Source organism: Rhodoferax sp. P1_F3 (assembly GCF_056405715.1).
Map to the genome: position 1 here is coordinate 1 of NZ_JBFUBO010000005.1, position 55,959 is coordinate 55,959.

Genomic DNA, 55,959 nt, shown 5'->3' on the forward strand with positions numbered 1-55,959 from the left:
GGGTTGTGCCGCCCACGGAAATACTGGCCAGGCCGGCAGGCGCGGAGACGGTGAACTCACCGGGGATGGCGCCATCGGTCTCGGCGACCGTCTTGTTGCCCGCAAAACCTGCGCCGTTCTCATCGGGGACGGAGACGCTGGGGGAGCCATCGGTGTGGCCATTGATGGAGATGGTCAGGGTGGCGGTGGAGGTGGAGCCATCGCCATCGGTGAGGGTGTAGGTATAGGAATCGGTCAGGGCAGGGCTGGCATCGTTGAGCGCATTGACCGTGGCATTGCTGTTGTCCAGCGTATAGATGTAAGAGCCGTTGGCGTTCAAGACCAGAGAGCCATAGGAGAGGGTCACGGTAGCGGGGGTGACCGGGGTGGCGTTGGTGTCAGCGCCCACGGTATCGGCGCCAGTGCCGGTGAGCACCGAGCCTGTGACGGTGTTGGTCGCGGCGTCCTCGGTGATGGAGGCGGAGTCATTGACAGCGACGGGCTTGCTGTCGGTGATGACGATATCGAGGTTGTTGGCTGTGCTGGTGGCGCCCAGGGAATCGGTGACCGTGATGGGAAAAGCTGCGGTGACGGAGGCATTGGAGCTATGCACCACGGGATCAAAGGTATAGGAGACCTTGCCGGTGGCAGGAGCGTAGCCATTGAGCACCAGGGTGCCATCGGTGGTGGTGATGGAGACAGGCGTCGTGCCCAGAGCGGCGAGCTGAGCTGCGCTCAGGGTTGTGCCGCCCACGGAAATACTGGCCAGGCCGGCAGGCGCGGAGACGGTGAACTCACCGGGGATGGCGCCATCGGTCTCGGCGACCGTCTTGTTGCCCGCAAAACCTGCGCCGTTCTCATCGGGGACGGAGACGCTGGGGGAGCCAAGTCACTGGCATCGCCACCGGACAGCCCCGCGGCAGTCGGATCCAGTTCGGCAGACAGATCACCAGTGCCGCTGGCCAAAACCTTGGCAATCGCCTCTGCGCCGCTATTCAGGTTTTTGAGTGCCGCTTCTGTGGGATCAATCTTGACGGTGCCCAGCAGGTTGGCATCAATCAAGAGTTCACGGCCGGATTCGACGGTGATCAACTGGTCATGGGGCATGGCCAGTTCGAGACGGGTGCCATCTTCCGTCGCAATGACTTGGCCTTCTTCCACTTCGTCGCCCAGGTGGAGCACCTTGCGGCTGCCATCTGCGTTCACGATCCAGGCGTTGCCTTGCAGGACAACGACAACACCACGTGCTTGGGCGGAAACTTGATTGGCGGCCATAAAAACTCCGAAATTCAGCTAATTCGATCAGCTGACTCTAGAGGATGGGGACGCGCCCGGCTATTGTCCTTGGGTACAGGTTGCGTGGGTTTTTACTGAATTCCGTGGACTTTCAGCGCTAGTTGCAGGCGGTCGGAGACACCCAGCTTGTCAAAAGCAGCACTCAGGTGCGCTTTTACTGTGCGTTCAGAGATCTCGCAGGCGGTTGCTATGTCCAGATTGGAAGCCCCTTTGGCGGCCATGACGGCGACCTCCGTCTCTCGGGGAGTCAAGTGGTCGCGCCAATCCAGTGCCGGCTTGGCAACCAAAGGTGCCGCCAGATTGGCACCGCGAATCAGCTTCTGCATCAATGCGGGCCCAATCCAGACATGCCCGGCTTGGACCACCAGCTGGATTTGGCGCAGCGTACCTGCATCCGTAAATGCATGGCAATAACCCACACACCCCGCGTCCAAGGCCGCCATGGCTTCATGATCCTTGGGGTTGGAACTGGATGCGATGATCTGGTGCTGCCCACTCTCCAACATGATTTTCCATGCAGGGTCATCCCATGCGGGCAGACCAGGCAGAGCCAAATCCAGCCAGATTTGCGTACTTTGGGGTAGAGCCGATCCAGCCAATTCCTGATAACTGCTGGGAGTCAGTGCCTTGGGGTGCCCCAATGCTTTTTGCCAGTGCAGACGCAAGCCCGCGTCGCGCGTCGCATAGACCCAAGCCTTGGCCCCGCTCATCGTTCGGTCATCGCCTTCGCGCGGGCTCGCAAGATGGGTTTCAACAAATACGATAGCACCGATTTTTTGCCCGTAAGGATGTCCACCTCCGCCACCATGCCGGGAATGATGGGGAACTTTTGGGGGCCAATGCTGTTGGACAGCGTGCGCACACGCACCACAAAGTAGGCATTGCCCTTATCGTCCACGACGCTGTCGGCGCTGATCTGCTCCAGTGTGGCCTCCAGCCCGCCGTACACCGCAAAGTCATAGGCCGTGAATTTGACCAGCGCTTTTTGACCGGGCCGAAGGAAGGCGATGTCGCGCGGCAATACCTTGGCTTCCAGCAGCAGCGCATCGTCCGACGGTACCAGTTCAATCACGTCCTTGCCGGGTTGCACAACACCGCCCACCGTGTTGACCTTGAGCTGTTTGACGGTGCCATTCACCGGAGAGCGAATTTCGGTTTGTTTCACCCGATCTTCCAGGGCTGCACTGCCTTCAGACAGTGCATTGAGCTTGGCATTCACTTCGCTCATTTCGGAGCGCGCAATGTTGCGGAAGGTCAGTTCGACTTCCTGAATCTTGCGGTTAGCCTCGGCCACGGCTGACTCCAGGCGCGGAATGTCGGAGCTTGCGCTGTCACGCTCACCGCGATAGCGCGCCACGTCACGCTCCAAGCGCAGCAGCTCTACGTCTGACACGGCACCGGTTTTCACCAATGGGCGTGTCATCTCCAGCTCCCGCGCCGTCAGGTTGTAGCTCTGCGACGCCTGCTCGCGCCGCGCACGCACAGAAATCAGCTCTTGCGACCGTTGGGTCGACTGCTGTCGGGCTACGCCAATCGTGGCATCCAGTTCGGCCCGGCGCGACTCGTACAAGGTACGCTCCTGCTCCACGATTTCTGGCGCCTGCTTGGTTACTTCGTCAGGAGGCACAAAGCGCGATCCCTCGGCCAGCGCGCGCAAACGGGCGGCCTTGGCCAGCAGCGACAGGTACTGCGACTGGTTTTCCCGCAACGAGGACACCATGCGCGTGGGGTCCACCTTGAGCAGCAGGTCCCCCGCTTTCACGGTTTGCCCTTCGCGCGCCAAGATCTCGGATACGATGCCGCCGTCCAGGCTCTGCAGAATCTGGATCTGCCGCGACGGAATCACCTTACCTTCGCCGCGTGTAACCTCGTCCAGCACGGCAAATGCTGACCACACCAGCAACACCACCGCCGCGATCAGGCTGAGCCAGATGAGGATGCGCGCGCCCTTGGGGGTTTGTTCGGCAATGGCCCAGTCGGCATTGGCGTCGAAGTCGCTGTCCTGGTCGTTGTGTTGGCCGCTGATGGCGAGCAGGCCGCGGTCTATCCAGCGCGAGCACCAGCTATAAAAACGCCCCCAGGCTGCCATGAGCTTGGGGAATTTCGGTGTGGCGGGAGCAGTTGCCATTACACAGCCCTCCCAATGCGGCCGCTTTGCAAGGCTTCCACCACCTGGGCCTTGGGGCCATCGGCCATGATCTGGCCGTTGTCAATCACGATCAGGCGGTCCACCAGCTCCAGTAGTGAAGTGCGATGCGTCACCAGCACTACGGTCTTACCGATGGTGAAGCGACGCAGGCGCGCCTTGAGCAGGTCTTCACTCTGATGGTCCATGGCGCTGCTGGGTTCGTCCAGTAGCAGGATGGGGGAGTCATTGAGCACGGCGCGTGCAATGCCGACTGCCTGGCGTTGCCCGCCCGACAGTGATTCACCGCGTTCGCCAATGGGCATGTCAAATCCGCGTGGGTGGCGGTTGGCGAACTCGGTGACTCCGGCAATTTCCGCCGCGGCGATCACGTCCTGGTCGTCGGCAAAGGGGGCGCCCAAGGCAATATTTTCTTTCAGCGTACCGTAGAACAGGCTGACGTCTTGCGACACAAAACCCGCGGCCCGACGCAGCTCGGCTGGGTCGATCTGACGCAGGTCAATGCCGTCGATCAGGATGGCACCATCCGTGGGCTGGTGCAAGCCGAGGATCAGGCGCTGGATGGTGGACTTGCCCGACCCTACGCGGCCAATGAAGGCCACCTTCTCACCCGCATGGATCTTGAACGACACGCGGCTCAGCACGGCCTGCTGCTGTCCAGGGTAGGAGAAACTGACGTTCTTGAATTCGATGGTGCCCTGGAAGCCGGTGCGGTGCAAAAACGCGGCGTCATCGGCGCGTTCGGGCTGTGTTTGCATGTGGTTGGCAATCGACGCCAACCCGCTTTTTGCATTGTGGTACTGCATCAGCAGTCCGGCCACCTGGCCAAACGGCGCCATGGCACGCCCGGCCAGCATGGAGGCCGCAATGATGGCTCCCATGCTGATCTGGTTGGCCATCAGCAGGTACACGCCTACGATCACGGTGGTGACTGACACCAGCTGCTGCATCATTTGCGCGAAGTTCAGCGTGGCATTGGACAGCAACTTGAGCTTGGTGCTGTTTTGCGCCAGGAACACCGTGGACTGCTCCCATTTGCGCTGAAAAGCACTTTCGGCCACCATGAATTTGATGGTCTCAATGCCCACCAGGCTTTCCACCAGTGTGGCGTTGCGCTGCGAAGACGCGCGCTGGGTGACGTCCACCAGCTCCTGCATCTTTTGTTGCACCACCAGCGAAGCCACCAGCAACATGCCGATGCACACCAGCGGCGGCAGCACCAGCCAGGGAGAAATCCAGATGATGACCACAAAGAACACCAGCACAAACGGCAAGTCCACCAGGGTGGTGATGGAGGCAGAGGCCACAAAGTCGCGTACCGACTCGAATGCCCGCAGGTTGGCGGCAAACGACCCCACCGATGCCGGGCGATCCGCCATTCGCAGGCCCAGCACCCGTTCCATGATGCGTGACGACAGGGTCACGTCAATGCGCTTGCCGGCGGTGTCCAGGATGTAGGCGCGCAGCACGCGCAGCGCCGCGTCAAAGCACATCATCACCAGCACACCAAGGGCCAGCACCCACAGGGTTTCTTCGGCCCGGTTCGGCACCACGCGGTCGTACACCGTCATGGAGAACATGGGCATGGCCAACGCGAAAAGGTTGATCAGCAGGGCCGCCAGCAGGCTGTCGCGGTACAGACGCCAATTCTGGAACACCACGCTCCAGAACCAGTGGCGTGCTTTGACATCGCCGGTCTGTGGCGTGCGTGGGTCGAACTTGAACACCGGCCGCACAAAAAAGACCACACCCGCAAACAGTGCTTCCAGCTCTTCCTTGGGCAGCACATCGCCCGATTCACCGCTTTCTGGAAAGCGCACACGGGCTTGTCCGTCATCCATCCACTCCAGCAGCAGGCAGGCCTGCTTGTCCTTGAGCATCAGGATCACCGGCAGCAGCCCGGGTCGCAGGTCTGTGAGGGATCGGCGTGCCAGCCGCGCGGTCAGTCCGGCGCGGGCCGCAGCACGCGGCAGCAAGGCGGGCGTGACCAGATTGCTTTCCAACGGCAGTCCCGCGGACAGTGCTTCCTGGCCGGTAGAGATGCCAAAGATGCGCGCAATCGCCACCACGCTGTCCAGCAGCGGGTCGAAATGGACGCTGTGCTCGCCCAAGCGCCAGGTGCTGGGCTTGGGTTGTGGGGTGGGAGTCGGAGGGGGTGTGGGCACCATGGGTTACAGCAGACGGTCGTCTCCACCCAGCAAGTTGAGCGCACCTTGCATGCGGTTGCGCAGGCCTTTGCGCAGCGTCAGTTTGCGTTGTGCCGCAGCCGGCAGATCGGTGTGGCGAATCACGTTCTTCATGATCAGGGTGTCAATCAAGTCTTCCAGCACGCGCACAAACTCGGCATCGGCTGCGTCGAACCCCGGCTCCGCGGAGCGGGCGCCCATGAAGCCTACGATGTCCGGGTGGGTGTCGTCCAGAAACTCACCCCCCGCGCGCTCTTGCCGAGACAGCGAAGCGATGGACCCATCGGCATTGCGAAGTACGTGGAACATGGCAGTGGATTGTGATGTGGTCCCTGGCAAACTGTATGCAATTCGCTTGTTGTGCCGGATGTTAGCACCAGCTTTGCTAGGTGCCGCACCCACGGTCACCCTACGGGGGGGACGCGGTGATGATGCCGCCGCCCAGACACACCTCGCCGTCGTACAGCACGGCGGATTGGCCGGGGGTCACAGCCCACTGCGCTTGGGGGAAGCGCAGATGGAAGGTGGTGCTGGAATCTGCGTGCACATGGCACGGTGCGTCCGCCTGCCGGTAGCGGGTCTTGGCGGCCATATCTGCGTCGGTTGGCGCCTTGCCCGCCACCCAGCTGGCATCCTGCGCCTGCAACACCAGCGACTGTAACCACGGATGGTCGTGCCCCTGCACCACCCACAGCGTATTGGTTTCCATGTCCTTGCGCGCCACAAACCACGGTGCATGGTCGCCACCGCCGCGCTGGGCGCTCTTGGCCTTGAGCCCCCCAATGCCCAGGCCCTGGCGCTGGCCCAGCGTGTAAAACGACAGGCCCACGTGCTCGGCAATGGTGTGGCCCTTGGCGTTCTTGATAGGGCCCGGTTCCTTGGAGATGTAGCGGTTCAGGAATTCGCGGAACGGACGCTCGCCAATGAAGCAGATACCGGTGGAGTCTTTCTTCTTGGCATTCGGCAGGCCGATCTCGTCGGCAATGCGGCGCACCTCGGTCTTGTGCAGCTCGCCCACCGGGAACAGGGTTTTGGACAACTGCGCCTGGTTCAGGCGGTGCAGAAAGTAGCTCTGGTCTTTGGCCGGGTCCAGGCCTTTGAGCAGTTCGTGCCGGCCGGTGGCCTCGTTCAGGCGGACTCGGGCGTAATGGCCGGTCGCGATCTTCTCGGCGCCCAGGCGCATGGCGTGGTCCAGAAAGGCCTTGAACTTGATCTCGGCGTTGCACAGGATGTCGGGGTTGGGCGTGCGCCCAGCCTGGTACTCGCGCAGGAATTCGGCAAACACGCGGTCGCGATAGTCGGCCGCAAAGTTGACGTGTTCGATCTCGATGCCCAACACATCCGCCACGGCGGCGGCGTCGACAAAGTCGATGTTGGAGGAGCAGTACTCGCTGTCGTCGTCATCTTCCCAGTTCTTCATGAAGATGCCGATGACCTCGTGGCCCTGTTGTTTCAAGAGGTGGGCCGTAACGGCGGAATCCACCCCTCCGCTCAGACCGACCACGATGCGTTGCTTGCTCATACACCCATTTTACCGGGGCGCCTTCAGGCAAGGTTTATGCATCAATAATGCCCTTAGCCCCCGTCAATATTGCGCGAGCAGCTCCTGTTTTTATAGCGGTGTGGCTGGGTTCCAAAGACTGGCATCGGCGTAGACCAGTTCCAGCGAGTAGCGCTGACCACGCAGATAGTCCTCCATGCACTGCAATACCAGCGGGCTGCGGTGGCGGTGCTGGCTGGCGCGCAGTTCGTCTGCGGTTAACCAAACCGTGCGCTCAATGCCGGTGTCCAGCGTGCGCGCTGCGTCGAAGGCGCCCAGGCTGCCTGCGTAGGCAAAGCGCAGGTAGGTCACGTCTTCCAGGCCGTCTGCACGCTGGCGCTGAAAGCGTGACAGGTACAAGCCGACCAGGTGGGTTGGCGTAAAGGCATAGGCCGTTTCCTCTAATACCTCTCGGGAACAACCCTGAGCGGGCGACTCGGCCGGGTCCAGGTGGCCGGCCGGGTTGTTCAGGCGCAGGCCTTCGGGGGTGTGTTCTTCCACCAGCAGGAAGCGGCCCTGCTGCTCAATGACAGCGGCCACGGTGACACTGGGTTTCCATCGTTGGGTCATGCGGGATTATGGGCATGCAGGGTTGGGCTGTTTTGAGCGCACCCGTCTCGCAGGCGGCGCCAGACGGGCATTCGCGCAGGGAAATTCAGTTAAAGTTGCCGCCCAGAACCCTTTCGCGAACCTTACCGTCGCGAACCACGCCCCACGGCCAAGCCCCCATCCACGTTGAGGAGTTGCTTTATGCAGACCAGTGTTCCCACTGAAACAGGACAGCGTATCGGTGTTCCCAGAGAAATCTTTCCTGGAGAAAAACGCGTCGCCACGGTTCCGGAGGTGGTTGAGAAGCTGATCAAGCTGGGCTTCCGGGTCAGCGTCGAATCGGGAGCAGGGGCCTCGGCTAACTGCGACGACGACAGCTACCGTGCCGCGGGCGCTGAAGTGGTTGCTACGGCCGCTGAACTTTGGGCTCAATCCGACATCGTCTTCAAAGTGCGTGGCCCATCCAGCGACGAAGTGGGCCTGCTGCGCGAAGGTGGCACCCTGGTCAGCTTTATCTGGCCCGCCCAAAACCCCGATCTGCTGCAACAGCTGGCGGCCCGCAAGGCCACCGTGCTGGCCATTGACGCGCTGCCACGGACCCTGAGCCGTGCCCAGAAGATGGATGCCCTGACCTCCATGGCCGGCGTCAGCGGTTACCGCGCGGTCATTGAAGCGGCCAACGCCTTTGGCCGCTTCTTCAACGGCCAGATCACTGCGGCGGGCAAGGTGCCTCCGGCCAAGGTGTTCATCGCCGGTGCCGGCGTGGCCGGTCTGGCCGCCATCGGCACGGCAGCCAGCCTGGGTGCCATCGTGCGCGCCAACGACACGCGTGCCGAAGTGGCCGACCAGGTCACCTCGCTGGGCGGCGAGTTCGTCAAGGTGGACTACGAGGAAGAAGGCGGCGGCGGCGGCGGTTACGCCAAGGTGATGAGCGAGGGCTTTCAGCAGGCGCAGCGCGACATGTACGCCAAGCAAGCCAAAGAAGTCGACATCATCATCACCACCGCGCTGATTCCGGGTAAGCCCGCACCCAAACTCATCACCGCCGAGATGGTGCGGTCCATGAAGCCGGGCAGCGTGATTGTGGACATGGCGGCCGAACAGGGCGGCAACTGCGAGTTGACCGAGCCAGGTCAGGCCGTGGTGAAGCACGGCGTGACCATCGTCGGCTACACCGATCTGGCCTCGCGCCTGTCCAAGCAATCGTCCACCTTGTACTCCACCAACCTGTTCCGCCTGAGCGAGGAGCTGTGCAAGGCCAAGGACGGCGTGGCCAACATCAACATGGACGACGACGCCATCCGTGGCCTGACCGTCATCAAAGATGGTAGCGTGACCTGGCCCGCCCCGGCGCCCAAGCTGCCAGCGGCCCCTGTCGCCGCGGCCAAGGCCGCGCCTGTGGCGGCGAAGAAGCCTGCGCACGGCCACGGTGGCGCCAGCGAGCCCATGTCTGCCAAGAGCCTGGCCATCCTGATGGCGGTGGCAGCCTTGCTGTTCTGGCTCATCGGCAGCTACGCGCCGGCCGCCTTCCTGGGGCACTTCACGGTGTTTGTGCTGGCCTGCTTTGTGGGCTACATGGTGGTGTGGAACGTCAAGCCCGCGCTGCACACCCCGCTCATGAGCGTGACCAATGCCATCAGCAGCATCATCGCCATTGGCGCGCTGGTACAGATTTCGCCAATTGCCGGTGCTGTGGGGCGGCCTGACAGTCTGATCACCTGGCTGGCGGCGGCGGGCATTGTGCTGACCGCTATCAATATGTTTGGCGGCTTTGCCGTCACCCAGCGCATGCTGGCCATGTTCCGCAAGTAAGGAGACCTGAAGATGTCTGCAAGTTTGGCTACGGTCTCCTACATTGGCGCGACCATTCTGTTTATCCTGAGCCTGGGCGGCCTGTCCAACCAGTCCACCGCGCTGCGCGGCAACCTGTATGGCATGGTGGGCATGGCGCTGGCCGTGTTGGCCACCATTTTTGGCCCCACCGTCACCGCTGCGGGGCTTCCCTGGATTGCTGGTGCCATGGTGCTGGGCGGTGGCGTGGGCCTGTACGCCGCGCGCACTGTGCAGATGACCCAGATGCCCGAGCTGGTGGCCCTGATGCACAGCATGGTGGGTCTGGCCGCCATGCTGGTCGGTTTTGCCACCTATGTGGATCCGGCCGCGACTGTGGGCTTTGAAGGGGCGGCCAAGACCATCCACGAGCTGGAAATCTACATCGGCATCTTCATTGGTGCCGTGACTTTTGCTGGCTCCGTGATCGCGTTTGGCAAGCTCTCCGGCCGCATTGGTGGCAGCCCGGTGCTGCTGCCAGGCCGCCACTGGATGAACCTGGCGGGCCTGCTGATCGTGCTGTACTTTGGCCGCGAATTTCTGCGCGCCGAAACGCTGGACGCCGGCATGACACCGCTGATCGTGATGACAGTGGCGGCCCTGCTGTTTGGCGTGCACATGGTGATGGCCATTGGCGGCGCCGACATGCCCGTGGTGGTGTCCATGCTCAACAGCTACTCCGGTTGGGCTGCGGCGGCCACCGGCTTCATGCTCTCCAACGACTTGTTGATCGTGACCGGTGCCTTGGTTGGCTCCAGTGGCGCGATCCTGTCCTACATCATGTGCAATGCCATGAACCGCAGCTTCATCAGCGTGATTGCGGGCGGTTTTGGCAGTGCCCCTGCCGCCCCCAAAGCGGAAGGTGGTGCCGCACAACCCGCTGGCGAAGTGGTGGCCGTCAATGCGGCCGAGACCGCCGAGCTCTTGCGTGAAGCCAAAAGCGTGATCATCGTGCCGGGCTACGGCATGGCGGTGGCGCAGGCGCAGCACACGGTGTTCGAGATCACGCGGACGTTGCGCGAGAAGGGTGTCAATGTGCGCTTTGGCATTCACCCCGTGGCGGGACGCATGCCTGGCCACATGAATGTCCTACTGGCCGAAGCCAAGGTGCCGTACGACATCGTGTTCGAGATGGAGGAGGTCAACGACGACTTCCCCGCCACCGATGTGGTGATGGTGATTGGTGCCAATGACATCGTGAACCCCTCGGCGCAGGACGACCCGACCAGCCCGATCGCCGGCATGCCGGTGCTCGAAGTCTGGAAGGCCAAGACCTCCATCGTGATGAAGCGCTCCATGGCCTCGGGCTATGCGGGTGTGGACAACCCCCTGTTCTACAAGGACAACAACCGCATGCTGTTTGGCGATGCCAAGAAAATGCTCGACGAGGTGCTGGGCGCGTTAAAAACCTGAGTGGTCCGGACGAAAACCTAGGGAAAGCACACGCCCGTGCTTGGCCCTAGGCGACGAAAATACCCAGCCAGATCTAAAAAGGCTGGATCTAAAAAATAGGATGGAGACAAGGACATGACAGATCGCATTTGGCTGAGCAGCTACCCCAAGGGGGTGCCAGCGGACATCAACACCGCGCTGTACCCCTCGCTGGTGGGTTTGATGGAGGAGAGCTTCCAGAAATACGCCAACCGCGTGGCATACAACTTCATGGGCAAGGAAATCACCTACGCCCAGACCGACAGCCTGAGTCAGGCCTTTGCGGCCTACCTGCAAAGCCTGGGCCTGGCCAAGGGTGACCGCGTCGCCATCATGATGCCCAATGTGCCGCAGTACCCCGTGGCCGTGGCCGGCATTCTGCGCGCCGGTTTTGTGGTCGTGAACGTCAACCCGCTGTACACCCCGCGTGAACTGGAGCACCAGCTCAAGGACTCCGGCGCCAAGGCCATCGTCATCATCGAAAACTTTGCCACGACGCTGGAGAAATGCATTGCCGCCACGCCCGTCAAACATGTGGTGCTGTGCGCCATGGGCGACCAGTTGGGCCTGCTCAAGGGTGCGCTGGTGAACTATGTGGTGCGCAACGTTAAAAAGATGGTGCCCGCGTTCAACCTGATCGGTGCGGTGCGCTTCAACGACGCGGTGGCCCGCGGTACCAAGGCCCCGTTCAAGAAGCCCGACACCAAGGCCGACGATGTGGCGGTGCTGCAGTACACCGGTGGCACCACCGGCGTCTCCAAGGGCGCCGTGCTTTTGCACCGCAATGTGATTGCCAACGTGCTGCAGTCCGAAGCCTGGAATGACCCGGTCATGAAGAAGGTGCCGGCCGGTGAGCAACCCACGGGTGTTTGCGCCTTGCCGCTGTACCACATCTTCGCGTTCACGGTCGGCATGATGCTGTCCATGCGCACGGGCGGCAAGCTGATCTTGATCCCTAACCCGCGCGATATTCCCGGTGTGCTCAAGGAGCTGACCAAGCACACCATCCACAGCTTCCCCGCCGTGAACACGCTGTTCAACGGCCTGGCCAACCACCCCGACTTCAATACTGTGGATTGGAGCCACCTGAAGGTGTCTGTGGGCGGAGGCACGGCGGTGCAGAGCGGTGTGGCGAAGATCTGGTTCGAGAAAACCGGATGCTCCATTTGCGAAGGCTATGGCCTGAGCGAGACTTCGCCCTCCGCCACGTGCAATCCTGTTACGTCCACCGAGTACACCGGCACCATTGGCGTGCCCTTGCCGAGCACCTATCTGAAGCTACTGGACGATGATGGCAACGAAGTGCCCATGGGGCAGAGCGGCGAGATCGCCATCAAGGGCCCACAGGTGATGGCCGGCTACTGGCAGCGCCCCGACGAAACCGCCAAAGTCATGACCGCCGACGGTTTCTTCAAGTCAGGCGACATTGGCGTGGTGGATGAAAAGGGCTTCTTCAAGATCGTGGACCGCAAGAAGGACATGATTTTGGTGAGCGGCTTCAACGTGTTCCCCACCGAACTCGAAGACGTGGTCGCACAACTGCCCGGCGTCATGGAATGCGCTTGCGTGGGCGTGGCCGATGCCAAGACCGGTGAAGCCGTGAAGCTGGTGATCGTGAAGAAAGACCCCAACCTCAGCGAAGAAGACGTGCGCAACTTCTGCAAGGAAAACCTGACCGGCTACAAGCAGCCCAAGGTGGTGGAGTTCCGTACCGAGCTGCCCAAGACGCCCGTGGGCAAGATCCTGCGCCGCGAGTTGCGTGACAAATAACGCAGCTGTGCGGTAAATAAAGAGCGGCCTTCGGGTCGCTTTTTTATGCCTGCTACGCTTCAGGTTTCCGTCCAACCACTACGCTTTTTCATGACTGCTGCTGCCCCCGCCCCCATTGCCATCCTGAGCGCCCTGGCCGAAGAACAGGCCGGGCTCATTGAGGTACTGGAATCTCCCCGGCGCGTGGAGCACGCCGGCCGCACGTTTTGGTGTGGCAGCCTGTGGGGTCAACCTGTGGTGCTGGCACTGTCGCGCATTGGCAAGGTGGCGGCTGCGACCACCGCCACGGCGCTGATCGCGCATTTCGGCGTGGAACGGGTGGTGTTCACGGGGGTGGCTGGTGGCGTGGGTGTCGGCGTGCAGGTGGGGGATGTGGTGGTGGGTACATCCTATGTGCAGCACGACATGGATGCCTCGCCGCTGTTTCCGCGTTATGAGGTTCCGCTGTACGGGCAGTCGGTGTTTGCGGGTGATGTGGCGCTGTGCGCGGCCTTGCAAAGCGCCACCGAACTGGCCTTGACCGGCACACGTCACCAGGGCCGCGCGCCCAACGTGCACTGCGGCCTCATTGCCAGTGGCGATCGCTTTGTGAATGGCGCAGCCGAAGCGGCGGCGTTGGTGGGTGCCTTGACGGTGGCGGGCCATACGCCACTGGCCGTGGAGATGGAAGGTGCTGCCGTGGCCCAGGTTTGTGCCGACTACGGCGTGCCGTTTGCCGCGGTGCGCACCATCTCGGACCGGGCCGATGACAGCGCGCACCTGGATTTCAGCCAGTTCGTGAACGAAGTCGCCAGCGTCTACGCCCGCAACATCATCCATGCGTTGCTCAGTTCACTATCAAAATAGGAGCTGCTTGCGCAATAAGTACGCGGGCTGGAGTGCTGTTTCTTATCGAAGCCAGCCGCGTTTGTAGAAGTACCACATGGGCACCAACGCAGTGGCCACCATGAGCGCCACGGTATATGGATAACTCCAGGTCCCCAGAAACTCCAGCTCCGGGAACTTCAGGTTCATGCCGTAGACGCTGGCCACCAAGGTGGGCGGCAGCAGCGCCACGCTGGCCACCGAGAAGATCTTGATGATCTTGTTCTGGTTGATGTTGATGAAACCGACCGTGGCGTCCATCAAGAAGTTGATCTTGTCGAACAGGAACGCAGTGTGCGAGTCCAGCGAGTCGATATCGCGCAGAATCTGCCGTGCCTCTTCGAACTGCTCGGCGTTCAGCATCTTGCTGCGCATCATGAAACTCACCGCGCGGCGGGTGTCCATCACATTGCGGCGGATGCGGCCACTCAAGTCCTCGTGGCGGGCAATAGCGCCCAGTGCTTCACCGGCAATGGCGTCTGTGACGTTACCAGACAAGACTTTCTTGCTGACCTTGTCCAGCTCGTCGTAAATGCCTTCCAGCGTGTCGGCCGAGTATTCCGCATCGGCGTCGAACAGCTTGAGCAGCACTTCTTTGGCGTCTTCAATCAGGCCCGGTGCGCGGCGTGCACGCATGCGCAGAAGCCGGAACACGGGCACATCTTCGTCGTGGATAGAGAAGAGGACGCCCTTGCTTTTCAAGTCGTCGTTCACCAGATTCAAGATAAAAGCCGCACGTACTGCGCGTGGCTCGTCCTCATCGGCGACCAAGAAATCGCTGCGGATATGAATTTCACCGTTGTCTTCAGCGTAGAAGCGGGCGGACTCTTCAATGTCCTCGTCCATCGCATCTTCCGGGATGGACAGGCCGTAGTACTGTTTGACCCAGCGCTTTTCTTCAATAGTGGGGGATTCCAGGTCGACCCAGATGGGCTGGAACTTGGAAAGTTCTTCCAGCGATTCGATCTCTTCCTGAAAGAGCCGACCGTTGGCGAGCGTAAAGATATTGAGCATGGCTCACTCCCGAGGTGGTGGTGTCTGCAAAAGGGCTAAGGTGCTTTCAACCCCGATGCAGTGGTGGGAGTTGAAAGCTACCGACTGGGGTAGGTTTCCAAGGAGCGCTCTCCAAATGTTGCGATGCCGAAATTATCGCACCGTAGTGGCAGTGATAGAGTGCTCGGCTGGCTTTGCAGCCGCCTACTTTGCTTTCACCCCATGCCCTTTGCCTTGACTCCCCGCCGTGAACTCTGGCTTCTGATCACCCTGGCCGGGATCCAGTTCACCAACATTCTGGACTTCATGATCATGATGCCGCTGGGGCCCGCTCTGACCCAGCTGTTTGGCATCAGTGATGCGAAATTTGGACTGCTGGTTTCGGCCTACACCTTGGCCGGTGGTGTCTCCGGCTTGGCCGCCTCCACTTACATCGACCGGTTTGGCCGCAAGCGCCTGATGCTGGTGCTGTATGGCCTGTTTGCTCTGTCTACACTGGCTTGCGGCCTGGCTTCCACCTATGGTGAGTTGATGGCTGCGCGCATCAGCGCCGGTATTTTTGGCGGCGTGTTGTCTGCCCTGAGCCAAACCATCATTGGCGACGTGATCCCTTTTGAACGGCGTGGTCGTGCGATGGGCATTGTGATGACCTCATTCTCTGTGTCCACCGTGGCCGGGGTGCCGCTGGGCCTGTTCCTGGCGGCGCACTTGGGCTGGCATGTGCCATTTTTCGGCATTGCGGCCATGTGCGTCTTGCTCATGGTGTTTGCGCAGCTATCCATGCCGGTGCTCAATGCCCACTTGGCCTTGCATGCGCCCGCTTCGTCGTGGACCCGTATCCGTGAGGCTCTGCAGGACAGCAACCACCAGCGTGCCTTCATGTTCTCAGCCCTCTTGATGTTTGCTGGTTTCACGGTGATCCCCTACATCACCATTTACATGCAGACCAATGTGGGGCTGCATGCCGACCAGATCCCGTATATCTACCTTTGCGGTGGTGTGGCCACCTTGGTCTCGGCGCGCTGGGTGGGTCGCCTGGCCGACAGCTGGGGAAAGTTCAAGACTTTCCGGGTGCTGGCCGTGGCTGTGGTCGTGCCCATGCTGGCGACCACCTTGCTCGGACCTGTGGGCTTGTTGTGGGCGCTGCCCGTATCCACGCTGTTTTTTGTCTGCATGAGCGGGCGCATGATCCCGGGCATGGCCATGCTCACCTCAGCCGCCAATCCGGCGCTGCGCGGTACCTTCATGACGTTGAACTCGGCCGTGCAGTCGGCCGCCATGGGCCTGGCCGCGCTGGTGGGTGGTGCGATCATCAGCCGCGATGCCGCAGGGTTGGTGCAGCACTACTGGATGGCCGCGGTGGTAGGTGGGGCGGCCAGTGTTTTTGCCATTGTGTTGGGCAGCCGCCTGAACCTGCAGCCCGCGATGTCGCCCACCCACAAATGACCTTTCGATGTTGCATCGCATTACAAAAATGCGTTGCATTCGGTCGGATTCGGGCGCATAGTCTTTCTCAAGACGACCGCATTTAGATTCCGCTTTTCGTGTGCCGACCATCCCAATGGAAGGCTTTGTCAACCCTGAGAGCAACTGGAGGCTATTTATGAATTTGACGATCAGCGGTCACCACCTTGAAGTTACCCCGGCCCTGCGTAGTTATGTCACGACCAAGCTTGATCGCATCATGCGGCACTTTGATCAAGTGGTAGATGTCAAGGTTCTACTCACCGTTGAGAAGCAAAAGGAAAAAGAGCGACGGCAACGCGCCGAATGCAACATCCACGTCAAGGGCAGCGACATGTTCGCCGAAAGTGCCCACGAGGATTTGTATGCCGCGGTTGACGAACTCGTCGACAAGCTGGATCGCCAGGTGGTCCGCCACAAGGACCGCTTGCAAAACCACCACCACGAGGCTCCCAAGCGTCTGATGTAGCCCCAAAGTGCTAGGGACTGCCACCCAAAAAACCGCCCTTTCATAGGCGGTTTTTTTGTGTGCATAATTCGCCTCACACCATGAACCGACTCGCGTCCATCCTTTCCGCTTCGCAAGTACTTGCGCAAGTCGACGTCACCAGCAAGAAACGGGCTTTCGAAGAAGCAGGCCTGCTTTTCGAGAACCTGCATGGCCTGAGCCGTGCGCTGGTCACCGACAGTCTGTTCTCCCGGGAGCGGTTGGGTTCTACCGGTTTGGGTCATGGTGTGGCCATCCCCCACGGACGTATCAAGGGGCTCAAGGCCCCCATGGCCGCAGTGTTCCAGCTCGCCAGCCCGATCGGGTTTGACGCTCCAGATGATATTCCGGTCAGTTTGCTGATTTTCCTGCTGGTGCCCGAAGCGGCCACCCAGAAGCACCTCGAAATCCTGTCTGAAATTGCTGAATTGCTCAGCGATGCCGTTTTGCGCGAGCAAATCACCAGTTGCGCTGACAGCGGCCTGCTGTATGACCTGATTTCCGGCTGGCAGTCGGCCAGCGCGGCCTGATTTTTCTTCCGAGGCCACGCCCTTGAAACCCACCGCGGTCAGTGCCGATGCTCTATTTGAGGAGTTTCGGGCGCACTTGCGCTGGGAATGGGTCGCTGGCCTGGGGGCTTCCGAGCGCCGGTTTGACGAAGTGGCCATCAGCGCGGCCCGCTCCGGTGCCGATCTGGTCGGCTACCTGAATTACATCCACCCTTATCGCGTACAGATTCTGGGCGAGCGAGAGATTCGCTACATCACCAACGCCACCCCCGAAGACTGTGCCCGCCGGATTGCACGCATCGTGACGCTGGAGCCGCCCGTGCTGGTGCTGGCCGACGGTCAGGCCGCGCCGCAGGCGCTGTTGTCCATGTGCGAACGCGCGCAGATTCCCATGTTTGCGACCAAGGAGTCGTCGGCGTTCGTGATTGATGTGCTGCGCGCCTACCTGTCCAAGCACTTTGCCGAACGCATGTCCATGCACGGCGTGTTCATGGATATTCTGGGTCTGGGCGTGCTGATCACGGGCGAGTCTGGCCTGGGCAAGAGCGAGTTGGGCCTGGAGCTGATTTCGCGTGGCAACGGCTTGGTGGCCGACGACGCGGTAGACCTGTACCGCATTAACCAGACCACGATCGAGGGGCGTTGCCCCGAACTGCTGCAAAACCTGTTGGAAGTGCGCGGCATTGGCCTGCTCGATATCCGCGGCATTTTTGGCGAAACCGCTGTGCGCCGCAAGATGCGGCTCAAGCTCATCGTGCACCTGGTGCGCCGCGAGACACTGGAGCGCGAATATGAGCGCATCCCCTATGAGCCACTGACTCAGGACGTGCTGGGCATTCCGGTGCGCAAGGTGGTGATTCAGGTGGTGGCGGGCCGCAACATCGCCGTGCTGGTGGAGGCGGCTGTGCGCAACACCATCCTGCAGCTGCGCGGCATTGACACTTATCAGGAGTTTGTGGAACGCCACCGCAAGGCCATGCTCCAAGGCTAGGCTGCGCTGCAAAGCCTCAGGATTTGCGGTTGGGGCACTGGTCTTTGGTGCAGGTGGCGTACAGGCTCAGCGCATGGTCGGCGATGGTGAAGCCCTTGGCCTTGGCGACAGCGTGCTGGCGCTTTTCAATCTCAGCGTCGTAAAACTCTTCCACTTTGCCACAGTCCAGGCACACCAAATGGTCGTGGTGCTGGCCTTCGTTGAGTTCGTACACCGCCTTGCCGCTCTCGAAGTGGCTGCGGCTCAGAATGCTGGCCTGTTCAAACTGGGTGAGCACGCGGTAGACGGTGGCCAGGCCCACGTCCGAGCGCTCTTGCAGCAGCACGCGGAACACATCTTCGGCCGTCATGTGGCGTTGCGTGCCACGCTGGAAGACTTCCAGAATTTTCAGGCGCGGTACGGTCGCTTTCAGTCCCGTATTTTTCAGTTCATCGATGTTGCTCATGGGCATCTTTCCAGCGCTGGGGCCAGTCCGGCTGGCAAGGGCCAACCGCTACAATCGCACGATCATATCGCCCCTTACTTTCCATGCTCCATAACCTGTGCCGCGGTGTTGCTTCTTCTTGGGTCGCCCTGATCCTGCTGGCCTTGACCGGGTGTGGCTCCTTCAATGGTGCGGGCAGCAAGGCTGTGCAGGCGATCTCGCCGTACAAGATTGATATCGTGCAAGGTAACGTGGTCACGCGTGAACAGGTGGCCGTACTGCGTCCCGGTATGCCGCGCGCCATGGTGCAGGATGTGTTGGGTACCTCGTTGCTGACCAGCGTGTTCCATGCTGAGCGCTGGGACTATGTGTTCACCCTCAAGCGCCAGGGGGCAGAGCCCCAGGCGCGCCGTGTCACGGTATTCTTCAAGGGCGATGCCATGGACCGCGTGGAGGCCGACGAGCTGCCCAGTGAATCCGAGTTTGTGGCCACGCTGAAGTCCAACCCCATCAAGGGCCCGCTGCCCCCGCTGACAGCGTCGGAAGAAAACCTCCGCAAATTCCCCGCGCCTGCCAAGACCGACGCTCCGGGGGCCGCAGCAGGTGGCGCACCTACCGTTTACCCCCCACTGGAGCCCGCTGCCGGGCCCTGATTTTTTTTCACCACAGGACAGGGACATGACCCACACCATCGCCATTGCTGGCGCATCTGGCCGCATGGGCCAGATGTTGATTGAGGCCGTGCGTGCAGCCGACGATTGCCGCCTGGGCGGCGCGCTGGACATGGCTGGCAGCCCTGCACTGGGCCAGGACGCTGGTGCGTTCGCTGGGCTGTCCACGGGCGTACTGATCACATCGGATTTGCAACAGGGCCTGAAGGGCTGCGACGTGCTGATCGATTTCACCCGCCCCGAAGGCACGCTGGCGCATTTGCGCGTATGCCGCGAATTGGGCGTGTCGGCCGTAATCGGCACCACCGGGTTCTCCGATGCGCAAAAGGCCGAGATTGCCGAGGTGTCCAAAGACATCGCCATCATGATCGCGCCCAACATGAGCGTGGGCGTGAACGTCACGCTCAAGCTGCTGGAGATGGCCGCCCAGGCGCTGTCTACGGGTTATGACATCGAAATCGTTGAGGCCCACCACCGCCACAAGGTGGATGCGCCTTCGGGCACGGCCCTGAAGATGGGCGAGGTGATTGCAGGCGCCCTGGGCCGCGACTTGAAAGAGTGCGCGGTGTATGAGCGCTACGGCGTGACGGGCGAGCGTGATCCTTCGAGCATCGGCTTTGCCACCATCCGCGGTGGCGATATCGTGGGTGACCACACCGTGCTGTTCGCTGGTACGGGCGAGCGCATCGAGATCAGCCACAAGTCATCCAGCCGCGCCACTTATGCCCAGGGCAGCCTGCGCGCCGCGCGCTTTCTGGCCGGGCGCAAGGCGGGCCTGTTCGACATGTTTGACGTGCTGAACCTAAAATGAGCCCGGTCGACCTGCTGTTCAAGGGTGATGTCGTCAGTAGTACGGTGTCAGTGCTATTGCTGGGCATGTCGGTGTGCAGCTGGGTGGTCATCCTCTGGAAGGGCTGGCTACTGCCGCGCGCACTGGCCGACGTGGCGCGCAGCACCGCTGCGTTCTGGCAGGCGCCAGACTGGGCACAAGCCCAGCAGGCGGTACGCAACTTTGACCGCGAGGCCCTGGTGGCCCCGCTGGTGGACGCCACACAGGTGCCCACCCAAGGGACACTGGCTGCCAGCGGTGACCGTTCGCAGCAACTCACGCGCGTGTTGCGCGATGCGCTGCATGGCGTGCTGCACCGCCTGCAGGCAGGTCAGGTGCTGCTGGCCACCGTGGGCTCCATTGCACCGTTTGTCGGTCTGCTAGGCACGGTGTGGGGCATCTACCATGCGCTGATCGGCATTGCGGGCGCCGGCCAGATCAGCATTGACAAGATCTCGGGCCCTGTGGGCGAGGCGCTGATCATGACGGCTGCGGGCCTGGCGGTGGCCATCCCTGCGGTGCTGGGCTACAACATCTTGGGCCGCATCATCGGGCGCATCGAAGCGGATTTGGAAGGCTTTGCGCGCGACCTGCGCGAGCTGTTGCTGACGTCGCAGGTATGAGCTTCGGCCGCTTGGAGCGCCCCCCCGGCGTGAAGCCCATGAGCGAGATCAACATGACGCCGTTGATCGACGTCATGCTGGTGCTGCTGGTGATCTTCATCATCACGGCCCCGTTGTTGGTGAGTGCGGTGAAGGTAGACCTGCCGCAGGCTGAAGGCGCACAGGCGGCGGACGCCCCCAAATACCTGTCCGTTGCCATTGACAAAACCGGCCAGATCTTCCTGGCCGACCAGCCAACGCCCCCCAGTGTTCTGGCCCAGGCCTTTCAAAGGGCCGCAACCCAAAATCCCCTGACCGAAGTGCAGCTGCGCGCCGACACCACTGTGCCCTATGGCCGGGTGGTGGAGGTCATGGGACTGGCCCAAAAAGCGGGCTTGAACCGCATAGGCTTTGTGGCCGAGCCCGAATCATCCAGTACCCTCACGCCCGCCAGCAACTGAGCCGCGCGGCGCAGCGCCTAAAATCCCTCCAGCTTCTCCTCTGGCAGCGCCTGTGCTGCCCACCCATTCCATGCAAGACAAGTACCAGCACCTCGACGTAGAAAAATCGGCCCAAGACCATTGGTCGCAGCCTCTGTGGAGCGGCCAGAACGCCTACCGCGTGACCGAGGACGAGGGCAAGAAGAAGTTCTACGCCTGCTCCATGCTGCCCTACCCCAGCGGCAAGCTGCATATGGGCCATGTGCGCAACTACACCATCAACGACATGCTCACGCGCTACCTGCGCATGAACGGTTACAACGTGCTCATGCCCATGGGCTGGGACGCGTTTGGCCTGCCCGCTGAAAACGCCGCGTTGAAGAACAAGGTGCCGCCCGCCCAATGGACCTACGAGAACATCGCCTACATGAAGGGCCAGATGCAGGCCATGGGCCTGGCTATTGACTGGAGCCGCGAGGTCGCCACCTGCGATCCTCAGTACTACAAATGGAACCAATGGTTGTTCCTGAAGATGCTGGAAAAGGGCATCGCCTACCGCAAGACCCAGGTGGTGAATTGGGACCCGGTAGACCAGACCGTGTTGGCCAACGAGCAGGTAATTGACGGGAAGGGCTGGCGTACCGGCGCCGTGGTCGAGAAGCGCGAGATCCCCGGCTACTACCTCAAGATTACCGACTACGCGCAGGAGCTGTTGGACCATGTGCAGATGGGCAATGAGAAAGCCACGCTGAACGGCTGGCCCGACCGCGTGCGCCTGATGCAAGAAAACTGGATTGGCAAGAGCGAAGGTGTGCGCTTCGCGTTCCCGCACGCCATCAAGGATGCGAGCGGCGCACTGATTGGCGATGGTCGCATGTACGTGTTCACCACGCGCGCCGACACCATCATGGGCGTGACCTTCTGCGCCGTAGCACCCGAGCACCCGCTGGCCGCGCACGCAGCCGTGGGCAACGCCGCACTGGCCGCTTTCATTGAAGAATGCAAGCACGGCGGCACCACCGAGGCCGAGCTGGCCACGCAGGAGAAAAAGGGCCAGCCTACGGGCTTGTTTGTGGCGCACCCACTGACCGGCGCACAAGTGCCGGTGTGGGTGGGTAACTACGTGCTCATGGGCTACGGCGATGGCGCCGTGATGGGCGTACCGGCGCACGACGAGCGTGACTTCGAATTCGCAAAAAAATACAAGCTTCCAATCAAAGCAGTAGTTGCTCCTGCCAGTTGGGACATAAGCAATATTTCCACTGATTTCCGCGCATCCTGGGCAACAGGACAGGAAAGTGAGAAATGGGAATTCCCTTCGTTGAATGACGGTGAAAAAAGTCTCAATTGGTTTGACTGGTTCCCTGTATTTTCTGCATATGGTCAATGCGTCAATTCCGGAAAATATGACGGATTGAACTTCAACGCAGCGGTCGATGCAGTGGCCGCCGACCTCGCGGCCAAGGGCCTCGGCGAGAAGAAAATCACTTGGCGTCTGCGTGACTGGGGTGTGAGCCGCCAGCGCTACTGGGGCACGCCCATCCCCATCATCCATTGCGACGAGCATGGCGCCGTACCGGTGCCCGAGAAAGACCTGCCCGTGGTACTGCCGCAGGACTGCGTGCCCGATGGCTCGGGTAACCCCCTGCACAAGCACGAAGGCTTCCACGCTGGCGTGGTCTGCCCCGTGTGCGGCAAGGCCGCGCGCCGCGAAACTGACACCATGGACACCTTTGTGGATTCCAGCTGGTACTTCATGCGCTACTGCGACCCCAAGAACGCAGAGGCCATGGTGGCCGGGGGCACGGACTACTGGATGCGCGACCAACAGCTGGCCACCGGTGGTAGCGGCATGGACCAGTACATCGGCGGCATCGAGCATGCCATCTTGCACCTGCTGTACGCCCGCTTCTGGACCAAGGTGATGCGCGACCTGGGCCTGGTGAAGGTGGATGAGCCGTTCACCAAGCTGCTGACCCAGGGCATGGTGCTCAACCACATCTACAGCCGCCGCACTGCCAAGGGCGGCAAGGACTACTTCTGGCCGCATGACGTGGAGCATGTGCTCGACGAGGCCGGCAAGGTGGTGGGCGCCAAGCTCAAGAACGAAGCCGACAGCGGCGATGGAAAATTGCCCGTGGGCACCGCCATCGACTACGAGGGCGTGGGTACCATGTCCAAGTCCAAGAACAACGGTGTGGACCCACAGGAGTTGATTGCCAAGTACGGCGCAGACACCGCCCGCATCTACACCATGTTCACCGCGCCGCCCGAAGCCACGCTGGAGTGGAACGACTCTGCCGTGGAAGGTAGCTACCGCTTCCTGCGCCGCGTCTGGAACTTTGGCTACAAACTGTCTGCTATGAATTCGGTAGCTGCCAGCGCAAGTGCGACGGGGGCTAGCAGCCTGAAAGATGTTGAATTTGGCAAGGAAGCGAAGGCTCTACGCCTGGAGATGCACACGGTGCTCAAGCAGGTGGACTTTGACTACCAGCGCATGCAGTACAACACCGTGGTGTCCGGCACCATGAAGATGATCAACGCGCTGGAAGGCTTCAAGTCCCTGGACAGCGCGGGTGCCCAGGTGGCGCTGATCGAAGGTTTCGGCATCCTGCTGCGCGTGCTCTACCCCGCCACGCCGCACCTGGCGCACACGCTGTGGTCCGAGCTGGGCTATGCCGGAACCTTGGGTGACTTGCTGGACGCGCCTTGGCCCCTGGTCGATGCCTCGGCCCTGGTGCAAGACGAAATTGAGTTGGTGCTGCAGGTCAACGGCAAGCTGCGCGGCGCGGTGCGCGTACCTGCCGACGCCAGCAAGGAAGCCATCGAAGCCGCGGCCCTGGCCAGCGAGGCCTTTTTGGCCCAAGCTGCTGGTGCCCCGGCCAAGAAGGTCATCGTGGTGCCCGGCCGCTTGGTCAACGTGGTGGTGTAAAGCTGTGATGCAACGCCGCCACCTGTTTGTCCTGCCCGCCGCGGTCCTGCTGGCCAGCTGCGGCTTCAAGCTGCGTGGCAAGCAGACCTTTGCCTTCGAGACTATCGCCGTCACGCCCGAGCGCGGCGGTGCGGTGGCGTCAGAGCTGATCCGTTACTTGGGCGACGCTGTGCGTCCGGTGGCGCCACCGACTGGCGGCCAGCCGCCGCAGGTGATTGTGGACATCCTGCAGGAGCTGCGCGAGAAGACGGTGGTGGGCGTCAACGCCTCGGGCCAGGTGCGCGAGTTCCAGCTGCGCATTCGCCTGAAATTTCGCATGCGCACGCCGCAGGGGCGCGACCTGATCGAGGACACCGAGATCATCCAGCAGCGCGACATCAGCTTCAACGAATCCGCGGTGCTGGCCAAAGAAGCTGAAGAAGGCCTGCTGTACCGCGACATGCAGTCCGACATCGTGCAGCAGCTGCTGCGCCGCATTGCCGCGGTCAAAACCCTGGACTGAACCCACATGGCCCTGGACCGCGTGGACCAAACCCTGCTGGAGCTGCTGCAAAGCGACGGCCGCATGAGCGCGCAGGCGCTGTCCGAGGTGGTCAACCTCTCGGCCCGCGCCACGCTGAACCGCATCCGCCGGCTCGAAGACGACGGCCTGATCGCGGGCTACCGCGCGTTATTGGCGCGCAAGGCGTTGGGCGAGCATGTGTCGGTGTTTGCCGAGATCGCGCTCAAGGACCAGCGCCAGGCCACGGTGCAGCGCTTTGAAGCGGCCATGGTGGCCTGCCCTGAGGTGATTGCCTGCCACTTGGTCAGCGGCCGATATGACTACCTGGTGCGCCTGGCCTGCCGCGACCTGGCGCACTACCGCGACCTCACCAACACCTGGATTGACGACATCGGTCTGGGCATCGACAAAGTGGTGACCAGCACTGAGCTGCAGACGGTCAAGGAATTCGCGGGCTTTCCGCTCATGGTGCGCGACGACAGCTAGGTGGCCCTGAGGCGCTTCCGAAACGGAAGTAACTTGCTGTCAATTCAGCACTTTTGCGTGCTTTACCTCTAACGCTTCGGCGCTTACAGCGCCCACTCCCAGCCTAAACTTCTTGTATGCCGGGTGGGCCATCAGGGCCTATGGAGGCCTGCGGATTCCGCACCTCTCCCGGCTACCTGAGGAGACACAACATGACCCGCTACATCGACGTCCACGACATGCAAGAGCTGGTGCGCCAGCACGGCCTGGCGCCCATGATGTCCGAGATGGCGCAGACCATCCGTGAAGACTTTCTGCGTTGGGAAGACTTTGACAAGTCCCCCCGCACGGCCAACCACAGCACCAATGGCGTGATCGAGCTGATGCCCGTGTCGGACAGCGCGCTCTATGCCTTCAAGTACGTCAACGGCCACCCCAAGAACCCGCTGCAAGGGCTGTCCACCGTGATGGCCTTTGGCGTGCTGGCCGATGTGGCCACCGGCTACCCCGAGCTGCTCAGCGAGCTGACCATCACCACCGCCCTGCGCACGGCGGCTACCTCCGCCATGGCGGCCAAGGTGCTGGCCCGGCCCGAGAGCAAGACCATGGCCCTGATCGGCAATGGCTCGCAAAGCGAATTTCAGGCGATTGCCTTCATGGCCCAGCTGGGCATCACCACGCTGCGCGTGTTTGACGTGGACCCCAAGGCCACCGACAAACTGGTGGCCAACCTGCGCCCTTACACCGACGCCGGCAGCCTCACCATAGCTCGCTGCGCCTCCACGCGCGAGGCCGTGCGCGGCGCCGACATCGTGACCACGGTGACGGCCGACAAGACGAACGCCACCATCCTGACCGCCGACATGATCGAACCCGGCATGCACCTGAACGCTGTAGGTGGCGACTGTCCCGGCAAGACCGAGCTGGAGGCAGAAATCCTGAACCACGCCAAGGTGTTCGTGGAGTTTGAACCGCAAACCCGCGTCGAGGGCGAGCTGCAGCAAATGCCGGCTGACTTTGTGACGCATCCATTGTGGAGAGTGCTGGCCGGCACTGGCGTAGGCCGTGAGAACGCCGCGCAGGTCACGCTGTTTGATTCCGTAGGCTTTGCGCTGGAAGACCTGTCGGCCTTGCGCTATGTGCACGCGCTGTCGCAAAAACTGGGCGTGGGCAGCACGGTGCAACTGGTGCCCGACCTACCGGACCCCAAAGACTTGTTTGCCTGCGCCACCGCCGCACGCCCGGCCTTGCGCAAAGCCGCATGAGTACTTCCGTTCTGCACCTGGTGGGTGCCGCGGTGGGCGAGGGCGCCAGCGATGGCGGCTGCAAGTGGGGTGCCGCGGCACTGCGCGAGCATGGTATCGCCAATGCGCTGGCTACGACCGGCCGCACCGTCACCTGGGGTGACACGGTGACCGCCCAGCCCATGCTGGCGACCAGCCGCCTGAACGCGATCGAAGGTTTCTCCGAACGCCTGGCCGGCACCGTGGCCCAAGTGCTGCGCCAGAACCAGCAGCCGCTGGTGCTGGGTGGTGACCATTCCTGCGCCGTTGGCACCTGGAGCGCGGTGGCTGACCATTTGCGCCCGCAGGGCACGCTGGGTCTGGTCTGGATCGACGCGCACCTGGACGCGCATACACCCGAGACTTCGGACAGCCAGGCGCCGCACGGCATGCCTGTGGCGGCCTTGCTGGGCCATGGCTCGGTGGGAATGACAGATCTCTTCGGCTGGCGCCACAAACTGCGCCCCGAGCATTTGGTCATCATCGGTGCGCGCAGCTATGAGCCGGCCGAGAAGGCGCTGCTCGATAGCCTGGGTGTGCGTGTGATGTTCATGCCAGAGGTGCAAGAGCGCGGCTTTGCCGCCTGCTTTGACGAGGCCCGCACTCGCGTGCAGACGGGTACGGCGGGTTGGGGCATCAGCTTTGACCTAGACGGCCTGGACCCGCGCGACGCGCCGGGCACCGGCACACCGGTAGAGCAAGGCATCCGCTTGGCAGATGCCTTGCAAGTGATGGCCGGCTGCAGCCAAGACCCGCAGTTTGTGGCGCTGGAACTGACGGAGTACAACCCGTTGCGCGACTTTGGCGGCCAAACCGCCCAGGCCGCCACAGAGCTGGTGTGTTCCATGCTCGCGCCTCAAGCCACAGCGCTAGGGTTGGCGGCTTAAGCTGAAGCCTGGGGGCCTTAAACTCAGCCCCCTATGCAACTCGCGGCTAACCAACTCAGCACCCATCTGCAGCGCGGGCTCAAGAGCCTGTACACCCTGCACGGGGATGAGCCGCTGTTGCAACAAGAGGCGTTGGACGCCATCCGCGCCAACGCCCGTGCCAATGGTTACACCGAGCGCACCTCTCACACGGTGGCAGGCGCTCACTTTGACTGGAGCGAAGTGCTGGCCGCGGGCGGTTCGCTAAGCCTGTTTGCCGACAAGCAAATCGTCGAAATCCGTATCCCCAGCGGCAAGCCCGGCAAGGACGGTAGCGTGGCACTGCAGCAGCTGGCCGAAGGCGCGCAGGGCAACGACTCCACCCTCACCATCGTCATGCTGCCGCGCCTGGACAAGATGACCAAGTCCACGGCCTGGTTTGCCGCCCTGGATGCCAATGGCGTCACGCTGGAAGTCAGCCCCGTGGAGCGCGGCGCCTTGCCGCAATGGATTGCCCAGCGTCTGGGCGCGCAGGGCCAGCGCGTGGAAGCCGGCGAAGAAGGCCAGCGCACGCTGCAGTTCTTTGCCGACCGCGTGGAGGGCAACCTGCTGGCCGCGCACCAGGAAATTCAGAAGCTCGGGCTGCTGTTTCCTGCCGATGCGAACGGCGGGGTCTTAACGCTGGAGCAAGTCGAGAGCGCCGTGCTCAACGTGGCCCGCTACGACGTTTTCAAACTCAGTGAAGCGGTGCTGGCCGGTCAGGCGGTGCGCGTGCAGCGCATGCTGGACGGCCTGCAGGCCGAAGGCGAAGCCGAGGTGCTGGTGCACTACACGCTGGCCGAAGACATCCGCGCCCTCAAACGCGTGAAAGACGCCATGGCCCAGGGACGCCCCCTGCCCATGGCGCTGCGCGAGAGCCGCATCTGGGGCGCGAAAGAGCGCCTGTTCGAGCGCGTGCTGCCCAAGCTTTCTGAATCCAAACTGGCCGAACTGCTGCAATCCGCCCACCTGGTGGACGGCATTGTCAAAGGCCTAAAACAACCCGATTGGCCCACCACGGGCTGGCAGGCGCTGCACCGGTTGGCGTTGCAGTTGTGCGGGTTGTGTGCTGTGGCGCCTGCAGGGGGCAATGCTCAGACGCGTGCGCGCTAAGCTTGGTGTGTAGCCCTCCAACTTAGAACGGTCCATGTCGTGTGCCTAAAAGCATCGCTAATACAGTCCCCGATTGACGTTTGCAGTGGGGGAGCTTCCCCTTGGGTTTCAGAAAAAAATGGCATCTGCCCTGATGGTGCGTGCGCCGGCAGCTACTAAAAACGTAGCGCTTTGACGCTACCGCGACTGCTGCGCCAAAACCGAGGGCTGTGGCCTAGCGTAGTCCCAGGCGTGTGAGCTTCTTGATGAGCCCCACCCGTGAAATGCCCAGACGCCGCGCGGCCTCGGACTGGTTGCCACCGACTGCGGTCATGGTGTCGCGGACCAAGCGCAATTCCAGCTCCAGCAGGGCGGCGTCCAGCGGACCAGCGCTTTCACCGTTGACGGGTGTCTCGGACCGGGGTGCGGTGGCGGCCTCCGACACATCGCCACTGGCCAGCCGTAGCAACTCTGCGTCCACCTCGCGCTGGTCGGGTAGTAGCAACGCGCCAGCCGACTCCACCACCGCTTTCAATTCGCGCACATTGCCCGGCCAGTCACGCGCCATCAACCAGGCCAGGGCACCGGCTGACAAACCTGCGCGCGGTGCCACGCGATGCAGAAAGCGCGTGGCCAGTAGCGGAATGTCGGCTGGGCGCTCAGCGATCGCTGGGGTGCGCAGCACCACGCCCTTGAGCCGGTAGTACAAATCCTCGCGGAAAGTGCCTTCGCGCACCATGGCTTCCAGATCGCGGTGCGTGGCGGCCACCACGCGGGTGTTGGCATGCTTCTGCGCCCGGCCACCCACGGGTACAAACGCGCCTTCCTGCAAAAAGCGTAGTAGTTTGACCTGCATAGGTGGTGGCATTTCACCCACTTCATCCAGGAACAAGGTGCCACCGTGCGCGGCCTCCACCAGACCGGGTTGGTCGCGGTAAGCACCGGTGAAGCTGCCCTTCATGTGGCCAAAGAGTTCGCTCTCCAGCAGTTCGGCCGACAGCGCACCGCAGTGGATGGCGACAAACGGTCCTGAGCGACGTGGGCTGCAGGCGTGCAGCGCGCGGGCGACTAGTTCTTTGCCGGTACCTGTGGGGCCCAATACCAGCACGCTGACGGTGGTTTGTGCGACGCGGCGCACCAGCGCGCGCAGTTGCACGGTGGCTGGCGCCAGGCCCACCATGCCCAGGTCATCCACTGCCTGCTCGACGCGCAGAGCGCTTAGTTCCGCGTCCAACCGCGCTTTGCGCAGGCCGCGGGCGACGACGAAACGCAGAATGTCGGGGTCTATGGGCTTGGTTAAAAAATCCCAAGCACCCAGCTCGGTGGCACGCAATGCCAGTGCGTGGTCGCCATGGCCGGTCAGCACGACCACCGGCACACGCGCAAAGCGGGGAATCAGGTCCAGGCCGATCTCGGGATCCATGTGCGGCGGCATGGCCAGGTCCAGCAGCACCAGCTCCGGCTGCTGTTTGGCAAACGCGGCTAGGGCTTGTTCAGTGTCGCCGGCCAATGTGACAGTGTGGCCCAGGTCGCGCAGGAAGTTGCCGCCCAGGCGCTGGAAGGCAACTTCGTCATCCACCAGCAGTACGTGCCCGGTTTCTGGAGCAACTTCGGAATGGTCTGTCATGGGGGGCATGCTGTTGTACTCGTCAGGGGGAACTGCAACGTGAAGCAGGTGCGCCAGGGTGCGCGTTCGGTCAGCGCCACAGAGCCGCCATGTGCGGCCATGGTGCGCGCCACAATGGCAAGGCCCAGGCCAGTGCCACCGGGGCTGCGTGAGGCAAAGGGTTCGAACAGGCGGCTGCGGATCTCCTCAGGCACACCGGGGCCGCTGTCGCAGACGTGCAGCAACACGGTGGTGTCGGTGGTCTCGACGTCGATGTGCATGGGGCTGTGGGTGGATTCGTTCCCTTCAGCGGCCGACGATGCGACGGCGATGCGTGCGTTCTCAAACAGATTGGTCAGTGCCTGCTCCACGCGTTGCGGGTCAGCGTCCAGCAGCACCGCTTGCGCCATGCCTGCGCCGAAGCTCACATTGGGCAGGCGCTTGGCGGCGGCGCGCACCTGTGCAACCAGGTCCATGCGCGTCGTGGAGAGTTTCCACGGTTTGGCGTAGTCCAGCAGGTCGCGTGTCAGATTGGAAATGCGGCCCACTTGGTCGGCCACCTCGCGTCGCGTATCGGTGGATGCCGTTGCCACAGCCATGGAGATGATGTTGAGCGGGTTGCGAATGTCATGCGCCACAGTGGCCGCCAGCGATCCAAGTTCGGCGAGGCGTGCCTGCAACTGGCGTTCGCGTTCGCGGGCAGCGAACTGCTGGGCCTGGTCCACGCGTGCCGCTGATTCGGCCACTATGGTTCCAAACAATTCCGCGACATGGCGGGGGCCGGGCGGTGCAGCGTCCCAACCTTGCAGTGTCGTACCCCAGCCTTTGCTGCCGTTGACGCAGACCAATTGCGGCGCGCTGGTGGCCATGTTGGAGGGGTCTCCGACGTGGACTTCGACTTGCGTGCCAATGCGCGTACTGAGGAGAACGGCCGCCTGTGAAGCTAACGCATCTGCGGTCTCGGCCGACTGCAACGCACTGCGCCAAGCCTCCAGATCGGTGACCGACACTTCGCCGCCCGGGTACACCAGCCGCTCGGCAAAGCGCCGCACCGGGCCGTTCAGCGCCAGCACGCTGGCAGCGACCGCCAGCCCACCCAGCCAGCGCGACTCAAATGGCAGCAGTAGCGGCGTCACCGCCACCACGACCGCACCCAAGGCCAGCAGCAGTGCCCAAACCAGCGCACGACGTGCCCAGGCGTTGGCCACAAAAACGCCGTAACGCAGGATGCCGTAGACGAGGATCAGCGAGTACAGCGGCAGCCCCAACAGCGGAAACGGGTAGATGGGGAGATCCAGTACGGCAATGCCGTAGCCCGCCAGGCAGAGCAAACCCCACAGGCACGAGGCGGTGACGGCGGCAATCTGTCGAAACTTCTGGTGATCGTGTGCGCGGCGCGCCCGCTCCAGTCCGAGCAACAACACTGCAACGCCGCCAATGCCGAGAATGACCCAGGCCATGCTGGCGATCCAACCCACCGCGCTGGCAATGGCGATCCATCCTATGTCCCGGTGCGGCGCAATATGGGCTGGTAACAAAATTTCGGACACGATGGTGGCCCCAGCGCCCAACGTATAGGCGGCTGTGACACCGGCTTGACCGATATTCACGGCGCAAAACACCGTGCAAAAGTGGAAGAACAGCGCGGAGGTGAAGGGCGCGGTAGCCAGCAACATCATCATGGCCCGCTCCGCATCGGGGCCGAACCAGTTGGGCAATTCGTTGCCGGTCATCCACAGCGAGATGCCCAGCAGAAAGGCGGCCAGCAGGCGGGCGCCAGCCACGCGGTCGGCCCATGCCAACAGCACGGCCGCCAACACCAGCGTTTCCAGCAATGCGAACCCGAGGACGACGTGTATCAGCATGGGAAAAGGGTAACGGGTGAATGGGCGCTATGCATGGCGGTAGACCTGTTCCTGGGGTTGACGATTGTGGCTCTGCACACTGTAAACCAAGTATGCAGATCGAGCGGTGATTTTCAATGAAATCAATGACTTGCGAGTGATGGCGAGGCTGGTCCAGTTTTCGCAATGAAGGATGCATCCGCCACTTCAGCGAGCTTCCCATGTCTGCCCTGACGCCCCTTGTTACCAGTCGCCCTCACAGCAACACACCTACGCCCGTCACTGCCGCACTTGACTTGGCAGCCCTGGTTGGTCCTGCTGGCTGGGCCCGCTTACCAGTTGCTGTGCAACACCGCTTCGGTGTCGCCCATGCCGATGTGATCTATGAAGGGCACATGGACCTGCGCTGTTCGCGCATCGGTCACGTCTACGCCGCATTCGCCCGCCTGCTTGGCGGCCCGCTAACCCACCTGAATAGCCGTGTCGTACCCACCACCGTGCGTGTCAGCGCCAACGGCCACGGTGGTGTCGTCTGGGAACGTTGTTTCCATACCGGCACCCAAGGCCAAGACCGTACTGTGCGCTCGACCAAAGAGATGGGCGCCGATGGCGATTTGCTGGAACGCACCGTTGGGGGGCTGAGCATGTCGCTCGATGTGTTCGAGGACGCCGGCACATTGGTCTTTCAAAGCTGCCGCTTCTGGCTGGTTTGGGGTCGCATGCGCCTGCCCGTGCCTGCCCTGCTGACCCCGGGCACCTGTCGCGTGGTGCACGCCGACTTGGGTGCAGGCCGGTTCCGCTTCACGCTGTCCATGGTGCACGCGCTGTGGGGCGAAACCTTTCACCAAACCGGTGTCTTTTGGGATCCGGTGGTTTGATTTTTAGAGTGAGGAATACACCATGAACACAATCTTCTTTCTGCTGTCTGTCCAGGCTGTCCTGGGCGCTTTTGACAACCTGTGGCACCACGAACTGGAGGCCAAGTTGCCACAGCGTATCTCGGCCCGCTATGAGCTGGCCCTGCACGCTGCACGTGAGGCCATCTACGGCGTCGTCTTCATCGGTTTGGGCTGGTTTGAGTGGCGCGGCGCCTTTGCCGTGGTGCTGGCCGTGATGCTGTTGACCGAGCTAGGCATCACGCTCGCCGATTTTCTGGAAGAAGACCGCACGCGCAAGCTGCCGCCGCTTGAGCGTGTGCTGCACACCGTGCTGACCATCAGCTACGGCCTGTTTCTGGGCGTCTTTGCGCCGGTGCTGTGGGGCTGGGCACAGTTGAACACTGCGATGGCCATGACGCCGCACGGCGGGGTCTCATGGTTGTGTACGGCCTATGGCCTGGGTGTGCTGGCCTGGAGCGTGCGCAATGGGTTGGCGGTGCGGCAGTTGAACCGCGCGGCGAAACAAACTCCTCTGTCGGTGCCCCTTGCCAGTGCTCACCGCATTGCTCCTGCGGTCCTGGTGACAGGCGCCACCGGCTTTGTCGGTAGCGCGCTGGTGGCCGACCTGCTACGCGACGGCCAGCGCGTGATCGTGCTGTCGCGCGACCTGCTACAGGCCCGCGCCAGCTTCGGACCGGGTGTATGGGTGGTTGACAGCCTGAATGCCATCCCCAGCGAAACCTGTATCGACGCCATCGTTAACCTGGCGGGCGCGCGCGTGTTGGGCATGCCCTGGACTGCAGCACGCCGATGCACCTTGCTCAATAGCCGTGTGGGTGCCACGGCAGCTGCGGTGAACTTGATGCGCCGCCTGCAACAGCCACCGCGGGTGTTGGTCAGCGCGTCGGCTGTGGGGTTTTACGGCGCTTCGCCCAACGCTTCGTTCGACCCCTTGGACGAGACGGCCGACCCGCGCCCGGGTGAGTTCCAGTCCGACCTGTGCGCCGCGACCGAGCATGAGGCCCGGCGTGCCGAAGGCATGGGCGTGCGGGTGGTGCGTATGCGGTTCGGCGTAGTGCTGGGACGCGGCGATGGCGCCTACCCCATGCTGGCCTTCAGTGCCCGTCTAGGGATGGGTGCTGTGCTGGGCAGCGGGCGTCAAGCTGCGCCATGGATACACCTGGACGATGCCGTAGGTATGGTTCGCTTTGCGCTGGCACAGGAAAGTCTGTGCGGTCCGGTCAATGCTGTCGCGCCTGACACCGTGCCGCAGGCGCTGTTTGCGCAAGCGCTTGCCGCGTCCTTCGGTCGGCATGTGTGGATGCGTGTGCCCAGCACACTGCTGCGCGCACTGATGGGCGAGATGTCCACGCTGTTGCTGGATGGGCAGAATGCCCGGCCACGTGCGGCGACGGCAGCGGGCTACCGGTTTGTTTACCCCAGGCTGGTTGGCGCACTGCAGGCATTGGCAGGCAAGGGGCTGACCCATTCCGCTAATTGGGAGACATCCACCCGGATATAGATATCTGCGAAAATCCCCCCATGAACGCGACCAACATCACCGAAATCACCCACGCCCTCGGTTCACAGGCCAAAGTGGCATCTGCCCTCATGGCCAAAGCGCCGGCTGCTATGAAAAACGCAGCGCTTCGGGCGCTGGCGCAGCTGCTGCGCGAGAACACGGCGGCGCTGCAGGTGGACAACGCCAAGGATATTGAGCGCGCCATCGCCAATGGTCTGGCGGCGCCCATGGTGGACCGGCTGAAATTGACGCCCAAGGTGCTGGAAACCTGCGCGGAAGGCTGCGAGCAGCTGGCGGCCATGGCCGATGTGATTGGCGAGATCATCGGCATGAAGCAGCAGCCCAGCGGTATCCGCGTGGGGCAGATGCGGGTGCCGATTGGCGTGTTCGGCATGATTTTCGAGAGCCGGCCCAATGTGACGATCGAGGCGGCCAGCCTGTCGATCAAGAGCGGCAACGCCTGCATTCTGCGCGGCGGCTCCGAGGCGATTGACTCCAACAAGGCGCTGGCCAAGCTGGTGCAGCAGGCGCTGGTGGAAAGTGGCCTGCCCGCTGATGCGGTGCAACTGGTGCAGACCACGGACCGCGAGGTGGTGGGCCATCTCATCGCCATGCCGCAGTATGTGGACGTGATCATCCCGCGCGGTGGCAAGGGCCTGATCGAGCGCATCAGCCGCGACGCCAAAGTACCGGTCATCAAGCACCTGGACGGCAACTGCCACGTGTATGTGGACGACCCCTGCGACATCGCCATGGCCGTCAAGGTGGCGGACAACGCCAAGACCAACAAGTACAGCCCCTGCAATGCCGCTGAAGGCTTGCTGGTGGCGCGCGGTGCGGCGGCCCAATTCCTGCCGCTGATTGGCGCGGTCTACGCTGCCAAGGGGGTAGAAATGCGCTGCGATCCCGAGGCTTTGGTCATTTTGCAGTCAAATCTGCCGCTAGCCCCCGTGAATACTGCGCAAGCAGCTAGCAATTCAGGAGCAAAACTGGTGCCCGCCACCGAGCAGGACTGGTACGAGGAGTACCTCGCGCCCATCGTCAGCGTCAAGGTGGTCGCGGGGGTGGACGAGGCCATTGCCCACATCAACCAGTACAGCAGCCACCACACCGACGCCATACTCACCACCAACCATGTGCACGCCCAGAGGTTTCTGCGAGAGGTGGACTCGGCCAGCGTGATGGTCAATACCAGCACGCGCTTTGCCGATGGCTTTGAATTTGGCTTGGGTGCCGAAATTGGCATCAGCACCGACAAGTTCCACGCCCGCGGGCCCGTGGGCATTGAGGGGCTGACCTCGCTGAAATACGTGGTGCTGGGCGAGGGCGAAGTGCGCACTTAAATGCCAATGGGCAGCGGCCCGAGTCTTGAAATCGGTGCAAGGTTCACCACCTAGGGGCGACCCCTAGAATGGGGATCCTTCTTGAAAGCGTCGTATGGTTCCGCACCTCGTTACCGCCCTGACGGGCCCCATCAATGAACTCGAGCAACGGGTTCTGGACTCCATGCCCGCCATCGAGCGCTGGTTTCGCCTGGAGTGGATGGAGCACACGCCACCCTTCTACACCGCGGTGGATGTGCGCAACGCCGGCTTCAAGCTGGCCCCGGTGGACACTAACTTTTTCCCCGGTGGCTGGACCAACCTGACCCCGGCCATGTTGCCGTTGGCCGTGCAGGCAGCCCAGGCGGCCATCGAGAAGATCTGCCCTGAGGCGCGCAACCTGCTCATCGTGCCCGATAACAACGCGCGCAGCACCTTCCAGATGAGCAATCTGGCCCAGCTGCGCCGCATCTTTCACATGGCGGGCCTGAACGTACGCATTGGCTCCATCAGCCCTGACATCAAGAAAAGCACCACCATCGAGCTGCCCAATGGCGAGAGCATCACGCTGGAGCCCGTGATCCGCACCAAGGGCCGCCTGGGCGTGAAAGACTTTGACCCCTGCACCATCCTGCTGAACAACGACCTGCGCAGCGGCGTGCCCGGCATTCTGGAAGACCTGCACGAGCAGTACCTGCTGCCCCCGCTGCATGCGAGCTGGACCACACGGCGCAAGAGCACCCACTTCAAGTGCTACGAAGAGGTGGCCAAGCGCTTTGGCAAGCTCATTGGCGTGGATTCCTGGCTCATCACCCCGATGTTCGACAAATACGGCGTGGTCGACCTGAGCACGTCCCAGGGTGTTGACGCCTTGCACCAGCGCGTGGACGCGATGCTGACCAAGGTGAAGAAGAAGTACAAGGAATACGGCATCAAGGAGAAGCCCTTCCTCGTCATCAAGGCGGACAACCGCACCAGCGGCAACGCCATCCTGACCGTGCGTGACACCAAGGACCTGGACGCCAAGCTGCGCAAGCTGGGCGCCGGGCAGGAGGCCTCGCCGGACCCGCTGGAACTGATCTTGCAAGAGGGCGTGCAGACCAATGAGCGTGTCAACGACGCCGTGGCCGAGCCCGTGGTCTACCTGATGGACCGCTATGTGGTGGGCGGTTTCTACCGCATGCATGCTGAGCGCGGCATTGACGAAAACCTCAGCGCGCCGGGTTCCAGCTACGTGCCATTGGCGTTTGCGGAGAGTACGCACTTACCCCAGCCGGGCGTCAAACCCGGGGCCAGTGCGCCCAACCGCTTCTACATGTACGGGGTGATTGGCCGCCTGGCCATGTTGGCCGCCAGCTACGAGTTGGAAGCCACCGATCCCGATGCAGAGCGCTACGACTGAGGCGCGTCAACCCATTTTGAGCGACCAGTTGCTGCGCTGCAACATGTGCTGAAAATCCGTTGAATTTGGCGATTACGTTCTTGCGGCCCCAAGCGCCGGGAGCAAAATAGCGATCCCCAACGGAATGGAACCCGGCGGCGCCTGCCGGCCGGGTCAATTTGTGTCAGCATCAAAATCGTCTCTTACGGCGCTCACTCTGGGCGCCATCGGCGTGGTCTACGGCGACATCGGCACCAGCGTGCTGTATGCCTTCAAAGAAGTCTTCATCAGTGGACACGTTCCGATCACCCATGACAACGTACTGGGTGTCTTATCCCTGTTTATTTGGGCACTCACCGTCATCGTTTCCGTGAAGTATGTGGGTCTGATCATGCGTGCGGACAATCACGGGGAGGGCGGTCTGATGGCATTGCTGGCCTTGGCATCCTTGTCCACCAAGTCGCGGCCTAAAGTGCGTGGTTTTTTGATGGTTCTGGGCGTCTTCGGCGTTGCATTGTTTTTTGGCGATGGTGTCATCACGCCAGCCATCTCGGTGTTGTCTGCTGTTGAGGGGTTGGAGGCCATTACCCCTAATGCAAAACCCTATGTGGTGCCGATTTCACTCGGTGTGCTGGTAGGTTTGTTTTTGGTGCAACGGCGCGGTACGGGCGACATTGGGCGCTTTTTTGGCCCTGTGACGGTGGTGTGGTTCTTGGCGATTGGCGTATTTGGTGCGGTTCAAATTGCCCAGAACCCCAGTGTCTTGATGGCCATCTCGCCTCTTTACGCCATCCGTTTTTCTGTTGAGCACTACGCCTTGGCTTTCATCACGTTAGGCGCTGTCTTTCTTTGCCTGACAGGGGCGGAAGCTCTGTACGCAGATATGGGGCATTTTGGAAAAACGCCCATCCGGATCGCCTGGTTCGGTCTGGTGATGCCATCGCTGATACTGAACTATTTGGGCCAAGGGGCATTGGTGCTGGGTGACCCGCAAGCTGCTTCCAATCCCTTCTTCAACATGATGCCGGACTGGGCGCTTATCCCCATGGTGGGGTTAGCCACTGCGGCCACAGTGATTGCCTCCCAAGCGTTGATCACGGGGGCTTTTTCGGCCACCAAACAAACCATCCAACTGGGCTTTCTGCCACGCTTGACCATCTTGCACACCTCGATCAAGGACACGGGGCAGATCTATATCCCCGCCGTCAATTGGGCATTGCTGGCTGGCGTGATTGCGGCGGTGGTCTTTTTTGGTTCGTCGACCGCGTTGGCCGCAGCCTATGGGATCTCGGTCAGCATGGTCATGGTCATCACCACGGTGATGACATTCTTTGTGATTCGCTATGGCTGGGGCTATCCACTCCCTCTTTGCATCGCTGCGACCGGAGTCTTTTTCGTGATTGATGCAGCCTTTTTTGCATCCAATTCACTGAAGATTGCGCAAGGCGGTTGGTTTCCGCTAGCCATGGCCGCCGGGCTGTATGTGGTGATGTCCACGTGGAAGGACGGCAGGCGGTTGATGAACTCCAAGTTGCGTTCAGATGCCTTGGATCTACCTAGTTTTCTGGAAGCCGTGTTTGTCAGTCCTCCTGTGCGGGTGGACGGAACGGCTGTATTTTTGACGGCCGAAGCTGGAACGGTGCCTAACGCGCTGCTGCACAACCTCAAACACAACAAGGTACTACACAGCAGCAACTTGTTCGTCACGGTCAAGAACCACGAGGTACCTTGGATCGGGTTGGACAAGCGTGTGCAAATGGACTCGCTGGGCCATGACTGTTGGCAGGTGGTGGTGCACTACGGCTTTAAGAATGACCCCGACCTGCCCAAGGCGCTGGCGCAGATCAAGGGCCGTGGCTGCGACATGAATGCCATGACCACCAGCTACTTTTTGTCACGTGACACCGTGGTACCCACGCTGGGTGAGGGGATGGCGCCGTGGCGCGAGAAGCTGTTTGCGCAAATGCACCACAATGCCAGCGCCGCGGCAGACTTTCTGAACCTGCCGAACAACTCCGTGGTGGAGTTGGGCTCCAAAATCGAAATCTAAAACGGTTGGAGACAGATCTGTGGCTCTGTCCCCAACGGATGAAGCCTGATGCAATTTTTCAAAGACCTGAGTCTCTCTGCCTTCACGGCTGGCTTTGTCGCGGTGCTGGTGGGCTTTACCAGTTCGGTGGCTATCGTCTTCCAGGCGGCCCAGGCCTTTGGCGCCACGCCCGAAATCACCGCCTCGTGGATGTGGGCGCTGAGCATCGGCATGGGCCTGTGCACCCTGGTGCCCTCGCTGTGGCTCAAAAAACCCGTCATGGTGGCCTGGAGCACGCCTGGCGCGGCAGTGCTGGCCTCGGCTGGTTTGGCTGGCGGCTTTAGCATGGCCGACGCCGTAGGCGCCTTCATCCTGTGTGCGCTGCTGATCACGTTGGTGGGCGCCACCGGATGGTTTGAGCGCGTGATGAACCGCATTCCGCTGGCACTGGCCTCGGCCCTGTTGGCCGGCGTGCTGGCGCGCTTTGGCCTGTCGGGCTTTGGCGCTGCGCAAACCGCCTTGCCGCTGGTGGCCACCATGGTGCTGGCCTACTTGCTGGGCAAGCGATTTCTGCCGCGTTATGCGGTGCCACTCACCCTGCTGGTTGCTATTGTTTTCGTAGCTGCTAGCGCAGGTTTTACCAGGGCTGACATCGCTTTTGGCTTGACATGGCCGGTTTTCATCAGCCCTCGCTTCTCGCTGGCAGCCTTTGTCAGTTTGTCGCTGCCGCTGTTCGTGGTCACCATGGCCTCGCAGAATCTGCCCGGAGTGGCCGCCATCCAGGCCGCGGGCTATGCGGACCGCCGCGCGCAGGGGGGCGACGCGGGCATTCCCATCTCCAAGGTCATCACACTCACCGGGCTGGCCACGCTGGTGCTGGCGCCGTTTGGGGCTTTTGCCATCAACCTCAGCGCCATCACCGCCGCCATCTGCATGGGCCCTGAGGCCCACAGCAACCCCACGCGGCGCTACACCGCGGCCGTGTCCTGCGGCGCCATTTACATCGTCATCGGCCTGTTTGGCGCTGCCATCACCGGTGTGTTGACGGCCTTTCCCAAGGAGCTGGTGGCCGCCATTGCGGGGCTGGCGCTCTTGGGCACCATTGGCGGCGCACTGACGGCAGCGCTCAAGGACGATGCCAACCGCGAAGCTGCCCTCATCACCTTCCTGGTCACGCTCAGTGGCGTGGTCATTGCCGGCGTGGGTTCAGCGTTCTGGGGCGTGGTGGCCGGTGCGCTGGCGCTGCTGGTGCAACACTACGGCCGCAAACCCGCCGCCACCGCCTGAGCTGCTGCGCCTGTTTTGCAGCCTTTACCGAGAATTACCATGGACATACTGTTTGTTGCCGATCCGCTGGAATCCTTCAAGATCTACAAGGACACCACCTTTGCCATGATGCGCGAGGCCCAGCGCCGCGGCCACCGCATCATTGCCTGCGAGCCGCGCCACCTGGTGTGGCAGCGTGGCGGCGTGGTGCAGGCGGCCGTGCGCCGCATCACACTCACGGGCGACGCCACAGCCTGGTTCACCGAGACTGCGGACACCGTGGCCATCAAGGACTTTGACGCCGTGGTCATGCGCAAGGACCCGCCGTTTGACAGCGAATTCTTCTACGCCACCCACTTGCTGGAGCAGGCCGAGCGTGAGGGGGCGCAGGTCTTCAACAAACCGCGCTCGCTGCGCGACCACCCTGAGAAGCTGGCGATTCTGGAATTCCCCCAGTTCATCGGCCCTACGCTGGTCACGCGCGAAGCCGATGCGGTGCGCGCCTTCCATGCCGAGCACCGCGACATCATCCTGAAGCCGCTGGATGGCATGGGGGGCATGGGCATCTTCCGCGTGAAGGACGATGGCCTGAACCTGGGCAGCATCATCGAAACGCTGAACAAGGACGGTGCCCAGACGATCATGGTGCAGAAGTTTTTGCCCGCCATCAGCGAAGGCGACAAGCGCGTGCTGGTGATCGGCGGCAAGCCCGTGCCCTACTGCCTGGCACGCATTCCGCAGGGTGGCGAGGTGCGTGGCAACCTGGCGGCTGGTGGCAAGGGCGTGGCCCAGCCGATCAGTGCCTCCGACCGGGCCATTGCCGAAGCGCTGGGGCCTATTCTGGCGGCGCGTGGCCTGCTGCTCGTGGGGCTGGACGTGATTGGAGACAGCCTGACCGAGATCAACGTCACCAGCCCGACCTGCTTTCAGGAAATTGCCGCTCAGACCGGCTTTGACGTGGCCGCCATGTTCATCGACGCGCTCGAAGTGGCCCAGTCCGAGGCGAGCCGCACGCGGTAAAGCGCGCTGGTGGCGCAGACAAACAGGTCGCAGCCACTGACACCACCAAACACCAGGTTGGCTGCGGGTTCCGGCAACAACACCTTGCCCAGCAGCGCGCCGCTGGGCGCATAGCAGTGCACACCGTCACCCGCGCTGGTCCATACCCGGCCCAGCGCATCCACACGGAAGCCGTCAAACAGGCCCACATCGCAGTCGGCAAACACGGCGCTGCCCGACAACACGTAGCCTGTGCCCACCGTGAACACTCGAATGTGCTTGGGCCCCTCTGCCATGTGCGTGCGACCTGTGTCAGCCACATACAGCAGTGATTCATCCGCGTTGAAAGCCAAGCCGTTGGGCCGCACAAAGTCGGTCAACACGGCTTCGCAGCTACCCTTGGCCGGATCCGCACGGTAGACATGGCAGGCGCCAATTTCGCTGTCGGCCTTGTGGCCTTCGTAGTCGCTGTCGATGCCGTAGGCCGGGTCGGTGAACCAGATGGCACCGTCGCGCGCCACCACCACGTCGTTGGGGCTGTTCAGGCGTTTACCGCGCCAGTGGCTGGCCAGCACCGTGGTGCTGCCGTCGTGCTCCAGGCGCGTCACGCTGCGTGAACCGTGTTCACAGCTGATCAAACGGCCTTCCTGGTCCAGCGTATGGCCGTTGGTGTAGCGCGCCGGGCTGCGGTAGGTGCTCACGCTACCTGTGGATTCGTCCCAGCGCAGCATGCGGTTGTTGGGAATGTCGCTCCAGACCACGCAGCGCTGTTGCGCCAAGTAGGCGGGGCCCTCAGCCCATTTGCAGCCACTGGCCAACTGCTCTGGAGGGGCGCCGGCAAACAGGGTGGGGAAGTGCGGATGCCGTGCGTCGATGAAGTTCATGGTCCGCACTGTACCCAATGCAAGCCTTGGCAAAAACAGACGGCCGCAAGTCTTCGTGGTAGCCTTCGACATCATTTTTCAAGGAGCCCATCATGCGTATGTCTACCGTTTGTGCCGCACTGGCCGCCATCTCGTGTTTTGCCCTGAGCGCCCATGCGCAGGTGCTGGGCGCCATTACCGCAACGCCTACTGCTGCCAAAGTGGGGGAGCCCGTTACGGTGAGCGCCACCATTGATGTTGGAAGTGCCAACTACTGCGGCTTCGTGGTGGGTTTCGGTGACAGCACATTCAAGGACGGTGTGAGCGATGTGAGCAACGCCACACCATTGGTACTGACCCATACCTACGCGAAGGCCGGTGCCTACCACGTGACCCTGGGTGGCAAGAACGTGCAAAACCACCCCAACTGCGGTGGTCCGGAGAGGGCGGTCGACATTACTGTGACAGGCGCTGCCACCCCTGCCAAACCCATGCCTTTGAAGCCCGCGGACGTTTGCGCCAAGGGCTGGAAGCTCTCCGGCAAGCTCAATGCCAAGACCGGGTCCTTCACCTGCGCGGCCAAGGCTGGAACTGCCCTGCCTGCTGAAAAGCCGGTGTGCAAAGGCGATCTGAGCTACTTTGAGAATGCCAAGAAAGGCCAGTACGGCTGCAAGCCCTAAGGGCTGGCGGGCCAAGGGCCCGCTGACAATCTAAACCGCAGCAGGGGCTGCCAGGGCTGCGGCTTTGGCAGCCTCTTCTGCTTCCCGCTGGGCCGCAGCGGCGGCGGCGGCCGCAATCAGCGTGGCTTTGCATACCGTACGTGTGAGGGGCTGGCCGTCCACAAAGGCGTGCAGTTCGCCAGCCTCCATGGCCACCCAGGCCTCGTTGGTGGTCAGCGGCTCTGTCACCACGATGACCAGCCGGTCCTCCGGGCCGTTGAGCTCGGACAAATCCACCGTCACATCTTCGTCCTTGAGTTGCACGTGGCTGAAGGGGTGTTGGCGCACCACGTAGCAAAGTTTGGTGCTCGCATGGGCCCACAGGGCCTGGCCGTTGCTCAGCAGGAAGTTGAAGGTGCCATGGCGGGCAATTTTGGGTACCAGCTCGGCCAGGGTGTGGGTCAGCTCTTCGACCGAGGGCACCGAGGCGTGGGATTTGTTCAGCTCCTGCAGCAGCCAGCAAAACGCCAGTTCGCTGTCAGTGGTGCCTACGGGTTTGAAGCTGCCGTGCAGCGGCGGGTTGAATTCCTTGAGGTCACCGTTGTGTGCAAACACCCAGTAGCGGCCCCAGAGTTCGCGTGTGAAGGGGTGGCAGTTTTCCAGCGTGACCGCACCCACCGTGGCCTTGCGCACATGCGCCACCACGTTGTGGCTCTTGATGGGGTAGGACTTGAGCATCTTCGCGATCGGCGAGGTAGATGCACTTTCCTTGTCCACAAAATGCCGGGCCGCCTTGCCGGGCAGGTCGCCTTCGCTCTCGAAGAAGGCAATGCCCCAGCCGTCTGCATGGTGGTCGGTGCAGCCGCCGCGCTGCGAAAAGCCGGTGAAGCTCAGCGTCAGGCTGGCCGGCAAATGGCTGTTCATCCCAAGCAGTTGGCACATAGAAACAGTTTACTCCGGGGTTGTGGTTGGAGGCGAAAAGCGTTATGCGAAATCCGTCAGAGCTTATGCGCGCGGCTCGCTCCAGAACTTGCCGCCCGTGGCCCAGTTGTCGCGCTTGACGTCCACAAAGATGATGTCCACCGCCTCGGGCGAGCAGCCCAGGGTTTCGACGGTCACACGGGTTACTTCGTCCACGAGCTTTTTCTTTTGCTCTTGGGTGCGGCCTTCTAGCAGTTCAACATGGTAGGTGGGCATGACGGTCCTTGGGGTGGGGGAATGGAAGGGGCAGATTAGACTGCGGGGGTTTCCATTTTCCTCTGACTTCCCCTTGCAATTATTGTTCCCGCCCCACGCCGGTGCCCGTGCAGGCCATGTGCTGTGGGCTGTGTTTGCCCTGCACGCCCTGCTGGGTGCAGCCCTGGGCCTCTCGGTGGACGAGGCGCACTACCTGCTGTACGCCGCCCACCCAGCCCTCAGCTATTTTGACCACCCACCCCTGGTGGGCTGGTTGCAATGGCCGCTGGTGGCCGTGGGCGTACCGGTGGCCGTATTGCGGCTGATCCCGGGCCTGCTGTGGCTGGCCACGGTGTGGGGCGTGTACCGCCTGACCCTGCGCGTCTTTGCGCCCCAGCCGTTGGCTCCGCAGGCCGCACTGGCCGCCGTGTGGGTGCTAGCGTTGGCGCCGCTGCTGCATGTGCTGGGCATTGGCCTCTTGCCCGACACCTTGCTCATGGCGCTGACGGTAGCGTTGATGTGGCAAACCTGGACCCTGCTGCAGTCGTCCACGGCCGGTACCCCCGGCACCTGGCTGGTGCTGGGCGCGCTGCTGGGGCTGGCGGGCTTGTCCAAATACACCGCAGTGTTTACCGCGGTGGCGGTGGGCGGCTGCCTGCTGGCTGCGCATGGCCTGGCCGTGTTGCGCAAAACCTGGCTATGGGGGGCGCTCGTGCTGGCCGTGTTCATGGTGATGCCCGTGGCCGTGTGGAACGCGCAGAACGGCTGGATCTCTTTCACCTACCAAGCGGCGCATGGCAAAGGCAGCGTCTGGCAGGCGCAGCACGTGCTGCGTTTTTTGCTGACGCAGCTGCTGGCCTATGGGCCGCTGTTGCTGTTGGGTTGGGTTGGCTGGCGGCGTAGTTCGCGCCCGGTGGCGTGGCTGCTGCTGTTTTTCGCGCTGCCGTTTGCGCTCTTTACCTACCTCTCGGGCGGCGGCTCCAGCCTGCCGCACTGGACTGCACCTGCGTGGGTGGCGTTGGCGCCGTTTGCGGGTTGGGGGGTGGCCATGTGGTGGCAAGCGGGCCGCCGTTGGGCGGTGTGTGCGCTGGCCGCCACGCAGGCGCTGGCCTGTGTGGCGCTGCTGGGACTCATGCTCAGTGCGGGCTGGCCGCTGGTAGCGGGCAGCGCCGCGACCGTGGCGCCGCGGCCCAATCCGTTTGCCGACCTGCATGGCTGGCAGGCCGCGGGCGCGGGCGCGCAGGCCCTGGCCTCGCAACAACAACTGGACAGCGTGGCCGTGCAAAACTGGACGCTGGCCAGCCGCCTGGGTTGGTACGCCCGGCCCCTGGCGGTGCATGTACTGGACAGCGGCGATTCGCAATTCCGCTTGTGGGCCGGTGACCTGCCTGTGGGCGGCAACACGCTGCTGGTGGATTGGTCCTACATGGCCTACGAGGTGCCCATGGCGCCCCATGGTTTTGCCAGCTGCACGCTGCTGGACACGCTGCAAACCCGCCACTGGGGCATGCCGCTGGCCAGCTTCCGCTTTTACGACTGCCGCGGCTGGTCCGGTGCGCCGCAGCCGCGCCTTACACTCGCGCCCACGCCTTGAAACCACCAACCATGTTTGCCCCGCCCACTCTGCCCCACGCCCTTAGCAGCCCGATTGCCCGCTGGGTGTGGTGGCTGCCGCTGGTACTGTTCGTGGTGGGTGCGCCGCTGTGGCTGCAGGTGTGGGAGCCCGCCCTGTTCATCGCCATCAACCAGTGGTGTGCACCGGTGGCTGCGCCGGTGTGGACGGGCTTGTCGCTGCTGGGCAATGGCTGGGGCATTCTGGGCGTGACGGCACCGCTGCTGGTGCTGGCGCCGCGCCTGATGTGGGCCTGGCTGTGCGCAGCCCCCTTTGCCATTCTGTTTGCGCGCACGGGCAAGTTCTTCATTGAAAGCCCGCGCCCCGCCGCCGTGGTGGACAACAGCCAGATGCGCGTGGTGGGCGAGCTGCTGCACAACGTCTCCATGCCTTCGGGCCACACGCTGACCGCGTTTGCGGTGGCGGCGGGCATCTTCTTCGCACTCACGCCCACGCAGCGCCGCCGCCATGCCTGGCTGTGGTTGTTGGCGGCGGGCACCGGCCTGTCGCGCATTGCGGTGGGTGCGCACTGGCCGGGCGATGTGGCCGTGGGCGCCAGCCTGGGCCTGCTTTCGGGTTTGCTGGGCCACCAGCTGTGGATACGGCTGAGCCCGCGCCACTGGGAGCCCCAAGCCTGGAGCCTGCGCCTGGTGGCCGCACTGGTGGCGTTGGCGGTCTTCCACCTGCTGACCGAGGAACTGGACTTTGCGGAGAACCAGCCCGCCCAATGGGCGCTGGCGGCCGTGGCGGTGCTGAGCCTGGTGGCCTTTGCACGCCAGAGTTTCAAGGCGAAATAGGGCTCTAGCCCCCGTCGATATTGCGCGAGCAGCTCCTGTTTTGATAGTGACTTGAGCCAGATGCTCACAACCACTACCATTCCCTTTATGAAAATTCTCGTCACAGGCGGCACCGGTGCCGTCGGCAAATATGTGGTGGACGACCTGGTGCAGCACGGCTACCAGGTCGGTGTGCTGGATCTCGCTGCCCCAGCGCGCAACGACGTGGTGCACCACGCGGTGGATGTGCTGCAGCTAGATGCGGTGCTGCAGGCCATGGCGGGCTACGACGCCGTCATGCACGTGGCGGGGATTCCACACCCGCTGAACGATCCGGCCAAACGCGTGTTCGATGTGAACGTGAACGGCACCTTCAATGTGCTGGAGGCGGCGGCGCAGCATGGCATTGGCAAGGTGGTGTTTACCTCCAGCGAATCGACCATGGGTTTTGCGTTTGCCACGCACCGGCTGGCGCCGCTCTACATCCCCGTGGACGAAGCCCATGCCGCACGCCCACAGGACCCCTATGGCTTGAGCAAGGTGGTGAGCGAGCAGATCTGCAAGACCTACACCGAGCGCTATGGCATGCGCACCGTGTGCCTGCGCATGCCCTGGGTCTGGCTGCCCGACGATGCGCAGCGCCCCTTCTATCGCTCGCTGGTGGCCGAGTACGCCAACTGGTACAAAAACCTCTGGACCTTTGTGGACGCGCGCGATGTGGCCACGGCCCACCGCCTGGCGCTGGAAGTGGAGTTGGAGAACAAGCACGAGGCCTTCTTCATCACCGGTCCGCACAACTGGACCGGCCAAGACGGCCGCGCGTTGCTGGCCGAGTTTTGGCCCGAGGTGACTGAGTTCGCGCCAGGCTTTGCTGGCACGGACCCGCTGATCTCGCACGCCAAGGCGGCGCGCCTGCTGGGCTACGCGCCGCAGTACGGCGTCAAGGACGTGCTGGGCTGATTGGATTGGTCGCACTGGCCGCCGGCTTGGGGCCCGCGTGCAACTGGTGGCGGGCAAACGGCTTGCCCTGGCCGGAGACCAGCAGGGCCAGGCGCACCTCAATGTCGTGCGTGGGCAGGTAGGTGGCGGTGGACGTGTTCAGCGCCAGCAGCAACACCAGCGGTGCCAGCTTGCTAGCCCAGTGCGACAAGGCCAGTGGCGCGAGCTGGCGCACCGTGGGCCAGCTGACCGCAGCACCCAGAACCCACCCGGCTACCACCTCGCTCAGACTGTGCGCGTTGACGGCCAAGCGCGACACTCCCACCGCCAGCGCCAGCAGCCAGCCCAGTGCCGCACCACCGCCACGCGCCTGCAGCGCGGGCCAGGGAATGCCGCGCAGCAGCACTGGCAGAATGCTGGTGGCCAAGAGCGTGTGGCCGCTGACGCCCGTGAAGTCCAGCGCCGCAATGCCAATGCCCCAGCCAAAAAACAGGCACTTGCTCACCACGGTGATGCCCACCGCGATGACCAGCCGCAGCAGGTAGCGCTTGGCCGCATCGCGTGCGCCAGACTCCCACAGGCCGCCCACTACCAGCAGTAGGGCCGGCAACAGCAGGCTGGAGGCGCCCAGGTGGGTCAGGATCCACCAGGCGTGTGCGGGTGGCAAATGTGCGTCGGGCATGGGAAATGTTGCAGTGCAAAAAAGTGGCGCCAGTGTAGCCCTGGCCGAGCGGGCGCAGGGCCTTGGGGCTAGGCGCTCAGATAAGGGAGGTAGACCGCGAAGGTCGAGCCCCGGCCTACTTCGCTTTGCACTTGCACCCGACCACCGTGCTTGGTGACAATTTTCTGAACAATATCCAACCCGAGGCCGCTGCCCTCGCCTGCAGGTTTGGTGGTGAAGAAGGGGTTGAAAATCTTGTCCAAATGCTCGTTGGCGATGCCGCAGCCCGTATCGCTCACGACTACCCTGGCAGCACCGTCCTCCATCCCCACTTCAATTGTCAAGGTCCCTTCGTAGTGCATGGCCTGCAGTGCATTGTGCACAAGATTGATCCATACCTGGTTGAGCTCGTCGGGACAACACAACAAGGGTTCCATGGGGGCAAAAAGCCGTACCAGCTCCACTCCTGGTTTGAGCTGCGATTGGTACAAAGTGAGTACGGTCTCCAGTCCGTCTTGCAATTGCGCTGGGCGCTTCTCCGCGCGGTTGTCGATGCGGGAGAACGATTTGAGCGCAAATACGATTTTGGAGACATGGCCTACTGCCACATTGATGTTGCTTGCGCTGTTCAGGATGCTGGCCACGCTGTGGACGCAATCGAGGATGCATTCGCTTTGCGCATGGGTGAGCAAAGGGAGGTAGTCGGTCAAGTCTGCATCGCAGTGCAGTTGCGCCAAGATGTCTGCCTTGTACCGCGCCTCTGCAATGTTGGCTTGCTCCAGTCGTTTTGCCAGAGAGCGGGCGTGTTCGCGCTCCTCGCGGGTGCTTTGTACCACGGGGGGGTGAGCTGCGGCGGCAGTCACCAAACGCAGCACCAGCGCCTGCGTAGCCGTGTCCAGGGTTTGCAGTAGATGCGGCACATTGTTCAATGTGTGCGTGAGCGCATCGGCGATGTTTTTTCCACTGGCTTGAATGGCGCCTATTGGTGTATTGATTTCGTGCGCCACTCCGGCAACAAGCTGGCCTAATGCGGCCATTTTTTCCGATTGCACCAACTGGGACTGGGTCGCTCGCAAAGTCTCCAGTGCGTGGGCGGTTTTGGTATGTGCCGCCGCCGCCGCCGCATAGGCGAGGTTCAAGTCGCTGTTAAGGCGTGAGAGCTCGGTGTTGCTTTCGCTCAGCGCCACGGTGCGCTGAGTTACGCGGTCTTCCAGCAACTTTTCCGATGCTTTGAGGGTGCTGACCAGGCGTTGCTCTGCATCAATGGCCATTTGCTGCGCCTGCGCTTTCTCGCGAAGGCCCACGTTGTAGCGGTCGGCCAAGGCAAATGCCAGTAATAGCATTTCAAGGCATGAACCCAGTTGAATAGCATTGATGGTGAAGAAATGGGTGGGTAGCCACCCCATAGCCCGGAGTACGGTTACCACGCCTCCCAGGCACAGCATCGAAAAAGCGGCCACAAAAAACATGCCGCTGCGCTGTCGCTTGTAGACGGCGTACAGCCCCACAGCGAGAATAAAAACGGCGGTGCACAAGTAGTTCAAGGCCGCTAGCTGAATCGAACGCGACAAGTCCCATACAAATGCCGCAGGCAGCGACAACTGAACAAGGGTTAGCACACCAATGACTCGGTTCGTGCGGGGCGCGAGGCGACGTGTCACCAGCATGGTGCGCATAAACATCAGCAGCGCGGCCAAAGACAGGCAATAGCCCACGTTGGTAGAAATGGCCCACCACAGAGGCGACTCAATGTCCAGTAAAGCACGCAACAGCCCGTTTTGCGACGCTATCGTGAAAGCTGTGCAGAGTACAAAGTTCACATACAGCAGGAAACTTCGGTCGCGCAGTGCGATGAACAAAAGCAGATTGAACGCCGCTATGGCGAATACCATGCCAAAGTAGCCTGCCTGTGTAGCGTAGTCCGTGCGCTCATTGGCATGAAATGCCTCAGGAGTCCATAAACGAGAGGGGGCCTGCAAAGGGCCAATCGATTCCAGACGCAGGTAGATGGGTTGCACACTGCCGCTGGCTACCTGCAGAGGAAACACAAAGTACCGATGGGCATAGGGGCGTGTGGCAAGCGGGAGCAGGTTGCCCGTGCGCTGGACCTGATAGTTTTCGTCCGCATTGGGGCTCCACAAGTCCAGATATGCCAAGCCGCTGTTGGCGATCTCCAGCAATCGGGTGGCGGAGGGGCCCTTGTTTTGTAGTTCGACTTTTAGCCAGTAGGCAGAGCGTGTGTAGCCCAAGCTCAGATCCTCCTCGGAGGCTGGGCTAAAGCGCTTCGCAGCATCAGCCTGGCGCACGTCCTGCAGCGTCATGGTCCGCTGCGGGTCCTCCAGAACGGACCAGTGCAGTTTCACGCCATGGGTAGCCAAGGCATGTACATCGACGGGCTCTGATAACTCGGCGGGCGGCTGCGCAGCCCAGGCTGGCTGCAACAGACAAAATAGTAGCGCCGCCATCACGCGCAGCATCCTTTCCCATACGCACAAGAGGTGTTTCAAGTGAATGGAATACAAAACAGGCAAAGCAGAGCGCTTATTGCGTATCTCTCAAGGGCTGTGCAAGGTTGCCCCCGAATTCGGCCAGTAGGCTTTGCAAGTGCGCTTTGACTTGTTGCAACTCCAGTTTTTGGGCCTGCATGGCAAGCGTTTGGGCGTAGGCGTCCAAAGCGGACCGCGCTGTGAGCACCAAATCAGCGTTGTTGAAAGGCTTCTCCAGAAAACGGTACAAGGCAGCCTCATTGATTGCGCGTTTTACGCCCGCCATGTCGCTTTGACCGGTCAGCATGACCTTGACAGTGCGTGGTGTGAGTTTATGCAATTGCACCAGCAGTTCGTCTCCATTCATGCGCGGCATGATGTAGTCGGAAATGACAAGGGCTATTTCCTCTCCGTTGCTGCGCACTTCTTGCTGAAACTCAAGTGCCTCAATACCGCTGCAGACAATCTCGATCTGTACGCTCTTGCCCAACGCACGACTTAGCAAGTCGCGCAGGGCAGTGAGCACGGTACGGTCATCATCCACGCACAGAATAATTTCTGCCTTCATCGCGCCTCCCTCGTTTCACGTTTCCGCCATCGTTAGCACTTGGACGGAACGCGATTCTGTCTCCGAATTTCGGAGTTTGCAGCCCATGAAATACGCAGTTTCTTTGCTGCGCTTCGAACCATGGTTGCTACTATTACACAGGAAGTGAATTTACCCAAAATCGAGTGTATGCATCAGCGCGGGGAGGGGCGGGCTATACGCGCAGCGGGTCTTCCTGCATGGCTTCCAGCTGGTCTTCCAGCATCAGGATCTGGCCCTTCCAGTAGTCGCTGCTGCCAAACCACGGGAAGTTGGCGGGAAACGTCGGGTCGCTCCAGCGGCGGGCCAGCCAGGCGCTGTAGTGGATCAGGCGCAGCGTGCGCAGCGGCTCAATCAGCGCCAGCTCGGCACGGTCGAATTCGCGAAACTGCTCGTAGCCGTCCACCAGCATGCCCAACTGGCGTGTGCGCTGCTGGCGGTCGCCACTGAGCAGCATCCATAGGTCTTGCACGGCGGGGCCGGTGCGCGCGTCGTCCAGGTCCACAAAGTGTGGGCCGGGGCCGGCAGTGGCGGCCACGTCAGTGGGCGTCCAGAGGATGTTGCCCGGGTGGCAGTCGCCATGCAGGCGCAGCTGACGTATGCCGCTGCTATTAGACTTATTTTGGCCTGTAGCCCCCGCCATATCTGCGCGAGCAGCTATCAAATCAATAGCATTTTGGCAGCGTTGAGTCCAGGTGCTTTGCACGTCCAAGGGCACCATGTTGTTGGCCAGCAGCCATTCCATGGGCTCGATAGCAAAGGTTTGCACGTCCAGCGCCGGGCGGTGCACAAAGGGGCGCTTGGCACCCACGGCGTGGATGCGCGCTAGAAAGCGGCCAATCCACTCCAGCACCTCGCCATCGTCCAACTCGGGCGGGCGGCCGCCGCGGCGTGGGCTGACGCTGAAAGAGAAGCCGCCAAAGTGGTGCAAGGTCTGTCCGTTCAACACCATGGGTCCCACGGCGGGAATTTCGTCGGCCATCAGTTCGGCCGCAAAGTCGTGTTCTTCCTGGATCTGCGCATCCGTCCAGCGTTCTGGCCGGTAGAACTTGGCCACCACCGGCGCACCGTCCTCTAGCTGCACTTGGTAGACGCGGTTCTCATACGACGACAGGGCGGTGAGGCGGCCATCGCCGCGCAGGCCCACGCTTTCCAGTGCGTCCAGCACCAGGTCGGGGGTCAGGGGTTCAAAGGGGTGAGGGGCGCTGCCCGTGGTGCTGTGCATGCCCCGATTGTCGTCTGCGGGCTTGTCCTTGCGCGCGCAGGTGGCTTAGCCCAGCGGCCCCAGGTCGTCGCCATACAGTTTGGGCACAGCGCTGTCGGCGTCCGAATCCGAGTAGCCACCGACGGGCGCCGTTGCTTTGTGGGGCACATCACCCAACTGTTCGAATGGCAGGCTCTGCTTGACCAGGATGATGGTGCAGGGCGCATCCATGGCGACCTTGATGGGCACGGTGGCGACAAAGCGCTGGGTCTTCAGGCCGTGGGTGGCGGCACCCATGACGATGACGCTGACGCTGTTGCCTCGCGCGTAGTCCAGCAGAGCCTGGGCCACGTCGCCGCTCTCCAGCACGTGGCAGGAGGTCTGGTGGCCCGGATGGTCCAGCGGCTGGGCCCATTGGCGCAGCGCGGTGAGGTGGCGCCGGTGCACATTGGTTTCGCTCTGGTCGTCATCGGTGGTGCTGGTCTGGCTGCTGCTGATGACCGTGACGCAGGCCAGCCGTGCGCCGGGCCGGGTGCCCAGTGCGCGGGCCACGGCCTCGCGCAGGCTGTAGAGCGTGGCGTCGGTCACATCCTTGTGCGGCACGGCCACCATGACGATAGGCACCTCCTGCACCTGGCGGGATGGCACGGGGCTGGGCTGGTAGTGCATGCCCGCGGCCTTGAGCCAGCGCTTGAAGTGGGTACGAAACGGCGTGCCCACGGTGTTGGTGCCGCGCTGCGTGATGTTCACCTGCGTGGGGTGGCTCAGGTCAAAGGCCAGGTGCGCGGCCGAGGGGTAGCGCTTGGCCGCCTCGGGTTCCAGGCAGCGCAGCACCACCTCCTGCAACCAGGCCGGCAGGTCTGGGCGCAGCTTGCGCGGCGGTGTGGGGTCCATCCACAGGCGCTGGCGTAGGCCGGCCGCGGTTTGCGGTTCACCAAATGGAAGCCCACCGGTGCACAACTGGTACAGCATCACGCCGATGGCAAACACATCGCTGCGCGGGTCACCCCGCACGCCCACCACCTGCTCGGGCGCGATCCACGCGGGCGAGCCCACGGCTTTGCGCAGCTGCTCTGCCAGCAGGTCGGGGTAGTGCGCGTGGCACGATAGGCCAAAGTCCAGCAGCACGGCGCTGCCGTCCTCGCGGATCAGCACGTTGGCAGGCTTCAGGTCCAGGTGGACTGTGTTTTGCTGGTGCAGCGCGTGCGCCGCGCGGGCCATGGCTGCGCCCAGCTTCGGGATGGTAGCCAGCGCCACGGGTTGCGGGCCGTCCAGCCAGTGCTGCAGGGTAAAGCCCGGCACGTACTCCATCACCAGGTAGGGCACACGCTGCAGGTCGCCCGCGGCCACAAAGCGCGGCGTGGTGTTGCCGTGCAGGGTTTGCATGATCTGGCATTCCACTTCGAAGCTGACGATGTTCTCGGCCCCGTCGCCCGCGGTCATGCGCGGCACCTTCATGGCCATGGCAAAGCCCGGGCCGGGGCGGCCATCGGCATAGACCACGCGGTAAATGTGCGCCATGCCACCGGAGTGGATGCACTCCTCGATGGTGAATCCGTCCAGCTCGGCGCCGGGTTCCAGCAGCTTCATCGACCTTCCTCCAGACGGTGGGCAAAGAACTCGGGCAGACCCGCGCGGCGGATGGCCTGGGCGGCTGCGTCGTGGTCATACGACACGCGGTGAAAGGTGAGTTGGGCGCGCTCGGTGTCCAGCAACGCGTACATGGCTTGCGGGTTGCCGTCGCGCGGTTGGCCCACCGAGCCCACGGTGGACAACCACTCGCGGTGCTTGGGCACGGGCACGGTCACGCCGGGCTGGGGGATGAACATCATCAGCCCATCGGTGGCGCCGCGGTAGTACAGGGTTTGCAGGTGCACGTGGCCGCCAAACACATAGCGCACGCCGCTCCACTGGGTGGCGGCGTTCAGACTGGCGGTGGCTGCGCGCTGGTCGTACACATAGCGCCACAGCTCGGGCGCATCGGCACTGGCGTGCACCAGCAGCACGGTGTCCAGGTGCTGCGTGAGCGGTAGCGCATCGATCCACTGCCGCTGCGCGTCGGTCAGTTGATGGTGTGTCCAGGCGGCAGTGCTGTCGCCCACGGTCTTCACAATGGCGGGTGGGTTCACGGCCATCTCGTCGTGGTTGCCCTTGAGCACGATGGCGCCCTCCTCGGTGAGCAGCATGATGCGCTCCACCACCTGCGCGGGGTTGGCGCCGTAGCCCACCATATCGCCCAAAAAGGCAAAGCGCTGCGCCTGCTGTGCGCGGGCATGGGCCAGGCAGGCGTCCAGCGCCTGGATATTGCCGTGAATGTCCGACAGCAGCGCCAGTCTCATCAAGTCTCCGGTGGGGAATGCCAAAACGCCATCATGCGCCACCCGCCTGACGGCAAGTTTGCAGGACGGGGCCGCCGTGGTGCACTACAACGACAGAATGTGCCCACCGCGCGGATTGCCCTCGCCCGCCAGAATGGCGGTGTAGGCTGCCTGCACCGCCTCCGCGCCCGTGTGGTGCTGTACCTGCAGCCAGGGCTGGGCCGGGTTGGCCACCTGCGCGGTAAAAGCCTGCCACGCTTGCAGCAGGCGGTGGCCCAGCTCTGCGCCGCCCCATTCCAGGCTGCGTTTCTTGATCTGTGCGGGCGCAAAGAACAGCGTGGGGCGCGGCCCCGGCAGGTCTTTGCCACCACCCAGCTCGGCCACGTGGGTGCCGCCGATGGAGCTGCTGTAAACCAACGCCGTGCAGTGCGTGTGCAGCGCCTTGCGGAAGGCCGCGTTGCCCGAAAAGTCCACATAGATGGAGGGCGTCCCCGGTGCGATCTGGTTCAACTGCGCGTAGGTCAACACGCGGTGGTACACGCCCAGGCTTTCGCAAAACGCCACGTTGCGCTCGGAGGTGAGCCCCACCACTTCAATGCCTTCACGCTGCGCCAGCTGGAAGGCCGTGCCGTAGGCCGTCTTGCTGGATGCGCTGGACAGCAGGATGGCGGCGCGGCCGGTGTCGGTGGCGCCAAACCAGGCGTTGTCGTGCAGAAAGTCATCGATCAACCACGAGGTGATGAACAGCGGACGCAGCAGGGCCTGGATGTCCTCGGTGCCAGCGGTGTAGAACGGATCGGTAGCGCAGCGGGTGTACTGGTTGTAGACCGCATGCAGCGTGGCGCGGTGCGGCGCCACATCGGACCAACCGCCGGCGTTGACCTTGCCCGGTGTCAGATCCACTGCGCTGGCCATGGGGAAGTAGCCGTACACGCGTTCGCCCACGGGCACCTCTGCATGCTGGCTTTGCACCACGGTGCCAAAGCCCCACACGGGGATAAGTCCCCAGGCTGCTGCGTCCTCGCCCTCGGTGACGGGGAAGAACTGCCAGTACTGCATCGCGTCGCCAAAGGCGGCATAGGTGATGTTGTTGGAGGTCAGCGCAAAGCGGTCGATGCGCAGGCGGACCTGCCCGGTGGACAACGGCCCCAGCGTCGTGCTGTGCAGCTGGGTCTGGGGGAGTTGGTTCTTGCGAACCCGGAGTTCGGTGGTGTGCATGCGCCGCACCATAAAACAAAAGGCCGGCCCCGCCAAGCGGGACCGGCCTCCGATGTGACAGGGCGCAAGGCCCCGCCAACGCTGCGATTTAGACCACGGTGATGGTCACGTCGATGTTGCCGCGGGTGGCGTTCGAGTAAGGGCACACCTGGTGGGCCTTGTCCACCAAAGCTTGCGCTGCGGCCTTGTCCATGCCGGGGATGGAGACTTCCAACTGCACTTCAATGCCAAAACCTTGGGGAATCTGGCCAATGCCCACGGTGGCGTTGATGGAGGTGTCTGCGGGCAGGGCAATCTTTTGCGTGCCGGCCACAAACTTCATCGCGCCGATGAAGCAAGCGCTGTAACCGGAGGCGAACAGTTGCTCGGGGTTCACGCCGCCGCCTGGGCCGCCCATTTCCTTGGGCACGGCCAGTTTCAGGTCCAGCAAGCCA

General features: G+C 62.5%; 52 protein-coding genes (1 of these 52 only partly in view). 29 read left to right on the forward strand and 23 right to left on the reverse strand.

Annotated elements, in window-relative coordinates; translation table 11 throughout:
- The 8 genes from AC1DZ5_RS09345 to AC1DZ5_RS09380 all read right to left on the reverse strand — a co-directional run.
- A partial coding sequence (locus AC1DZ5_RS09345; RefSeq protein ID WP_477888355.1) for a VCBS domain-containing protein occupies positions 1-733 on the reverse strand: 733 nt, incomplete at its 3' end.
- Positions 715-1,254, reverse strand: a complete 540-nt coding sequence (locus AC1DZ5_RS09350; protein WP_477888357.1) for a retention module-containing protein — start codon at positions 1,252-1,254, stop codon at positions 715-717. The genes AC1DZ5_RS09350 and AC1DZ5_RS09345, both read right to left, overlap by 19 nt.
- Before the next feature lie 92 nt (positions 1,255-1,346).
- On the reverse strand, positions 1,347-1,985 hold the full coding sequence (locus tag AC1DZ5_RS09355; RefSeq protein ID WP_477888359.1) for a response regulator transcription factor: 639 nt from the start codon (positions 1,983-1,985) through the stop codon (positions 1,347-1,349).
- Positions 1,982-3,403, reverse strand: a complete 1,422-nt coding sequence (locus AC1DZ5_RS09360; protein ID WP_477888361.1) for an HlyD family type I secretion periplasmic adaptor subunit — start codon at positions 3,401-3,403, stop codon at positions 1,982-1,984. The genes AC1DZ5_RS09355 and AC1DZ5_RS09360 overlap by 4 nt, the downstream gene beginning before the upstream one ends.
- The gene (locus AC1DZ5_RS09365; protein ID WP_477888363.1) at positions 3,403-5,589 is read right to left on the reverse strand and encodes a type I secretion system permease/ATPase; all 2,187 of its coding nucleotides are present in this window, start codon (positions 5,587-5,589) and stop codon (positions 3,403-3,405) included. The genes AC1DZ5_RS09360 and AC1DZ5_RS09365 overlap by 1 nt, the downstream gene beginning before the upstream one ends.
- A 3-nt stretch (positions 5,590-5,592) precedes the next feature.
- Positions 5,593-5,916 carry a hypothetical protein gene (locus tag AC1DZ5_RS09370; protein WP_477888365.1) on the reverse strand — a complete coding sequence of 108 codons (324 nt, stop codon included), beginning with the start codon at positions 5,914-5,916 and terminating at the stop codon, positions 5,593-5,595.
- A 100-nt stretch (positions 5,917-6,016) separates the two neighbouring features.
- On the reverse strand, positions 6,017-7,129 hold the full coding sequence (gene mnmA, locus AC1DZ5_RS09375; RefSeq protein ID WP_477888367.1) for a tRNA 2-thiouridine(34) synthase MnmA: 1,113 nt from the start codon (positions 7,127-7,129) through the stop codon (positions 6,017-6,019).
- Positions 7,130-7,219: 90 nt separating this feature from the next.
- Positions 7,220-7,717: an NUDIX hydrolase gene (locus AC1DZ5_RS09380; protein ID WP_477888369.1), complete on the reverse strand. Its 498-nt coding sequence runs from the start codon at positions 7,715-7,717 to the stop codon at positions 7,220-7,222.
- Positions 7,718-7,897: 180 nt separating this feature from the next.
- On the opposite strand from AC1DZ5_RS09380, the gene AC1DZ5_RS09385 reads away from it, so the two are divergent.
- From AC1DZ5_RS09385 to AC1DZ5_RS09400, 4 genes are all read left to right on the forward strand, one after another.
- Positions 7,898-9,508 carry a Re/Si-specific NAD(P)(+) transhydrogenase subunit alpha gene (locus AC1DZ5_RS09385; protein ID WP_477888371.1) on the forward strand — a complete coding sequence of 537 codons (1,611 nt, stop codon included), beginning with the start codon at positions 7,898-7,900 and terminating at the stop codon, positions 9,506-9,508.
- A gap of 12 nt (positions 9,509-9,520) precedes the next feature.
- The gene (gene pntB, locus AC1DZ5_RS09390) at positions 9,521-10,939 is read left to right on the forward strand and encodes a Re/Si-specific NAD(P)(+) transhydrogenase subunit beta (protein ID WP_477888373.1); all 1,419 of its coding nucleotides are present in this window, start codon (positions 9,521-9,523) and stop codon (positions 10,937-10,939) included.
- A 114-nt stretch (positions 10,940-11,053) separates the two neighbouring features.
- A complete protein-coding gene (locus tag AC1DZ5_RS09395; protein ID WP_477888375.1) occupies positions 11,054-12,727 on the forward strand; it encodes a long-chain-fatty-acid--CoA ligase in 1,674 nt (557 codons plus the stop codon).
- Between the two features lie 90 nt (positions 12,728-12,817).
- The gene (locus tag AC1DZ5_RS09400; RefSeq protein ID WP_477888377.1) at positions 12,818-13,573 is read left to right on the forward strand and encodes a 5'-methylthioadenosine/adenosylhomocysteine nucleosidase; all 756 of its coding nucleotides are present in this window, start codon (positions 12,818-12,820) and stop codon (positions 13,571-13,573) included.
- A 42-nt stretch (positions 13,574-13,615) separates the two neighbouring features.
- Here the strand turns inward: AC1DZ5_RS09400 and AC1DZ5_RS09405 are convergent, their stop codons facing one another.
- Entirely contained in the window at positions 13,616-14,605 is a 990-nt protein-coding gene (locus AC1DZ5_RS09405) for a magnesium and cobalt transport protein CorA (RefSeq protein ID WP_310341170.1), read from the reverse strand.
- A gap of 201 nt (positions 14,606-14,806) precedes the next feature.
- On the opposite strand from AC1DZ5_RS09405, the gene AC1DZ5_RS09410 reads away from it, so the two are divergent.
- The 4 genes from AC1DZ5_RS09410 (at position 14,807) to hprK (ending at position 18,035) form a co-directional block, all read left to right on the forward strand.
- Complete coding sequence (locus AC1DZ5_RS09410) at positions 14,807-16,030, forward strand: MFS transporter (RefSeq protein ID WP_477888380.1); 1,224 nt, start codon at positions 14,807-14,809, stop codon at positions 16,028-16,030.
- Between the two features lie 157 nt (positions 16,031-16,187).
- Complete coding sequence (gene hpf, locus AC1DZ5_RS09415) at positions 16,188-16,517, forward strand: ribosome hibernation-promoting factor, HPF/YfiA family (RefSeq protein ID WP_296472434.1); 330 nt, start codon at positions 16,188-16,190, stop codon at positions 16,515-16,517.
- A gap of 80 nt (positions 16,518-16,597) precedes the next feature.
- Positions 16,598-17,065 (forward strand): PTS sugar transporter subunit IIA, encoded by a 468-nt coding sequence (locus tag AC1DZ5_RS09420; protein WP_477888383.1) that lies wholly within the window; start codon positions 16,598-16,600, stop codon positions 17,063-17,065.
- A 22-nt stretch (positions 17,066-17,087) separates the two neighbouring features.
- Positions 17,088-18,035, forward strand: a complete 948-nt coding sequence (hprK, locus tag AC1DZ5_RS09425) for an HPr(Ser) kinase/phosphatase (protein WP_310341162.1) — start codon at positions 17,088-17,090, stop codon at positions 18,033-18,035.
- Positions 18,036-18,051: 16 nt separating this feature from the next.
- On the opposite strand, the gene fur is transcribed toward hprK, so the two are convergent.
- Positions 18,052-18,480, reverse strand: a complete 429-nt coding sequence (fur, locus tag AC1DZ5_RS09430; protein WP_310341159.1) for a ferric iron uptake transcriptional regulator — start codon at positions 18,478-18,480, stop codon at positions 18,052-18,054.
- Positions 18,481-18,563: 83 nt separating this feature from the next.
- Here fur and AC1DZ5_RS09435 point away from each other — a divergent pair, with 83 nt between their 5' ends.
- The 10 genes from AC1DZ5_RS09435 to holA all read left to right on the forward strand — a co-directional run bounded on the left by AC1DZ5_RS09435 (position 18,564) and on the right by holA (position 28,201).
- A complete protein-coding gene (locus AC1DZ5_RS09435) occupies positions 18,564-19,112 on the forward strand; it encodes an outer membrane protein assembly factor BamE (protein ID WP_477888386.1) in 549 nt (182 codons plus the stop codon).
- Between the two features lie 25 nt (positions 19,113-19,137).
- Positions 19,138-19,941, forward strand: a complete 804-nt coding sequence (gene dapB, locus AC1DZ5_RS09440; RefSeq protein WP_477888388.1) for a 4-hydroxy-tetrahydrodipicolinate reductase — start codon at positions 19,138-19,140, stop codon at positions 19,939-19,941.
- Positions 19,938-20,582 (forward strand): MotA/TolQ/ExbB proton channel family protein, encoded by a 645-nt coding sequence (locus AC1DZ5_RS09445; protein ID WP_477888390.1) that lies wholly within the window; start codon positions 19,938-19,940, stop codon positions 20,580-20,582. The genes dapB and AC1DZ5_RS09445 overlap by 4 nt, the downstream gene beginning before the upstream one ends.
- The gene (locus tag AC1DZ5_RS09450; protein ID WP_477888392.1) at positions 20,579-21,022 is read left to right on the forward strand and encodes an ExbD/TolR family protein; all 444 of its coding nucleotides are present in this window, start codon (positions 20,579-20,581) and stop codon (positions 21,020-21,022) included. Before AC1DZ5_RS09445 ends, AC1DZ5_RS09450 begins: the two co-directional genes overlap by 4 nt.
- Before the next feature lie 70 nt (positions 21,023-21,092).
- Entirely contained in the window at positions 21,093-23,933 is a 2,841-nt protein-coding gene (leuS, locus tag AC1DZ5_RS09455; RefSeq protein ID WP_477888395.1) for a leucine--tRNA ligase, read from the forward strand.
- Between the two features lie 7 nt (positions 23,934-23,940).
- Positions 23,941-24,435, forward strand: a complete 495-nt coding sequence (locus AC1DZ5_RS09460) for an LPS-assembly lipoprotein LptE (RefSeq protein ID WP_477888397.1) — start codon at positions 23,941-23,943, stop codon at positions 24,433-24,435.
- A 6-nt stretch (positions 24,436-24,441) separates the two neighbouring features.
- The gene (locus AC1DZ5_RS09465) at positions 24,442-24,921 is read left to right on the forward strand and encodes an Lrp/AsnC family transcriptional regulator (protein ID WP_477888399.1); all 480 of its coding nucleotides are present in this window, start codon (positions 24,442-24,444) and stop codon (positions 24,919-24,921) included.
- Positions 24,922-25,112: 191 nt separating this feature from the next.
- Positions 25,113-26,165 carry an ornithine cyclodeaminase gene (locus AC1DZ5_RS09470; RefSeq protein WP_477888401.1) on the forward strand — a complete coding sequence of 351 codons (1,053 nt, stop codon included), beginning with the start codon at positions 25,113-25,115 and terminating at the stop codon, positions 26,163-26,165.
- Complete coding sequence (locus AC1DZ5_RS09475; RefSeq protein WP_477888403.1) at positions 26,162-27,070, forward strand: arginase; 909 nt, start codon at positions 26,162-26,164, stop codon at positions 27,068-27,070. The genes AC1DZ5_RS09470 and AC1DZ5_RS09475 overlap by 4 nt, the downstream gene beginning before the upstream one ends.
- Before the next feature lie 33 nt (positions 27,071-27,103).
- On the forward strand, positions 27,104-28,201 hold the full coding sequence (holA, locus tag AC1DZ5_RS09480) for a DNA polymerase III subunit delta (RefSeq protein WP_477888405.1): 1,098 nt from the start codon (positions 27,104-27,106) through the stop codon (positions 28,199-28,201).
- A 214-nt stretch (positions 28,202-28,415) separates the two neighbouring features.
- Here the strand turns inward: holA and AC1DZ5_RS09485 are convergent, their stop codons facing one another.
- Both AC1DZ5_RS09485 and AC1DZ5_RS09490 read right to left on the reverse strand, forming a co-directional pair.
- The gene (locus tag AC1DZ5_RS09485; protein ID WP_477888407.1) at positions 28,416-29,807 is read right to left on the reverse strand and encodes a sigma-54-dependent transcriptional regulator; all 1,392 of its coding nucleotides are present in this window, start codon (positions 29,805-29,807) and stop codon (positions 28,416-28,418) included.
- The gene (locus AC1DZ5_RS09490) at positions 29,804-31,651 is read right to left on the reverse strand and encodes a sensor histidine kinase (protein WP_477888409.1); all 1,848 of its coding nucleotides are present in this window, start codon (positions 31,649-31,651) and stop codon (positions 29,804-29,806) included. Before AC1DZ5_RS09490 ends, AC1DZ5_RS09485 begins: the two co-directional genes overlap by 4 nt.
- A 200-nt stretch (positions 31,652-31,851) precedes the next feature.
- On the opposite strand from AC1DZ5_RS09490, the gene AC1DZ5_RS09495 reads away from it, so the two are divergent.
- From AC1DZ5_RS09495 to gshB, 7 genes are all read left to right on the forward strand, one after another.
- Positions 31,852-32,508: a DUF4166 domain-containing protein gene (locus AC1DZ5_RS09495; RefSeq protein WP_477888411.1), complete on the forward strand. Its 657-nt coding sequence runs from the start codon at positions 31,852-31,854 to the stop codon at positions 32,506-32,508.
- Between the two features lie 22 nt (positions 32,509-32,530).
- Entirely contained in the window at positions 32,531-34,030 is a 1,500-nt protein-coding gene (locus tag AC1DZ5_RS09500; protein ID WP_477888413.1) for a TIGR01777 family oxidoreductase, read from the forward strand.
- Positions 34,031-34,050: 20 nt separating this feature from the next.
- Positions 34,051-35,373, forward strand: a complete 1,323-nt coding sequence (locus AC1DZ5_RS09505) for a glutamate-5-semialdehyde dehydrogenase (RefSeq protein WP_477888415.1) — start codon at positions 34,051-34,053, stop codon at positions 35,371-35,373.
- A gap of 94 nt (positions 35,374-35,467) precedes the next feature.
- Positions 35,468-36,754, forward strand: a complete 1,287-nt coding sequence (gene gshA, locus AC1DZ5_RS09510; protein WP_477888417.1) for a glutamate--cysteine ligase — start codon at positions 35,468-35,470, stop codon at positions 36,752-36,754.
- A 160-nt stretch (positions 36,755-36,914) separates the two neighbouring features.
- Positions 36,915-38,783: a potassium transporter Kup gene (locus AC1DZ5_RS09515; protein WP_477888419.1), complete on the forward strand. Its 1,869-nt coding sequence runs from the start codon at positions 36,915-36,917 to the stop codon at positions 38,781-38,783.
- 48 nt (positions 38,784-38,831) lie between these two features.
- Positions 38,832-40,049 carry a benzoate/H(+) symporter BenE family transporter gene (locus AC1DZ5_RS09520; protein ID WP_477888421.1) on the forward strand — a complete coding sequence of 406 codons (1,218 nt, stop codon included), beginning with the start codon at positions 38,832-38,834 and terminating at the stop codon, positions 40,047-40,049.
- Positions 40,050-40,088: 39 nt separating this feature from the next.
- Positions 40,089-41,048: a glutathione synthase gene (gene gshB, locus AC1DZ5_RS09525; RefSeq protein ID WP_477888423.1), complete on the forward strand. Its 960-nt coding sequence runs from the start codon at positions 40,089-40,091 to the stop codon at positions 41,046-41,048.
- Here the strand turns inward: gshB and AC1DZ5_RS09530 are convergent.
- Complete coding sequence (locus AC1DZ5_RS09530) at positions 40,970-41,911, reverse strand: SMP-30/gluconolactonase/LRE family protein (protein ID WP_477888425.1); 942 nt, start codon at positions 41,909-41,911, stop codon at positions 40,970-40,972. The genes gshB and AC1DZ5_RS09530 overlap by 79 nt on opposite strands.
- Positions 41,912-42,003: 92 nt before the next feature.
- Between AC1DZ5_RS09530 and AC1DZ5_RS09535 the strand changes: the two genes are divergently transcribed.
- Positions 42,004-42,570, forward strand: a complete 567-nt coding sequence (locus tag AC1DZ5_RS09535) for a PKD domain-containing protein (protein WP_477888427.1) — start codon at positions 42,004-42,006, stop codon at positions 42,568-42,570.
- Positions 42,571-42,600: 30 nt separating this feature from the next.
- On the opposite strand, the gene AC1DZ5_RS09540 is transcribed toward AC1DZ5_RS09535, so the two are convergent.
- A complete protein-coding gene (locus tag AC1DZ5_RS09540; protein ID WP_477888429.1) occupies positions 42,601-43,491 on the reverse strand; it encodes a class II glutamine amidotransferase in 891 nt (296 codons plus the stop codon).
- A gap of 63 nt (positions 43,492-43,554) precedes the next feature.
- Positions 43,555-43,746 (reverse strand): 4-oxalocrotonate tautomerase, encoded by a 192-nt coding sequence (locus AC1DZ5_RS09545; RefSeq protein ID WP_477888431.1) that lies wholly within the window; start codon positions 43,744-43,746, stop codon positions 43,555-43,557.
- Positions 43,747-43,819: 73 nt separating this feature from the next.
- Here AC1DZ5_RS09545 and AC1DZ5_RS09550 point away from each other — a divergent pair, with 73 nt between their 5' ends.
- The 3 genes from AC1DZ5_RS09550 to AC1DZ5_RS09560 all read left to right on the forward strand — a co-directional run bounded on the left by AC1DZ5_RS09550 (position 43,820) and on the right by AC1DZ5_RS09560 (position 47,073).
- The gene (locus tag AC1DZ5_RS09550) at positions 43,820-45,319 is read left to right on the forward strand and encodes a glycosyltransferase family 39 protein (RefSeq protein WP_477888433.1); all 1,500 of its coding nucleotides are present in this window, start codon (positions 43,820-43,822) and stop codon (positions 45,317-45,319) included.
- Positions 45,316-46,134 (forward strand): phosphatase PAP2 family protein, encoded by an 819-nt coding sequence (locus AC1DZ5_RS09555; protein ID WP_477888435.1) that lies wholly within the window; start codon positions 45,316-45,318, stop codon positions 46,132-46,134. The genes AC1DZ5_RS09550 and AC1DZ5_RS09555 overlap by 4 nt, the downstream gene beginning before the upstream one ends.
- An 87-nt stretch (positions 46,135-46,221) precedes the next feature.
- Positions 46,222-47,073, forward strand: a complete 852-nt coding sequence (locus AC1DZ5_RS09560; RefSeq protein ID WP_477888437.1) for an NAD-dependent epimerase/dehydratase family protein — start codon at positions 46,222-46,224, stop codon at positions 47,071-47,073.
- Here the strand turns inward: AC1DZ5_RS09560 and AC1DZ5_RS09565 are convergent.
- The 8 genes from AC1DZ5_RS09565 to AC1DZ5_RS09600 all read right to left on the reverse strand — a co-directional run.
- A complete protein-coding gene (locus tag AC1DZ5_RS09565; protein WP_477888439.1) occupies positions 47,054-47,734 on the reverse strand; it encodes a phosphatase PAP2 family protein in 681 nt (226 codons plus the stop codon). The genes AC1DZ5_RS09560 and AC1DZ5_RS09565 overlap by 20 nt on opposite strands.
- A gap of 68 nt (positions 47,735-47,802) precedes the next feature.
- On the reverse strand, positions 47,803-50,220 hold the full coding sequence (locus tag AC1DZ5_RS09570; protein WP_477888441.1) for a sensor histidine kinase: 2,418 nt from the start codon (positions 50,218-50,220) through the stop codon (positions 47,803-47,805).
- Positions 50,221-50,254: 34 nt separating this feature from the next.
- A complete protein-coding gene (locus AC1DZ5_RS09575) occupies positions 50,255-50,767 on the reverse strand; it encodes a response regulator (RefSeq protein WP_477888443.1) in 513 nt (170 codons plus the stop codon).
- A 193-nt stretch (positions 50,768-50,960) separates the two neighbouring features.
- Positions 50,961-52,010, reverse strand: a complete 1,050-nt coding sequence (locus tag AC1DZ5_RS09580) for a serine/threonine protein kinase (RefSeq protein ID WP_477888445.1) — start codon at positions 52,008-52,010, stop codon at positions 50,961-50,963.
- Between the two features lie 45 nt (positions 52,011-52,055).
- A complete protein-coding gene (locus tag AC1DZ5_RS09585; RefSeq protein WP_477888447.1) occupies positions 52,056-53,579 on the reverse strand; it encodes a serine/threonine protein kinase in 1,524 nt (507 codons plus the stop codon).
- Positions 53,576-54,328: a metallophosphoesterase family protein gene (locus AC1DZ5_RS09590; RefSeq protein ID WP_477888449.1), complete on the reverse strand. Its 753-nt coding sequence runs from the start codon at positions 54,326-54,328 to the stop codon at positions 53,576-53,578. Before AC1DZ5_RS09590 ends, AC1DZ5_RS09585 begins: the two co-directional genes overlap by 4 nt.
- A gap of 84 nt (positions 54,329-54,412) precedes the next feature.
- Positions 54,413-55,525, reverse strand: coding sequence for a DUF2855 family protein (locus AC1DZ5_RS09595; protein ID WP_477888451.1), 1,113 nt, complete (start codon positions 55,523-55,525; stop codon positions 54,413-54,415).
- An 88-nt stretch (positions 55,526-55,613) separates the two neighbouring features.
- Positions 55,614-55,959, reverse strand: the 3' portion of a protein-coding gene (locus AC1DZ5_RS09600) for an organic hydroperoxide resistance protein (RefSeq protein ID WP_296467939.1). The gene runs 83 nt beyond the window's last position; only the last 346 of its 429 coding nucleotides appear in the window; the start codon falls outside the window, past its right edge; its stop codon occupies positions 55,614-55,616.

Excerpts from the sequence above, each read along its gene's own strand:
- mnmA (WP_477888367.1), bottom strand. The coding sequence starts at position 7,129 with ATGAGCAAGCAACGCATCGTGGTCGGTCTGAGCGGAGGGGTGGATTCC.
- AC1DZ5_RS09580 (WP_477888445.1), bottom strand. The coding sequence starts at position 52,010 with ATGCACAGCACCACGGGCAGCGCCCCTCACCCCTTTGAACCCCTGACC.
- AC1DZ5_RS09560 (WP_477888437.1), top strand. The coding sequence starts at position 46,222 with ATGAAAATTCTCGTCACAGGCGGCACCGGTGCCGTCGGCAAATATGTG.
- AC1DZ5_RS09475 (WP_477888403.1), top strand. The coding sequence starts at position 26,162 with ATGAGTACTTCCGTTCTGCACCTGGTGGGTGCCGCGGTGGGCGAGGGC.
- AC1DZ5_RS09395 (WP_477888375.1), top strand. The coding sequence starts at position 11,054 with ATGACAGATCGCATTTGGCTGAGCAGCTACCCCAAGGGGGTGCCAGCG.
- AC1DZ5_RS09490 (WP_477888409.1), bottom strand. The coding sequence starts at position 31,651 with ATGCTGATACACGTCGTCCTCGGGTTCGCATTGCTGGAAACGCTGGTG.
- AC1DZ5_RS09410 (WP_477888380.1), top strand. The coding sequence starts at position 14,807 with ATGCCCTTTGCCTTGACTCCCCGCCGTGAACTCTGGCTTCTGATCACC.
- pntB (WP_477888373.1), top strand. The coding sequence starts at position 9,521 with ATGTCTGCAAGTTTGGCTACGGTCTCCTACATTGGCGCGACCATTCTG.
- AC1DZ5_RS09575 (WP_477888443.1), bottom strand. The coding sequence starts at position 50,767 with ATGAAGGCAGAAATTATTCTGTGCGTGGATGATGACCGTACCGTGCTC.
- AC1DZ5_RS09500 (WP_477888413.1), top strand. The coding sequence starts at position 32,531 with ATGAACACAATCTTCTTTCTGCTGTCTGTCCAGGCTGTCCTGGGCGCT.
- AC1DZ5_RS09460 (WP_477888397.1), top strand. The coding sequence starts at position 23,941 with ATGCAACGCCGCCACCTGTTTGTCCTGCCCGCCGCGGTCCTGCTGGCC.
- AC1DZ5_RS09380 (WP_477888369.1), bottom strand. The coding sequence starts at position 7,717 with ATGACCCAACGATGGAAACCCAGTGTCACCGTGGCCGCTGTCATTGAG.
- AC1DZ5_RS09530 (WP_477888425.1), bottom strand. The coding sequence starts at position 41,911 with ATGAACTTCATCGACGCACGGCATCCGCACTTCCCCACCCTGTTTGCC.
- AC1DZ5_RS09505 (WP_477888415.1), top strand. The coding sequence starts at position 34,051 with ATGAACGCGACCAACATCACCGAAATCACCCACGCCCTCGGTTCACAG.
- AC1DZ5_RS09590 (WP_477888449.1), bottom strand. The coding sequence starts at position 54,328 with ATGAGACTGGCGCTGCTGTCGGACATTCACGGCAATATCCAGGCGCTG.
- AC1DZ5_RS09540 (WP_477888429.1), bottom strand. The coding sequence starts at position 43,491 with ATGTGCCAACTGCTTGGGATGAACAGCCATTTGCCGGCCAGCCTGACG.
- AC1DZ5_RS09360 (WP_477888361.1), bottom strand. The coding sequence starts at position 3,403 with ATGGCAACTGCTCCCGCCACACCGAAATTCCCCAAGCTCATGGCAGCC.
- AC1DZ5_RS09585 (WP_477888447.1), bottom strand. The coding sequence starts at position 53,579 with ATGAAGCTGCTGGAACCCGGCGCCGAGCTGGACGGATTCACCATCGAG.
- AC1DZ5_RS09470 (WP_477888401.1), top strand. The coding sequence starts at position 25,113 with ATGACCCGCTACATCGACGTCCACGACATGCAAGAGCTGGTGCGCCAG.
- AC1DZ5_RS09495 (WP_477888411.1), top strand. The coding sequence starts at position 31,852 with ATGTCTGCCCTGACGCCCCTTGTTACCAGTCGCCCTCACAGCAACACA.
- leuS (WP_477888395.1), top strand. The coding sequence starts at position 21,093 with ATGCAAGACAAGTACCAGCACCTCGACGTAGAAAAATCGGCCCAAGAC.
- AC1DZ5_RS09405 (WP_310341170.1), bottom strand. The coding sequence starts at position 14,605 with ATGCTCAATATCTTTACGCTCGCCAACGGTCGGCTCTTTCAGGAAGAG.
- AC1DZ5_RS09400 (WP_477888377.1), top strand. The coding sequence starts at position 12,818 with ATGACTGCTGCTGCCCCCGCCCCCATTGCCATCCTGAGCGCCCTGGCC.
- gshA (WP_477888417.1), top strand. The coding sequence starts at position 35,468 with ATGGTTCCGCACCTCGTTACCGCCCTGACGGGCCCCATCAATGAACTC.
- dapB (WP_477888388.1), top strand. The coding sequence starts at position 19,138 with ATGACCCACACCATCGCCATTGCTGGCGCATCTGGCCGCATGGGCCAG.
- AC1DZ5_RS09385 (WP_477888371.1), top strand. The coding sequence starts at position 7,898 with ATGCAGACCAGTGTTCCCACTGAAACAGGACAGCGTATCGGTGTTCCC.
- gshB (WP_477888423.1), top strand. The coding sequence starts at position 40,089 with ATGGACATACTGTTTGTTGCCGATCCGCTGGAATCCTTCAAGATCTAC.
- AC1DZ5_RS09595 (WP_477888451.1), bottom strand. The coding sequence starts at position 55,525 with ATGCACACCACCGAACTCCGGGTTCGCAAGAACCAACTCCCCCAGACC.
- AC1DZ5_RS09350 (WP_477888357.1), bottom strand. The coding sequence starts at position 1,254 with ATGGCCGCCAATCAAGTTTCCGCCCAAGCACGTGGTGTTGTCGTTGTC.
- AC1DZ5_RS09465 (WP_477888399.1), top strand. The coding sequence starts at position 24,442 with ATGGCCCTGGACCGCGTGGACCAAACCCTGCTGGAGCTGCTGCAAAGC.
- AC1DZ5_RS09355 (WP_477888359.1), bottom strand. The coding sequence starts at position 1,985 with ATGAGCGGGGCCAAGGCTTGGGTCTATGCGACGCGCGACGCGGGCTTG.
- AC1DZ5_RS09535 (WP_477888427.1), top strand. The coding sequence starts at position 42,004 with ATGCGTATGTCTACCGTTTGTGCCGCACTGGCCGCCATCTCGTGTTTT.
- holA (WP_477888405.1), top strand. The coding sequence starts at position 27,104 with ATGCAACTCGCGGCTAACCAACTCAGCACCCATCTGCAGCGCGGGCTC.
- AC1DZ5_RS09450 (WP_477888392.1), top strand. The coding sequence starts at position 20,579 with ATGAGCTTCGGCCGCTTGGAGCGCCCCCCCGGCGTGAAGCCCATGAGC.
- fur (WP_310341159.1), bottom strand. The coding sequence starts at position 18,480 with ATGAGCAACATCGATGAACTGAAAAATACGGGACTGAAAGCGACCGTA.
- AC1DZ5_RS09545 (WP_477888431.1), bottom strand. The coding sequence starts at position 43,746 with ATGCCCACCTACCATGTTGAACTGCTAGAAGGCCGCACCCAAGAGCAA.
- AC1DZ5_RS09485 (WP_477888407.1), bottom strand. The coding sequence starts at position 29,807 with ATGACAGACCATTCCGAAGTTGCTCCAGAAACCGGGCACGTACTGCTG.
- AC1DZ5_RS09520 (WP_477888421.1), top strand. The coding sequence starts at position 38,832 with ATGCAATTTTTCAAAGACCTGAGTCTCTCTGCCTTCACGGCTGGCTTT.
- AC1DZ5_RS09420 (WP_477888383.1), top strand. The coding sequence starts at position 16,598 with ATGAACCGACTCGCGTCCATCCTTTCCGCTTCGCAAGTACTTGCGCAA.
- AC1DZ5_RS09365 (WP_477888363.1), bottom strand. The coding sequence starts at position 5,589 with ATGGTGCCCACACCCCCTCCGACTCCCACCCCACAACCCAAGCCCAGC.
- AC1DZ5_RS09565 (WP_477888439.1), bottom strand. The coding sequence starts at position 47,734 with ATGCCCGACGCACATTTGCCACCCGCACACGCCTGGTGGATCCTGACC.
- AC1DZ5_RS09435 (WP_477888386.1), top strand. The coding sequence starts at position 18,564 with ATGCTCCATAACCTGTGCCGCGGTGTTGCTTCTTCTTGGGTCGCCCTG.
- AC1DZ5_RS09370 (WP_477888365.1), bottom strand. The coding sequence starts at position 5,916 with ATGTTCCACGTACTTCGCAATGCCGATGGGTCCATCGCTTCGCTGTCT.
- hpf (WP_296472434.1), top strand. The coding sequence starts at position 16,188 with ATGAATTTGACGATCAGCGGTCACCACCTTGAAGTTACCCCGGCCCTG.
- AC1DZ5_RS09445 (WP_477888390.1), top strand. The coding sequence starts at position 19,938 with ATGAGCCCGGTCGACCTGCTGTTCAAGGGTGATGTCGTCAGTAGTACG.